This is a genomic window from Trinickia sp. NRRL B-1857, from assembly GCF_050470685.1.
Classification (GTDB): domain Bacteria; phylum Pseudomonadota; class Gammaproteobacteria; order Burkholderiales; family Burkholderiaceae; genus Trinickia.
Window position 1 is genome coordinate 4,128,410 of sequence record NZ_JBFLUK010000001.1, and the last position, 55,793, is coordinate 4,184,202.

General features: G+C 61.0%; 56 protein-coding genes and 1 tRNA gene (2 of these 57 running past the window's edge). 33 read left to right on the top strand and 24 right to left on the bottom strand.

Annotated features, from left to right (window positions below):
- On the top strand, positions 1 to 286 hold the 3' portion of the coding sequence (gene sctT, locus AB1286_RS18525) for a type III secretion system export apparatus subunit SctT (protein ID WP_430364625.1). Its footprint begins 503 nt before the window's first position; only the last 286 of its 789 coding nucleotides appear in the window; the start codon falls outside the window, past its left edge; its stop codon occupies positions 284 to 286.
- A gap of 15 nt (positions 287 to 301) precedes the next feature.
- Positions 302 to 1,345: an EscU/YscU/HrcU family type III secretion system export apparatus switch protein gene (locus AB1286_RS18530; RefSeq protein ID WP_430364626.1), complete on the top strand. Its 1,044-nt coding sequence runs from the start codon at positions 302 to 304 to the stop codon at positions 1,343 to 1,345.
- Between the two features lie 53 nt (positions 1,346 to 1,398).
- Here the strand turns inward: AB1286_RS18530 and AB1286_RS18535 are convergent, their stop codons facing one another.
- Complete coding sequence (locus tag AB1286_RS18535) at positions 1,399 to 2,307, bottom strand: helix-turn-helix transcriptional regulator (protein WP_430364627.1); 909 nt, start codon at positions 2,305 to 2,307, stop codon at positions 1,399 to 1,401.
- Between the two features lie 328 nt (positions 2,308 to 2,635).
- Between AB1286_RS18535 and imuA the strand changes: the two genes are divergently transcribed.
- Genes imuA through AB1286_RS18550 form a run of 3 tightly spaced genes read left to right on the top strand, consistent with a single transcriptional unit; the run spans position 2,636 to position 7,902 of the window.
- A complete protein-coding gene (gene imuA / locus AB1286_RS18540; RefSeq protein WP_430365117.1) occupies positions 2,636 to 3,343 on the top strand; it encodes a translesion DNA synthesis-associated protein ImuA in 708 nt (235 codons plus the stop codon).
- Positions 3,273 to 4,748, top strand: a complete 1,476-nt coding sequence (locus AB1286_RS18545) for a Y-family DNA polymerase (RefSeq protein WP_430364628.1) — start codon at positions 3,273 to 3,275, stop codon at positions 4,746 to 4,748. The genes imuA and AB1286_RS18545 overlap by 71 nt, the downstream gene beginning before the upstream one ends.
- On the top strand, positions 4,732 to 7,902 hold the full coding sequence (locus tag AB1286_RS18550) for an error-prone DNA polymerase (RefSeq protein ID WP_430364629.1): 3,171 nt from the start codon (positions 4,732 to 4,734) through the stop codon (positions 7,900 to 7,902). The genes AB1286_RS18545 and AB1286_RS18550 overlap by 17 nt, the downstream gene beginning before the upstream one ends.
- Positions 7,903 to 7,926: 24 nt before the next feature.
- Here AB1286_RS18550 and AB1286_RS18555 read toward each other — a convergent pair whose 3' ends face one another.
- Positions 7,927 to 8,844 carry a dTDP-4-dehydrorhamnose reductase family protein gene (locus AB1286_RS18555; RefSeq protein ID WP_430364630.1) on the bottom strand — a complete coding sequence of 306 codons (918 nt, stop codon included), beginning with the start codon at positions 8,842 to 8,844 and terminating at the stop codon, positions 7,927 to 7,929.
- A gap of 14 nt (positions 8,845 to 8,858) precedes the next feature.
- On the bottom strand, positions 8,859 to 9,074 hold the full coding sequence (locus AB1286_RS18560; protein WP_430364631.1) for a heavy-metal-associated domain-containing protein: 216 nt from the start codon (positions 9,072 to 9,074) through the stop codon (positions 8,859 to 8,861).
- Between the two features lie 138 nt (positions 9,075 to 9,212).
- Between AB1286_RS18560 and cueR the strand changes: the two genes are divergently transcribed.
- The 3 genes from cueR (at position 9,213) to AB1286_RS18575 (ending at position 10,689) form a co-directional block, all read left to right on the top strand.
- A complete protein-coding gene (cueR, locus tag AB1286_RS18565) occupies positions 9,213 to 9,644 on the top strand; it encodes a Cu(I)-responsive transcriptional regulator (RefSeq protein ID WP_430364632.1) in 432 nt (143 codons plus the stop codon).
- Between the two features lie 205 nt (positions 9,645 to 9,849).
- Complete coding sequence (locus tag AB1286_RS18570) at positions 9,850 to 9,996, top strand: DUF3563 family protein (protein WP_102646848.1); 147 nt, start codon at positions 9,850 to 9,852, stop codon at positions 9,994 to 9,996.
- 303 nt (positions 9,997 to 10,299) lie between these two features.
- Positions 10,300 to 10,689 (top strand): hypothetical protein, encoded by a 390-nt coding sequence (locus AB1286_RS18575; RefSeq protein ID WP_430364633.1) that lies wholly within the window; start codon positions 10,300 to 10,302, stop codon positions 10,687 to 10,689.
- 9 nt (positions 10,690 to 10,698) lie between these two features.
- On the opposite strand, the gene AB1286_RS18580 is transcribed toward AB1286_RS18575, so the two are convergent.
- The gene (locus tag AB1286_RS18580) at positions 10,699 to 11,544 is read right to left on the bottom strand and encodes a 23S rRNA (adenine(2030)-N(6))-methyltransferase RlmJ (RefSeq protein ID WP_430364634.1); all 846 of its coding nucleotides are present in this window, start codon (positions 11,542 to 11,544) and stop codon (positions 10,699 to 10,701) included.
- A 164-nt stretch (positions 11,545 to 11,708) separates the two neighbouring features.
- Positions 11,709 to 12,680 (bottom strand): potassium channel beta subunit family protein, encoded by a 972-nt coding sequence (locus AB1286_RS18585; RefSeq protein WP_430364635.1) that lies wholly within the window; start codon positions 12,678 to 12,680, stop codon positions 11,709 to 11,711.
- Positions 12,681 to 12,888: 208 nt separating this feature from the next.
- Between AB1286_RS18585 and AB1286_RS18590 the strand changes: the two genes are divergently transcribed.
- Together AB1286_RS18590 and AB1286_RS18595 are read left to right on the top strand one after the other, a co-directional pair.
- A complete protein-coding gene (locus AB1286_RS18590) occupies positions 12,889 to 13,686 on the top strand; it encodes a 3-hydroxybutyrate dehydrogenase (protein WP_430364636.1) in 798 nt (265 codons plus the stop codon).
- Between the two features lie 9 nt (positions 13,687 to 13,695).
- Positions 13,696 to 14,934 (top strand): patatin-like phospholipase family protein, encoded by a 1,239-nt coding sequence (locus AB1286_RS18595; protein WP_430364637.1) that lies wholly within the window; start codon positions 13,696 to 13,698, stop codon positions 14,932 to 14,934.
- A 119-nt stretch (positions 14,935 to 15,053) separates the two neighbouring features.
- Here the strand turns inward: AB1286_RS18595 and AB1286_RS18600 are convergent, their stop codons facing one another.
- A complete protein-coding gene (locus AB1286_RS18600) occupies positions 15,054 to 16,253 on the bottom strand; it encodes an amino acid aminotransferase (protein ID WP_430364638.1) in 1,200 nt (399 codons plus the stop codon).
- A gap of 335 nt (positions 16,254 to 16,588) precedes the next feature.
- Here AB1286_RS18600 and uvrB point away from each other — a divergent pair, with 335 nt between their 5' ends.
- From uvrB to AB1286_RS18625, 5 genes are all read left to right on the top strand, one after another.
- Positions 16,589 to 18,679, top strand: coding sequence for an excinuclease ABC subunit UvrB (uvrB, locus tag AB1286_RS18605; RefSeq protein WP_430364639.1), 2,091 nt, complete (start codon positions 16,589 to 16,591; stop codon positions 18,677 to 18,679).
- A 156-nt stretch (positions 18,680 to 18,835) separates the two neighbouring features.
- The gene (locus tag AB1286_RS18610; protein ID WP_430364640.1) at positions 18,836 to 19,384 is read left to right on the top strand and encodes an iron transporter; all 549 of its coding nucleotides are present in this window, start codon (positions 18,836 to 18,838) and stop codon (positions 19,382 to 19,384) included.
- A gap of 31 nt (positions 19,385 to 19,415) precedes the next feature.
- Positions 19,416 to 19,748 carry a cupredoxin domain-containing protein gene (locus tag AB1286_RS18615; protein ID WP_430364641.1) on the top strand — a complete coding sequence of 111 codons (333 nt, stop codon included), beginning with the start codon at positions 19,416 to 19,418 and terminating at the stop codon, positions 19,746 to 19,748.
- 48 nt (positions 19,749 to 19,796) lie between these two features.
- Positions 19,797 to 20,639 carry an FTR1 family iron permease gene (locus AB1286_RS18620; RefSeq protein WP_430364642.1) on the top strand — a complete coding sequence of 281 codons (843 nt, stop codon included), beginning with the start codon at positions 19,797 to 19,799 and terminating at the stop codon, positions 20,637 to 20,639.
- On the top strand, positions 20,636 to 22,048 hold the full coding sequence (locus AB1286_RS18625; RefSeq protein WP_430364643.1) for a 4Fe-4S binding protein: 1,413 nt from the start codon (positions 20,636 to 20,638) through the stop codon (positions 22,046 to 22,048). Before AB1286_RS18620 ends, AB1286_RS18625 begins: the two co-directional genes overlap by 4 nt.
- A 182-nt stretch (positions 22,049 to 22,230) precedes the next feature.
- On the opposite strand, the gene hemP is transcribed toward AB1286_RS18625, so the two are convergent.
- From hemP to AB1286_RS18645, 4 genes are all read right to left on the bottom strand, one after another.
- Entirely contained in the window at positions 22,231 to 22,494 is a 264-nt protein-coding gene (hemP, locus tag AB1286_RS18630) for a hemin uptake protein HemP (protein WP_430364644.1), read from the bottom strand.
- Positions 22,495 to 22,651: 157 nt separating this feature from the next.
- A complete protein-coding gene (locus AB1286_RS18635) occupies positions 22,652 to 23,134 on the bottom strand; it encodes an SRPBCC family protein (RefSeq protein ID WP_430364645.1) in 483 nt (160 codons plus the stop codon).
- Between the two features lie 39 nt (positions 23,135 to 23,173).
- A complete protein-coding gene (locus AB1286_RS18640; protein ID WP_430364646.1) occupies positions 23,174 to 23,599 on the bottom strand; it encodes an OsmC family protein in 426 nt (141 codons plus the stop codon).
- Positions 23,600 to 23,752: 153 nt separating this feature from the next.
- Entirely contained in the window at positions 23,753 to 24,625 is an 873-nt protein-coding gene (locus tag AB1286_RS18645; RefSeq protein WP_430364647.1) for a pirin family protein, read from the bottom strand.
- 124 nt (positions 24,626 to 24,749) lie between these two features.
- Between AB1286_RS18645 and AB1286_RS18650 the strand changes: the two genes are divergently transcribed.
- Positions 24,750 to 25,754 carry a LysR family transcriptional regulator gene (locus tag AB1286_RS18650; protein WP_430364648.1) on the top strand — a complete coding sequence of 335 codons (1,005 nt, stop codon included), beginning with the start codon at positions 24,750 to 24,752 and terminating at the stop codon, positions 25,752 to 25,754.
- Between the two features lie 402 nt (positions 25,755 to 26,156).
- Here AB1286_RS18650 and AB1286_RS18655 read toward each other — a convergent pair whose 3' ends face one another.
- Genes AB1286_RS18655 through AB1286_RS18665 form a run of 3 tightly spaced genes read right to left on the bottom strand, consistent with a single transcriptional unit; the run spans position 26,157 to position 28,075 of the window.
- Positions 26,157 to 26,576 carry an ExbD/TolR family protein gene (locus AB1286_RS18655; protein WP_430364649.1) on the bottom strand — a complete coding sequence of 140 codons (420 nt, stop codon included), beginning with the start codon at positions 26,574 to 26,576 and terminating at the stop codon, positions 26,157 to 26,159.
- A 12-nt stretch (positions 26,577 to 26,588) separates the two neighbouring features.
- On the bottom strand, positions 26,589 to 27,317 hold the full coding sequence (locus AB1286_RS18660; protein ID WP_430364650.1) for a MotA/TolQ/ExbB proton channel family protein: 729 nt from the start codon (positions 27,315 to 27,317) through the stop codon (positions 26,589 to 26,591).
- Positions 27,318 to 27,349: 32 nt separating this feature from the next.
- Positions 27,350 to 28,075: a TonB family protein gene (locus AB1286_RS18665; RefSeq protein ID WP_430364651.1), complete on the bottom strand. Its 726-nt coding sequence runs from the start codon at positions 28,073 to 28,075 to the stop codon at positions 27,350 to 27,352.
- Between the two features lie 52 nt (positions 28,076 to 28,127).
- Between AB1286_RS18665 and AB1286_RS18670 the strand changes: the two genes are divergently transcribed.
- On the top strand, positions 28,128 to 28,259 hold the full coding sequence (locus AB1286_RS18670) for a hypothetical protein (RefSeq protein ID WP_430364652.1): 132 nt from the start codon (positions 28,128 to 28,130) through the stop codon (positions 28,257 to 28,259).
- A gap of 69 nt (positions 28,260 to 28,328) precedes the next feature.
- Here the strand turns inward: AB1286_RS18670 and AB1286_RS18675 are convergent, their stop codons facing one another.
- From AB1286_RS18675 to AB1286_RS18695, 5 genes are all read right to left on the bottom strand, one after another.
- On the bottom strand, positions 28,329 to 28,586 hold the full coding sequence (locus AB1286_RS18675; RefSeq protein WP_430364653.1) for a (2Fe-2S)-binding protein: 258 nt from the start codon (positions 28,584 to 28,586) through the stop codon (positions 28,329 to 28,331).
- A gap of 218 nt (positions 28,587 to 28,804) precedes the next feature.
- Positions 28,805 to 29,665: a glutamate racemase gene (murI, locus tag AB1286_RS18680; RefSeq protein WP_430364654.1), complete on the bottom strand. Its 861-nt coding sequence runs from the start codon at positions 29,663 to 29,665 to the stop codon at positions 28,805 to 28,807.
- An 88-nt stretch (positions 29,666 to 29,753) separates the two neighbouring features.
- Positions 29,754 to 30,236: a bacterioferritin gene (gene bfr, locus AB1286_RS18685; RefSeq protein WP_430364655.1), complete on the bottom strand. Its 483-nt coding sequence runs from the start codon at positions 30,234 to 30,236 to the stop codon at positions 29,754 to 29,756.
- A gap of 165 nt (positions 30,237 to 30,401) precedes the next feature.
- Positions 30,402 to 31,937 (bottom strand): fumarate hydratase, encoded by a 1,536-nt coding sequence (locus AB1286_RS18690; protein WP_430364656.1) that lies wholly within the window; start codon positions 31,935 to 31,937, stop codon positions 30,402 to 30,404.
- Positions 31,938 to 32,066: 129 nt separating this feature from the next.
- Positions 32,067 to 32,966: a DMT family transporter gene (locus tag AB1286_RS18695; protein WP_430364657.1), complete on the bottom strand. Its 900-nt coding sequence runs from the start codon at positions 32,964 to 32,966 to the stop codon at positions 32,067 to 32,069.
- A 302-nt stretch (positions 32,967 to 33,268) separates the two neighbouring features.
- On the opposite strand from AB1286_RS18695, the gene acs reads away from it, so the two are divergent.
- The 15 genes from acs (at position 33,269) to AB1286_RS18770 (ending at position 49,596) form a co-directional block, all read left to right on the top strand.
- Positions 33,269 to 35,251: an acetate--CoA ligase gene (gene acs, locus AB1286_RS18700; RefSeq protein ID WP_430364659.1), complete on the top strand. Its 1,983-nt coding sequence runs from the start codon at positions 33,269 to 33,271 to the stop codon at positions 35,249 to 35,251.
- A 104-nt stretch (positions 35,252 to 35,355) separates the two neighbouring features.
- Positions 35,356 to 35,715, top strand: a complete 360-nt coding sequence (locus tag AB1286_RS18705) for a DUF4212 domain-containing protein (RefSeq protein ID WP_430364660.1) — start codon at positions 35,356 to 35,358, stop codon at positions 35,713 to 35,715.
- Positions 35,712 to 37,730, top strand: a complete 2,019-nt coding sequence (locus AB1286_RS18710; protein WP_430364661.1) for a sodium:solute symporter family protein — start codon at positions 35,712 to 35,714, stop codon at positions 37,728 to 37,730. Before AB1286_RS18705 ends, AB1286_RS18710 begins: the two co-directional genes overlap by 4 nt.
- Before the next feature lie 71 nt (positions 37,731 to 37,801).
- A tRNA-Ser gene (locus AB1286_RS18715) sits at positions 37,802 to 37,892 on the top strand.
- A gap of 268 nt (positions 37,893 to 38,160) precedes the next feature.
- Positions 38,161 to 38,898 (top strand): hypothetical protein, encoded by a 738-nt coding sequence (locus AB1286_RS18720; RefSeq protein ID WP_430364662.1) that lies wholly within the window; start codon positions 38,161 to 38,163, stop codon positions 38,896 to 38,898.
- A 343-nt stretch (positions 38,899 to 39,241) separates the two neighbouring features.
- The gene (locus tag AB1286_RS18725; protein WP_430364663.1) at positions 39,242 to 39,472 is read left to right on the top strand and encodes a helix-turn-helix transcriptional regulator; all 231 of its coding nucleotides are present in this window, start codon (positions 39,242 to 39,244) and stop codon (positions 39,470 to 39,472) included.
- 12 nt (positions 39,473 to 39,484) lie between these two features.
- The gene (locus AB1286_RS18730; protein WP_430364664.1) at positions 39,485 to 39,955 is read left to right on the top strand and encodes a helix-turn-helix domain-containing protein; all 471 of its coding nucleotides are present in this window, start codon (positions 39,485 to 39,487) and stop codon (positions 39,953 to 39,955) included.
- 1 nt (position 39,956) lies between these two features.
- Positions 39,957 to 41,414, top strand: coding sequence for a DUF3987 domain-containing protein (locus AB1286_RS18735; protein ID WP_430364665.1), 1,458 nt, complete (start codon positions 39,957 to 39,959; stop codon positions 41,412 to 41,414).
- Between the two features lie 573 nt (positions 41,415 to 41,987).
- The gene (locus tag AB1286_RS18740) at positions 41,988 to 42,635 is read left to right on the top strand and encodes a hypothetical protein (RefSeq protein WP_430364666.1); all 648 of its coding nucleotides are present in this window, start codon (positions 41,988 to 41,990) and stop codon (positions 42,633 to 42,635) included.
- A 10-nt stretch (positions 42,636 to 42,645) separates the two neighbouring features.
- On the top strand, positions 42,646 to 43,833 hold the full coding sequence (locus tag AB1286_RS18745) for a hypothetical protein (RefSeq protein ID WP_430364667.1): 1,188 nt from the start codon (positions 42,646 to 42,648) through the stop codon (positions 43,831 to 43,833).
- A gap of 848 nt (positions 43,834 to 44,681) precedes the next feature.
- Positions 44,682 to 45,863: a hypothetical protein gene (locus tag AB1286_RS18750; RefSeq protein ID WP_430364668.1), complete on the top strand. Its 1,182-nt coding sequence runs from the start codon at positions 44,682 to 44,684 to the stop codon at positions 45,861 to 45,863.
- A 134-nt stretch (positions 45,864 to 45,997) separates the two neighbouring features.
- A complete protein-coding gene (locus AB1286_RS18755; RefSeq protein WP_430364669.1) occupies positions 45,998 to 46,729 on the top strand; it encodes an HNH endonuclease in 732 nt (243 codons plus the stop codon).
- 117 nt (positions 46,730 to 46,846) lie between these two features.
- Positions 46,847 to 47,071, top strand: coding sequence for a hypothetical protein (locus AB1286_RS18760; RefSeq protein WP_430364670.1), 225 nt, complete (start codon positions 46,847 to 46,849; stop codon positions 47,069 to 47,071).
- 189 nt (positions 47,072 to 47,260) lie between these two features.
- Positions 47,261 to 47,983 carry a hypothetical protein gene (locus tag AB1286_RS18765; RefSeq protein WP_430364671.1) on the top strand — a complete coding sequence of 241 codons (723 nt, stop codon included), beginning with the start codon at positions 47,261 to 47,263 and terminating at the stop codon, positions 47,981 to 47,983.
- A gap of 2 nt (positions 47,984 to 47,985) precedes the next feature.
- Positions 47,986 to 49,596: a hypothetical protein gene (locus AB1286_RS18770; protein ID WP_430364672.1), complete on the top strand. Its 1,611-nt coding sequence runs from the start codon at positions 47,986 to 47,988 to the stop codon at positions 49,594 to 49,596.
- 379 nt (positions 49,597 to 49,975) lie between these two features.
- Here AB1286_RS18770 and AB1286_RS18775 read toward each other — a convergent pair whose 3' ends face one another.
- The 3 genes from AB1286_RS18775 to AB1286_RS18785 form a co-directional block, all read right to left on the bottom strand.
- The gene (locus tag AB1286_RS18775) at positions 49,976 to 51,109 is read right to left on the bottom strand and encodes a hypothetical protein (RefSeq protein WP_430364673.1); all 1,134 of its coding nucleotides are present in this window, start codon (positions 51,107 to 51,109) and stop codon (positions 49,976 to 49,978) included.
- 160 nt (positions 51,110 to 51,269) lie between these two features.
- The gene (locus AB1286_RS18780; protein WP_430364674.1) at positions 51,270 to 53,078 is read right to left on the bottom strand and encodes a hypothetical protein; all 1,809 of its coding nucleotides are present in this window, start codon (positions 53,076 to 53,078) and stop codon (positions 51,270 to 51,272) included.
- A 160-nt stretch (positions 53,079 to 53,238) separates the two neighbouring features.
- Positions 53,239 to 53,589 carry a hypothetical protein gene (locus tag AB1286_RS18785; RefSeq protein WP_430364675.1) on the bottom strand — a complete coding sequence of 117 codons (351 nt, stop codon included), beginning with the start codon at positions 53,587 to 53,589 and terminating at the stop codon, positions 53,239 to 53,241.
- Positions 53,590 to 53,655: 66 nt separating this feature from the next.
- Here AB1286_RS18785 and AB1286_RS18790 point away from each other — a divergent pair, with 66 nt between their 5' ends.
- Entirely contained in the window at positions 53,656 to 53,913 is a 258-nt protein-coding gene (locus AB1286_RS18790) for a helix-turn-helix domain-containing protein (protein ID WP_430364676.1), read from the top strand.
- Between the two features lie 9 nt (positions 53,914 to 53,922).
- On the opposite strand, the gene AB1286_RS18795 is transcribed toward AB1286_RS18790, so the two are convergent.
- The 3 genes from AB1286_RS18795 to AB1286_RS18805 all read right to left on the bottom strand — a co-directional run.
- On the bottom strand, positions 53,923 to 54,222 hold the full coding sequence (locus tag AB1286_RS18795; RefSeq protein WP_430364677.1) for a hypothetical protein: 300 nt from the start codon (positions 54,220 to 54,222) through the stop codon (positions 53,923 to 53,925).
- Positions 54,223 to 54,348: 126 nt separating this feature from the next.
- Complete coding sequence (locus AB1286_RS18800; protein ID WP_430364678.1) at positions 54,349 to 55,158, bottom strand: DUF4942 domain-containing protein; 810 nt, start codon at positions 55,156 to 55,158, stop codon at positions 54,349 to 54,351.
- Between the two features lie 55 nt (positions 55,159 to 55,213).
- Positions 55,214 to 55,793, bottom strand: the 3' portion of a protein-coding gene (locus AB1286_RS18805) for a hypothetical protein (protein ID WP_430364679.1). Its footprint extends 473 nt past the window's final position; 580 of the gene's 1,053 nt are visible here — the last part of the coding sequence; its start codon lies beyond the right edge, outside the window; it ends in the stop codon at positions 55,214 to 55,216.

Sequence of the window (55,793 nt, forward strand, 5' to 3'; positions counted from 1 at the left end):
CGGGAGCGCGCTGCTGCCGTTCATCGCGCGCGGCGCGGCAAGCGTCATGCTCTGGACGGTCAAGCTGGCCGCGCCCGTCGTCATGGTGCTCGTGCTGGTCGAACTCGGGTTTGGGCTCGTGAGCCGTGCGATGCCGCAACTGAACGTTTTCTTGATGTCGCAGGCAGTGAAGAGCGCGGTAGCCGTGTTGATGATGGCGCTGTTCTTGCCGTTCGTGTATTCGGCGTTGCATGCGTACTTGGGTCCCGACAACTCGTTGCTCGAGTTGCTGAAATCGATGCTATAGAGGCCGCTTGCCGAGATGAGCGAAAAGGATCAAGCCCCAACCGAGAAGCGCCTGCGCGATGCGCGCAAGAAGGGCGAAGTCGTCTTCAGCACCGAAGTGAGCGCCGCGCTCGTCTTTCTCGTCGTACTGGCGGCGCTCGGCTCGCAAGGCCCGCGCGTGATCGACACGCTGCGCGCGCTATTCGACTCGGCCTTCGCCGCTTTGTCTTCGCGCGATCCGGGAAGCTCGATCTCGACCGTGCTGATACTTGCGATTCATGGATGGCTCGTGCTCGGCTTGGGCATCGTAGCGCTGGCCGGGGTAGCGGCCGCGGCGGTCTCGCTCGCGCAAGCCGGCGGCGTCGTTGCGTTCACGCGGATCGCACCGAGTTTCACGCGGCTCAATCCGGCCACGGGTTTGCAGCGCATGTTCTCGTTGAGAAGCGTCGTCGTGCTGCTCAAGACCGGCCTAAAAACCTTCATCTTGTGCGTGACGCTGTGGGTGTTGCTGCGCGGCTCGCTCGACGCGCCGTTGCAGGCCGGCTACCTGCGGCCCGATTCGATTTTGGCGGTGACGGGCAAGTTGTCGCTGACGCTGGCGGGATGGGCCGCGCTGATTTTCGTCGCGTTTGCGGCGCTCGATTACGCCTATCAGCAGTATGAGTTCATCAAACGGCACCGGATGTCGATGGAGGAAGTGCGCCGCGAATTCCGGGAGATGGAGGGCGATCCGCACTTGAATTCGCGTCGCCGTCATATGGCGCACGAGATGGTCTTCAACTCGTTGCAAGATCGCGTGAAGATGGCGTCGGCGGTGGTGCACTCGGCCAATGCGGCGGTCGCGCTGTGCTATGCGGGCAAAGGCAAGCTGCCGTGGGTTGCCGCGCGCGGCGAGGGAGAGACGGCGCGGCGCATTCTCGAGTGGGCCGGCGAGTTTCTCGTGCCGACCGCGGCGAACGGAGCGCTTGCCGATGCGCTCTATGAAAGCGCGCGCGAATATCAGTACATCGACAGCGCGCTCTACCGTCGCGTGGCCGAGCTGTTGCGCTGGGCCGACGGCGACGAGGAGACGCCCGCATGATGCGGCCGGAGCCGGCGCCGGGCGGTGCCCGCGGCCGTATCCGTGCGCATGCCTCAGACCGCTTGCAACTTGCCGGCGAGATAGGCGAGCTGACTGCGGTTGCGGGCGCCGAACTTCTCACGCAACTGACGCAAGTGATAGTCGACGTTGTGCACGGTGGTGTTCAACCGCGCGGCGATCGCCTTGTCCGACATGCCGACGACGACGGCGCCCAAGATGCGCTGTTGCAGTTGCGACAGGCTGCTTGCGGCGTCTTGCCGGCAAATAGCCTGAACGTAGGCGGCGCACCGTTGATGGAGCGAGAGGCCGAGCCCGAGCGCTTGGGCGATGACGCTATCGGTGATCCATTCACAGTGCTCGGGCGGGCCGGCAAAGAGAATGAGCGCGCGCAGGGGCGTGCGAGCGATCGGCAAACTGAATGCCAGCCCGCTCGCGAGCCCGTTTTCGCGCATGCCGTCGAAAAAGCTCCGCAGCGGCGGATCGATGCCGTCCTTGCGCGAGGCGTTGACGAGCGAGCGCATGTCCCACACGTGCGGCCGGCTCGATTCGAACGCGCGCCGCATGTGCGGATCGCGCAATAGATAGCCGCCTCCGAGCGATTGCGGCAGCAGATCGCTCGCCAAGTAATCGCGCAGCAAGTAGGCGTACTCGGGCTGCTTGTGCGCATCGAGCTTCAGCGCGGCATAGCCCAGGCCCGAAAAGCCGATGATGTTGAGAATGCCGCGAATCATGCGGATGCGCTCGTCGGGCGTACGCGCCGCGCCGAGTTCGGCGGCGAGGAAAGTCGCGTCGCCGGTCTCTTCGGCGCGCACGAGCGGGGCCACGTCCATTTCGTCGATATAGCGAATCTCGCATTGCGTCCGCGGCTTCGGGCGCGGCGCCGGTTGGGAGGCCGGTGTCGCGGTCGATGCCGCTTCGCGTTGCAGATCTTCGCGTTCCTCGACTATGTCGAGAGTTGACATGGGGATTCCTATCTATCGTTGTTTTTTGGAATGTGTTCACGGCGCCATGCTGCTTGCGAGAGGCGCGAACGGATACGGCACGCCGCAGGTTGCTCCCGCCGGGAGGTATCACCGTATCTTCCGACGATTGTATTGACGGCACTCAAGGAGCGCCGCTTGGCATTTCGTAGTGAGGGGTGGGGGCCAAGTAGGCGAAATGCATGCTTTTACGAAATGTCGTGGCGTGCAAGGTACCGAGCGAGCGCGCGTAAGGGATAAAAAGTTCCAGTTCCGAGGGGCACGATTGCGTGTAAGATGCTGTATGGATATACAGGTTTTGTGGTTATCGATGCTTGCCGCCTCCGTTCGTGCCGAAGATCTCCACCCGTCGCTGTGGCGGGCCTCGCAGCTTGCGCATGGCCGCACGCGCGTGGTGGAAACAGGGTATCCGGCGTTGTCGGCCGAGTTGCCCGGCGGCGGCTGGCCGCTCGGTGCGCTGGTCGATTTGCTCGTCCAGCAGCCGGGGATCGGCGAGATGCGGCTGCTGCAACCGGCGCTCAGCGCTTTAGGCGATCGGCCCGTGGCGCTGCTACAGCCGCCCCAGGTGCCCAACGGCTTAGGGCTCGGCTACATCGGGGTGCCGCTTGAACGCCTGCTTCATATCAAGGCGCCCAAGACGGCCGATGCGCTGTGGTCGGCCGAGCAGATTCTGCGCTCGGGAAGCTGCGGCGCATTGATTTTTTGGGCGTCGTCGGCCCAGTCGGCGTCGCTGCGGCGGCTGCATTTGGCGGCGCAGTCCGCTGAAACGCTGTTCGTGATGGTGCGGCCTTTAACGGTGGCACAAGAGGCATCGCCGGCTTTACTGCGGATGGCGCTGCGGCCATCGGCTAAAGGGTTGATGGTCGATATCGTGAAGCGACGAGGGCCCCTGCGCGTGGAGCCGTTGTCGATTTCCTTGCAACCCACACCTGTTTTGCTGTCTCGCCATGCGCGTCTATCTCGCCGTCCATTTGCCGAAACTGCCGCTCGAAGTCTTCCGGCCCAAGTGGTTGCCTGAGCCGCAGGCCGGTAGAGTCGCGCTCGAAAAGGATAAGGTGGTCATTGCCGATGCGGCGGCACGCGCGGCCGGGATTCGGCTCGGCATGAAGCGCGGCGGCGTGCTCACGTTGTCGGCCGATGTGCTGATGTTCGAACGCGATGCGGCGCGCGAGGCTCAGGCGGCGCGTGAAGTGGGCGTGGCGCTGATGCGGTTTTCCCCCGATGTGACGCTTGCCGAGGAAGCGACGGTCATCGTCGAAATCGGTGCGAGCTTGAGATTGTTCGGTGGCGTGCGGGCGCTGTGTCGGCAGGCGCGTGCCATTCTCGACGCGTTCGGTTTTACGGCCCGCATCGGCATCGCCCCGACGGGGCAAGGCGCCTGGCTGCTCGCGCGCCATGGCAATCGGCGTGTGCTGCGGCTCGCTTCACTCGAGCGCGTCTTGTCGCCGCTGCCGATGGAGGCGGTACCCGAGGTGCGCGCGTATGCCGATTGGTTCGCCGGGCTCGGCTGCGCGACGATCGCCGACGTTCGCCGTTTGCCGCGCGCGGGATTGCAGCGCCGCTGCGGCGAGCACATGCTCGATTCGCTCGATCGCGCGTTCGGCACGGCGCCTGAATTGTTCGATTGGCTCGTGCTGGCGCCTACGTTTTCCGCGCGCCTCGAGTTGCCGGACCGTATCGAACATGCGGACGGCGCGCTGCACGCCGCGCACCGCTTGATCGTGCAATTGTGCGGCTGGCTTTGCGCCAAGCAATTGGCGGTGACGGCCATTGCGCTCTCGCTCGAGCACGAGCGGGGCAGGCAAGCCATGGCGCCCACTTCCCTGGAAATCGCGCTCGGCGAGCCCGCGTGGCAGGAGGCGCATCTGCTGCGGTTGCTCAAGGAGCGGCTGCATCGGATCGAATTGGCGGCGCCGATGATCGCGGTGCGGCTCGACGCCTCGAAGGTGGAGGAGGCGGCCCCGCCGGCCGAGCAGCTTTTCCCGGAGCCGGGTGGCTCGGCACAAAGCCATGCGCGCCTACTCGAATTGCTGGTGGCCCGGCTCGGCGAGGACAATGTTTTGCGTGCCGCCCCCACCGCCGATTACCGGCCCGAGGTTGCCAATCGATGGGTGCCGCTCAGCGAGCTTCATGCGAAGACGAAGGGCACGCTTCCCGAAGGACTGCCGCGGCCGACCTGGATGCTTGCCACGCCGGTGCGCTTACTCACGCGAGCGCACCGCCCGTTTTATGGATCGCCGCTGCGCGTCGTATCGCCGGCCGAGCGTATCGAGGCGGGGTGGTTCGACGGCGAGCTCGTCACGCGCGATTACTTCGTCGCCGAGGCCGACGACAAAAGCTATTACTGGATTTACCGCGAACGCGTGAGTAGCCGCGATGCGGACGAAGGACCTCGCTGGTTCCTTCATGGCTTATTCGGATGATGCGATGGTTCCCGGTCTCAATGGGCTGCCGGCGTACGCCGAGCTTTTCTGCCTCTCCAATTTCACGTTCCTGCGCGGCGCATCGCACGCGCAAGAACTCGTCGCGCGTGCGGCGCAACTCGGCTATGCGGGTATCGCGATCACCGACGAATGCTCGCTCGCAGGCGTCGTACGCGCGCATGACGCGGCTAAGGAAGCCGGGTTGCCGTTTGTCGTCGGCTCGTATTTCCGCTTATGCCATGCCGATGGCTCGCCCTCGTTCGGGCTCATCTTGCTTGCGCAAAACAGGGAGGGGTACGGCAATTTGTCGGAGCTCATCACGCTTGCGCGTACGCGCTCGCCGAAGGGGGAATATCGGCTGACGCCGTACGATCTTTCGCGGCCCGAGCCCGAGTATGCGCATTTGCGCGGGATGCCCGATTGCCTGGCGATTCTCGTGCCCGATTTCCCGGCGAAAGAAGAGGCGCTTGCCGCTCAGCTCGAATGGCTCGACGCGACGTTCCCCGGCCGAGCTTGGGCGGGGCTCGTGCTGCACCAGCGGGCGATGGACGATATCCATCGCGGCGCGATCGAGTATGTCGCGCGCGGGCAGGGCTTGCCGGTCGTCGCACTGGGCCATGTCGTCATGCACCTCCGTTCGCGCAAGCCGTTGCAAGATACGATGACGGCCATCCGTGTCGGCAAGAGCGTGCACGAATGCGGCTACGAGCTGGCGCCCAATGCCGAACAGCACTTGCGCTCGCGTTTGCGTCTCGTCAATCTTTATCCCGACGAAACGCTGCGCGAGACGATCAACATCTTGTCGCGCTGCACCTTCTCGCTCGACGAGCTGCGTTACGAGTATCCCGACGAACTCGTACCCGAGGGCTTCACCCCGACCGCTTATCTGCGGCAAGAAACTTACGCGGGCGCGCGGCGGCGTTTCCCCGCCGGCATTCCCCATCCGGTGCAGCAGCAGATCGAATACGAACTCACGCTGATTGCCGAGCTGCGCTACGAGCCGTATTTCCTGACGGTCTACGATATCGTCCGCTTCGCGCGCAGCCAAAACATCCTGTGCCAAGGGCGTGGGTCGGCTGCCAATTCGGCCGTTTGCTATTGCCTGGGGATTACCGAGGTGGATCCTGCGCGCGGCAACATGCTGTTCGAGCGCTTCATCAGCCGCGAGCGGGGCGAGCCGCCCGATATCGACGTCGATTTCGAGCACCAGCGGCGCGAGCTCGTCGTGCAATACATCTACCGCAAATACGGCCGCCATCGCGCGGCGATCGCGGCGGCCGTCTCCACTTACCGTCCACGCGGGGCGCTGCGCGAAACGGGCAAGGCGCTCGGCGTCGATCCGCAGATCGTCGATGCCGTCGCCAAGTCGCATCATTGGTTCGACACGAGCCACGATTTGCTCGCGCGCTTCGAAGAGTCCGGGCTCGATCCCAACCAGCCGTTGATTCAAGCTTGGGCGCGACTGGCGGCGCAATTGCTCAATTTTCCGCGTCACCTATCGCAGCATTCGGGCGGCTTCGTCATCAGCCGCGGCAAGCTGACGCGGCTCGTGCCGGTGGAGAACGCGGCGATGCCCGACCGCTCCGTGATTCAATGGGATAAAGACGATCTAGAGTCGTTAGGATTGCTAAAGATAGACGTGTTGGCGCTCGGAATGTTGTCGGCGATACGGCGTGCGCTCGAGCTCGTGTCCGAGCGGCGCGGCGAGCGCTTCGAGATGCAGGACATCCCGCCCGAGGAAGAGGAGACCTACGCGATGATTTCGCGTGCGGACACGGTGGGCGTCTTCCAGATCGAGTCGCGTGCGCAAATGAGCATGCTGCCGCGGTTGCGGCCGAAAACTTTCTACGATCTCGTCATCGAAGTGGCGATCGTTCGGCCCGGTCCGATTCAAGGCGGCGCCGTTCATCCGTATTTGCGCCGGCGCCAGGGTTTCGAACCCGTGACTTTCCCGAGCAAGGCGTTGGAGGCCGCATTAGGGCGTACGCTCGGTGTGCCGATTTTTCAGGAGCAGGTGATGCAGGTCGCGATTCTCGCGGCGGGCTTCAGTGCGGGCGAAGCCGATCAACTGCGCCGGGCGATGGCGGCATGGAAGCGCAAGGGCGGCTTGCAGCGGTACTACGACCGCATCGTGAACGGGATGCTCGAGCGCGGGTACGAGCGCAGCTTTGCCGATGCCATTTTCGAGCAGATCAAAGGCTTCGGCGAATACGGTTTCCCCGAGAGTCATGCAGCGAGCTTTGCGTTGCTCGTCTACGCGAGCAGTTGGCTCAAATGTCATGAACCCGAGGCGTTTCTTGCGGCAATGCTCAATAGTCAGCCGATGGGTTTTTATTCGCCGTCTCAACTCGTGCAGGACGCGCGCCGGCATGGCGTGAAGGTGCTGCCCGCCGACGTGACCGTCAGCGGATGGGATGCCGTGCTCGAACCGCTCGAAGGGGCGGCCCGCCCGGCGGTGCGACTTGGCTTATCGCTTTTGCGCGGGATGAAAGAGGACGTGGCGGAGCGCATCGAAAACGCGCGTGCCGTCCGCGCGTTTTCGAATGTGCACGATCTCGCGAACCGTGCGCAGCTCGATCGACACGACTTGCACGTGTTGGCCGATGCGAACGCGTTATCCGCGCTTGTCGGCAATCGACGCGAAGCCCTTTGGCATTCGGTGGCGGCCGTGCCCGAGCGCGACATGCTGGCCGCGGCAATTGACGCGGACGATACGCCGTTGCTGGGAGCGCCGACGGAGGGACAAAACATCGTGGCCGATTACCGCTCGTCGGGTTTGACGCTGCGCCGCCATCCGCTTGCGCTGTTGCGCGCGCAACTACTCGAAAAACGGTTGATGCCGGCATCGAAGCTGTACGGCTATCGCGACGGCCAACCGGCGCGGGGCTGCGGCATCGTGACGGTTCGTCAACGGCCGGGCACGGCCAAAGGCGTCATCTTCGTGACGATCGAAGACGAAACGGGCAACGTCAATGTCATCGTTTGGCCGAGCCTGCTCGAAAAACAGCGCAAGGAAGTGCTCGGCGCCTCGTTGCTTGCCGTATACGGCGTATGGCAGTGCCAAGGCGAAGTGCGCCATCTCGTGGCCAAGCGGCTCGTGGATCTATCTCATCTTTTAGGCGGCTTGCAATCGCAAAGCCGCGATTTCTGTTGAGTCGATGCTCGAGCCGGGCCGTCTTCAACGGGCCGGCGTGGGCGACGGCCAGTTGCCGAGTACCTCGGCGATCGCGACGTCGAACGGCGTGCGCCGGCCGATCCCAAGCGCTTCGAGCCGGCTCGAGTCGAGATGGCAGTCGCGGGGACGCGGCGTGGCTTCGGCGCTAGCGGTTTGCGGCTCCAGCCGGGCGTCGATTGCCAGCGCGCGTGCGATGCGCGAGGCGATCTCGAATTTCGTCATGGGCTCGTCGCCGGACCACTGCGCGATACCGCAGACCGCTTGTCCCCTGGCGTGATGTTCGAGCATGCCGCGAATCACGTAGGCGACGTCGGGGGTGTAGGTCGGATAGCGCGTTGCCCAGGCATCCATCGGGGCCGGGCTCGCACCGGGCACTTGCGAGGCGACGATGGCGGGTATGAGGCTCGTCACGGCCGATTCCGACCATTCGAGCACCGGACCATACAGCAGCGGCAAACGCAGCACGCAGCCGAGCGAGGTCGACTCGGCGAGCGCGCGCTCGCCGTCGAGCTTGCTCAAGCCGTAAGCGTTGAGCGGGGCCGGGGAATCGTCGATGCGATAGGGCGGCGCGCTGCCGTCGAATATGTAATCGGTCGAAATCGACAGTACCCATGCGCCGCATTGCCGCGCGGCTGATGCGATGCTGCGCACCGCATCGACGTTCAAGGCGCGTGCGGCCGCCGGATCGCGTTCGCAGACGTCCGGACGACGCTCGGCCGCGGCGATGACGATCGCATCGGGACGCACGCGCTCGACGAACGCCGCGACGGCCGCGCCGTCGCGAATGTCGAGCGCGACGGCATCGCTCCGCACGCGACGATGCGCCGTCGGCACGATACGCCAACCGGCGCACGTGCCGAGTTCTCGAACGAGTGCGCGCCCGAGCAAGCCGGACGCGCCGATGACAGCGACGGTAAACATCGTGCTGCGCCGCCTTAGGCGTCGACGATCGTACGGCTGCCCTTGACTTCGTAGCCTGCCTCGACGATCGCGCTGCCGAGCCGGTCGGCGCTTTCCCGCGATTGCACGCGGACACGCGCTTCGTCGAGATTGACTTCGACGAGCGCAGCCGCATCGACCGCTTTCAGCGCTTTGGTCACTGCGCCAACACAGTGCTGGCAGCTCATACCTTCGACTTGGAATTCGATCATTGCTGGGTTCCTTTTCAAAAAGGTGGGGGAGGCATCCGAATGGACCACGCGATATCCGCCTTGGGGCCGTTTCATTTGAAGCGTATACCTTCCTGTCGTGGGAAGGTATACGCTTTTGATCGTCAACGGGAGATTTGTATGAATATCGGGGAAGCGGCCCGCGAATCGGGCGTGACGGCCAAGATGATTCGCTACTACGAGAGCGTGGAACTGCTGGCGCCCAAGGGGCGTACGGATGCGGGCTATCGCGTATACGGGAAGCAGGAAGTACATACGTTGCGTTTCATTCGACAGGCGCGGCACTTGGGCTTTTCCGTCGATGACATCCGCAAGCTGCTGGCGCTCTGGCAAGACCGCTCGCGGGCAAGTGCGGAAGTAAAGACGATTGCGCTTCAGCATGTGGCCGATCTCGAGCGGCGTATTGCCGAACTGTCGGAAATGCGCGACACACTGACTCATCTGGCCGACCATTGCCACGGCGATGCGCGCCCCGACTGTCCGATTTTAGAAGGGTTGGCGAGCACGGCAGGGGCCGCCGATGTGCCGCACAGCCAATGCGGGCATGGGTGAGCGGGCGGACAGGAGTTTTGCACTCATTTTGTGCATTCTGGGTGCGCTGCGGCGCTTCCGTGCACCATTCCAAAACGGAATGCCCCTCATTCGAGCATTTCACTCGCAATTTTGCCCAAGGTCTCTATAATCCGGGTTAACCCTTTTACGGGAAATCCCTGATGCGCGATCCGCCGGGGACGAGACCCGACCCTTGGAGAACATCATGTTTGCCTACATCCTCGAAAAGCTCAGCAATTGGTTCGAATCCGCCGAACGTAGCCGCCGCGAAGCGTATCTCGCCTCGTCGTCGGACATCGTCGATCTGGAGCGCCGCCTGCGTTCGCTCGAGGCACACGGCTACTCGATCTAAGCCGAGCAAGACCCGGCAGCTCGAGACCGAGCGCCTGCGCGTATCCGCGCCGAAGTAACTGTTGCAAGCCTCGCTGCATTGGCGAGGCTTTTGTTTTTGCGGCTCAGGATTCACCGCGCCGATTCGCCGGGCTGCTTTATGGCCGGTTGCGCTCATGTGCCGGTGGGTGAAAGTGGCGCCCGCGGGCCGAGGCTTACGCTTTACGGCCCAACGCCGCGACTAGCGCTTAGCGCGCCGGCGCGCTAAGGTGTGAGCATTCGCTGCGCGCTACGCGCCGTATCGCCATCTTTCCGGACCGTTGTCATGGGCTTTCTCATCTCGTCTCGCTCGCTGAGCGCGATTCGCGCGGCCGCTTGCTGCGCGCTCGTGACCGTCGCTTCTTACGCCATGGCCGGCGGCAGGCCACCGGTGGAACTCGGGACGCAGACGGGCATCAACGATGGCCAAAGCGGCATCGTGCTCGATACGCGCTCCGGTATCCACGATGGGCAAAGCGGCTTGGTCCTTCAGAACGCGCCGTTTTCGCAAGCGCCCATGGTGCCGGCCAAGCGCCTTCCAACGATCGATCCGGTGGATGCGGGCGCGGAGCAGACCCCCGTCATCGTCGCACCTTATATCGCCTTGCCCGGCGCCAGCGGCGTTGCACCTGCCGGCGCGGCGGGGTATCGGATGATTCCCGGCGCGCGCCAGTAAAGCCCCTGGCTAAGCGATGCGCGATTCGAGCTTGAATTGCGCATTCGCGTCCTGACCCAGCGCGCTAACGAGGTACGGGAGCGTTTCCTTCAGCGCTGCCGCGAGCGTGTAGGGCGGGTTCAGGATGAACATTCCGCTGCCATATAGCCCGAAACCATCGGAAGGCGGCTCGCTCACGGTCAGCGTCGCGTGCAGCCAATTCGTCTGCTGCAACTGCTTCAACTGTTCCGGAAACCGTTGCGATTCGACGCGAGTGACCTGCGGATACCAGACCGCGTACATCCCCGTCGCAAAGCGTTTCAGGCTTTCTTCGAGACAGGTGATCGTCCGCGCGTAATCGCGCTTGTCCTCGAACGACGGATCTACAAGTACGAGCGCGCGGCGCGGCGGCGGGGGGAGCAGCGCCTTGATACCGTCGAAGCCGTCTCCCGCGTAAAGCATTGCCCGGCGCCCCGCATCCCTGAAGTTGTGGCGCAGCACGTCGATCTCGGTACTGTGCAACTCGAACAACCGCATCCGGTCTTGTTCTCGCATAAGCCGCCATGCGAGGTAGGGCGAGCCAGGGTAGTAACGTAGCTGGCCGTCCGGGTTCAGCGCGCCGACTTGCTCCACATACTCGCGCAGCGCGGCGGGCAGATCGGTGCGCTCCCAGAGCTTGGCGATACCGGTCTCGAACTCGGCGGTCTTCGTTGCATAGCCTTCGGTGAGCGAGTACACGCCCGCACCGGCATGCGTATCGATGTACCAATAAGCCTTGTCCTTTTGCCCGAGATAGCGAAGCAACTGTACGACGACAGTGTGCTTGAGGACATCGGCATGATTGCCTGCATGGAAGGCGTGACGGTAGCTGAGCATACGAGCGGGGCGGTCTGGAGCTTGGGAATCGGGTAGCGTCGCGCACCGGCGTTCATGCGCGGGCGTAGCCGTCGAGCGTGCCGGCGCACGAACGCGCGGACGGGGCGCGTATTGTACGGCACCGCGATACGGTACCGCGAATTGCGCCGCACGCGGGCCGGCAATCAATCCGCCGCGTCGCCGATGATCTCCTCGATCGTTTCTTGGATTTCCGGCGTCATGCGCTCTGCGATCTCCGCAGCCTTCATATTTTCGGCGATCTGCTCGACGCGGGAGGCGCCGGTGATGACCGTACTGACGTGCGGATTCGTGAGCACCCACGCGATCGCCAATTGGCCGATGCTACAGCCCAGTTCCCGTGCGACCGTTTCCAATTGCGCGACGCGTTCGTTCTTATCGGTGTCGGTGAGTTGCGTGCGCAACCAATCGTAGCCTTGCAGTTGCGCACGGCTGCCGTCGGGCACGCCGCTCCGATACTTGCCGGTGAGCAGCCCCGATGCAAGCGGGCTCCAAGTCGTCAAGCCGAGCCCGATGTCTTCGTATAGCCGGGCATATTCCTCCTCGACGCGTTTGCGGCAAAGGAGGTTGTACTGCGGCTGTTCCATGACGGGCTTGTGCAGATGATGGCGTTCCGCAATTTCATAGGCCGCGCGAATTTCATCGGCGCTCCATTCCGAGGTGCCCCAATACAGCGCCTTGCCGCGCGTGATCATGTCGCTCATTGCCCATACGGTTTCCTCGATCGGCGTGTTCGGATCGGCGCGATGGCAAAACACGAGGTCGACGTAATCGAGTTGTAGGCGTGCGAGCGAACCATCGATGGCGTTGTGCAAATACTTACGATTGAGCGTGTGGTATTGGTTCGGCGCCTCGCTCAAGCCCCAATAGAACTTCGTGGAGACGACATAGCTCACGCGGGGCCAGGCGAGCTCCTTCAGCGCTTGGCCCATGATCTCTTCGGCCTTGCCGCCCGCGTAGACTTCCGCGTTGTCGAAGAAATTCACGCCCGCATCGCGCGCGGCGGCCAGCGATTCGCGGGCCGCCCGCCGATCCACCTGATTGCCATAGGTCACCCAAGAGCCTAGCGAGAGTTCGCTGATTTGCAGGCCCGAACGGCCCAATCGCCGGTAATTCATGCACGCCTCCTTGGAACTTGATAACGCGGTCAGGGACAACGAAGCTTAATCCGATTCGGGGCAAGTCGCGCTCGCTCCGAACGTTGGGGCACAATAGCGAAACCGGTCGTGGCGCGCCAATTCGGCTGAAAGGTATATGAAGTTCTGCCAGGTTGTCAGGCGCCGCGCGCCATGATGTCATTGTCCACGCACGCTTGAGAGGTGACGAATGTCGTCGTTGAATACGAGTCTGAACGGGAAGGCCGCGGTCGTAACGGGTGCGGCAAGCGGGATCGGCAAGGAAATCGCACGTACGCTGGCCGCGCAAGGCGCGGCCGTCGCGATCGCGGATCTAAATTTGGCGGGGGCTCAGGCCGTCGCGGAGGAAATCCGCGCCCAGGGCGGCAAGGCGCTCGGCATCGCCATGGACGTGACCGATGAAGAGGCCGTCAATCGAGGCATCGATGAAGTCGCGGCGCAGTTTGGCTCGATCGATATCCTCATCTCGAACGCCGGCATCCAAATCGTCAACCCGATCGAAAACTACAGCTTCTCCGATTGGAAGAAGATGCAGGCGATCCACGTCGACGGTGCCTTCCTTACCACGAAGGCGGCGCTCAAGCATATGTACAAGGACGATCGCGGCGGCGTGGTGATCTACATGGGCTCGGTGCACTCCCACGAGGCCTCGCCCTTGAAGTCGGCCTACGTCACGGCCAAACACGCGTTGCTCGGTTTGTCGCGCGTACTCGCGAAGGAAGGCGCCGCCCACAACGTGCGTTCGCATGTCGTCTGTCCGGGCTTCGTGCGCACGCCGCTCGTCGATAAGCAGATTCCCGAGCAGGCGAAGGAACTCGGTATTACCGAGGAAGAAGTGGTCAAGCGCGTGATGCTCGGCCAAACGGTCGACGGGGTGTTTACCACGGTAGAGGACGTGGCCCAGACCGTGCTGTTCCTGTGCACGTTCCCGAGCGCGGCATTGACGGGGCAGTCGTTTCTTGTATCGCACGGCTGGTGCATGATTTAAGGAGGCAAGATGGGGGAGCGCAAGGGGACACGCGTTCGCGCGAGCGCGACGTCGGCGGAGGGCGGCGAGCAACACGCGGCAGGCCGAACGGCGCGAGCGGCGCCATCGATCGCCTTGCCTCCTTATCAAACCGTGGCGCTCGTGCTGCAAGGCGGCGGGGCGCTCGGCGCCTATCAGGCCGGCGTCTACGAAGGGTTGCACGAGGCCGGCATCGTACCGAACTGGATTGCCGGCATTTCGATCGGCGCGCTGAACACGGCCATCATCGCCGGGAATGCGCCCGAGCACCGCGTGGCAAAGCTGAAAGCGTTCTGGGACACCGTTTGTCAGCCCGCATACGGTTTTCCGCTGCCGCCGGCGGTGGAGCATGTGTTCTTCGACTCGCCCGCGCCGGTGCGGACCGCGTTTACGACATTGCAGGCAGTCAGTGCGTTGGTCGACGGTCAACGCGGCTTCTTCGTGCCGCGCGTGCCGCCGCCGTTGCCGTTTACGCCAAGCACGCCGGGCACCGCCAGTTGGTACGACACGACGCCGCTGAAAGCGACGCTCGAACGGTTGTGCGACTTCGATCGAATCAATTCGGGCGAGACGCGCGTGTCGATTGCGGCGGTCAACGTCGGCACCGGCAACTTCGAGTACTTCGACAATCGGCACCGTACGCTGCGAGCCGAGCATTTCATCGCTTCGGGTTCCTTACCGCCCGGGTTCGCGGCCACCGAGATCGACGGCGAGTACTACTGGGACGGAGGGCTTATGTCGAACACGCCGCTGTCCGAGGTGATTCAGGCTACGCCGCGTCGCGATACGCTCGCGTTCCAGGTCGATCTATGGAGCGCTCGCGGCCCCGTGCCGACGAACCTCACGGATGTCCAAGGACGCATGAAAGACGTCCAATATTCGAGCCGCACGCGGATGGTGACCGACGTGATGCAGCACTCGCAGCGCTTCCGCCACGTGCTGCGCGAAGTGCTCGCGCGCGTCGCGCCCGAGCATCGGGACGACCCGTGGTGCAAGCTTGCCGAGGAGCTTTCGTCGTCTCATCGATATAACGTCTGGCAGCTCGTCTACCGCGACAAGGAATTCGACGGCAATTACAAGGACTATCAGTTCGGGCTATCGACGATGTCCGTCCATTGGCAATGCGGGCTGCGCGATATTCGCGACAGTCTGGCGCAGCCGGGTTGGCTCGATATGCCCGACAACGACGCCGGTTTCGTCACGCACGATATCCATCGCGACAAGCGCTAATCTCGACTCGAGCGAGCGAAGCGTCCGGCAACAAAAAAGCGCCTCGCGAAGCCGCGAGGCGCTCGTTTATCTACTGCTCGTATCGTGCGGCCGCGCGCAAGGCACGGCCCGCGCGTACGTTACTTCAGTACGTGTGCAATGGCGTTAGCCACCGTATCGATGTTGCGCGTATTGAGCGCAGCCACGCAAATGCGGCCCGTGCCCACGGCATAGATGCCGAATTCTTCGCGCAGGCGGTCTACCTGGGCCGAGCTCAGGCCCGAATACGAGAACATGCCGCGTTGCGCGTTCACGAAGCTGAAGTCGCGTGCGACGCCGGCATTCTTGAGGCGTTCCACGAGGCCGCCGCGCATCGCGCGGATACGGTCGCGCATTTCGCCGAGTTCTTGTTCCCACATCGCGCGCAATGCCGGCGTGCCGAGCACCGTGGCGACGATCGCGCCGCCGTGCGTCGGCGGGTTCGAATAGTTCGTGCGGATGACGCGCTTCAATTGCGACAGCACGCGTGAAGCTTCGTCCTTGCTGTCGGCAATGATCGAGAGGGCGCCCACGCGCTCGCCGTAAAGCGAGAACGACTTCGAGAACGACGACGAGACGAACACGTTCAGTTCCGCGGCAGCGAACAGACGCACGGCCGCGGCGTCGGCATCGATACCGTCGCCGAAGCCTTGGTAGGCGATATCGAGGAACGGTACGAGATTGCGTGCCTTCACCACTTCGACGATCTGCTGCCACTGCGCTTCGCTGAGGTCGACACCCGTCGGGTTATGGCAGCACGCGTGCAGCACGATGACCGTGCCGGCCGCGTAGCTGCCCAGCGCCGCGAGCATCGCCTCGAAATTCACGCCGTGCGTTTGCGCGTCGTAGTAGGGGTAGGCGACCACTTCGAAGCCGGCGCTTTCGAACAGCGCGCGGTGGTTTTCCCAGCTCGGGTCGCTGATCGCGACCTTGGCGTTCGGGTTCAGGCGCTTCAGGAAATCGGCGCCGATCTTCAGCGCGCCCGTACCGCCGAGCGCTTGCGCCGTCACGACGCGGCCCGCGGCGATCAGCGGCGACGCGTCGCCGAGCAGCAGCTTTTGCACGGATGCGTCATAGGCGGCGAGCCCCTCGATCGGCAGATAGCCGCGCGGCAACGCCTGTTCCACGCGAGCTTGTTCCGCTTCGCGAACGGCGCGCAGCAGCGGAATCTTGCCTTCCTCGTTCGTATAGACGCCGACGCCAAGATTGACCTTGGTCGGGCGCGTATCGGCATTGAAGGCCTCGTTGAGGCCGAGGATCGGGTCGCGGGGCGCGAGTTCGACTGCGGAGAACAGGGACATGGTGTCTTTCGGCGGTAGTGGAAAACTTGAAAGCGAGCAGTGCTGCATGCGCCGGCCGTATCCGCCGATAACGCGGGCGGAGCGAGCCGGCGTTCGACCGGCCGGCTGGCGCGAAAGGTGTAATTGTAGCGAATCCGGCTCGCCTGTTGCCGCGCTTTTGCCGCTCGGCACACGAATCGGTCAGAACGATCGTGCACTTTTTAAGTGGGAGAGCGTTGCCGAGCCGGCTTCTGGCCGCTCGTCGAGGCGGGCATGAGGCTACGATGCGGCGCGCTGCCCGCGTGCTCGCGAAACGCTAGAATGGTTGTTTTGTCGGCGAAGGAAGCGCCATTTCCATGTCCGAAGCTCAGAGCCATGCCGCCGAAGCCCTCGACGAATCGAAATTCGTCGAGTTCGAGGGTTCGCCGTTCCATCTTTATCAGCCTTATCCGCCGGCCGGCGATCAGCCGACCGCGATTACGCAACTGGTCGAAGGCGTCGGGGACGGCTTGTCCTATCAGACGCTGCTCGGCGTGACGGGCTCGGGCAAGACCTTCACGATGGCGAACGTCATCGCGCGGCTCGGCCGCCCGGCCATCGTGTTCGCGCCGAACAAGACGCTCGCGGCGCAGCTCTATTCCGAGTTTCGCGAGTTCTTTCCGCGCAATGCCGTCGAATACTTCGTTTCGTACTACGACTACTATCAGCCGGAAGCGTACGTGCCGCAGCGCGATTTGTTCATCGAGAAGGATTCCTCGATCAACGAACATATCGAACAGATGCGGCTGTCGGCGACGAAAAGCTTGATGGAGCGGCGCGACGTCGTGATCGTGGCCACGGTTTCCGCAATCTACGGTATCGGCAATCCGAGCGAATATCACCAGATGATCTTGACGCTGCGCACCGGCGACAAGATCGGTCAGCGCGATGTCATCGCTCGGTTGATCGCGATGCAATACAACCGCAACGAGGCCGATTTCCAACGCGGCGCGTTTCGCGTGCGCGGCGACACGATCGACGTTTTCCCGGCCGAGCATGCCGAGATGGCGCTGCGCATCGAATTGTTCGACGACGAAGTGGAGTCGTTGCAGCTATTCGATCCGTTGACGGGGCGCGTGCGGCAAAAGATCGTGCGCTTCACCGTGTATCCGTCCTCGCACTATGTGACCCCGCGCGAAACGGTGATGCGCGCCGTGGAGACGATCAAGGACGAATTGCGCGAACGTCTCGAGTTCTATTACGCCGAAGGCAAGCTCGTAGAGGCGCAGCGCTTGGAGCAGCGTACGCGCTTCGATCTCGAGATGTTGCAGGAGCTCGGCTTTTGCAAGGGCATCGAGAATTACACGCGGCACTTTTCTGGCGCGGCGCCCGGCGAGCCGCCGCCGACGCTCGTCGATTACTTGCCGCCCGATGCCTTGATGTTGCTCGACGAATCGCACGTGCTGATCGGCCAATTGAACGCCATGTACAACGGCGATCGTTCGCGCAAGGAAAACCTCGTCCAGTACGGCTTTCGGCTGCCCTCGGCGCTCGATAACCGGCCGCTGAAGTTCCCCGAGTTCGAGCGCAAGATGCGCCAGGCGGTCTTCGTGACGGCCACGCCGGCCGACTACGAAAAGAAGAAGACGGGCCAGGTCGTGGAACAGGTGGTCCGGCCGACGGGGCTCGTCGATCCGGCGATCCAAGTTCGGCCCGCGCGTTCGCAGGTGGACGACGTGCTTAGCGAAATACACGCGCGCGTCGCCGTGAACGAGCGCGTGCTCGTGACCGTGCTGACCAAACGGATGGCGGAGCAACTGACCGAATTCCTTGCCGACCACGGGGTCAAGGTGCGCTATCTGCATAGCGACATCGACACCGTCGAACGCGTGGAAATCATCCGCGACCTCCGGCTCGGCGCCTTCGACGTGCTGGTTGGGATCAACTTGCTGCGCGAGGGGCTGGATATCCCCGAAGTGTCGCTCGTGGCGATTCTCGATGCGGACAAGGAGGGGTTCTTGCGCGCCGAGCGCTCGCTGATCCAGACGATCGGCCGGGCGGCGCGCAACGTGAACGGTACGGCGATTCTGTACGCCGACAACATGACCGATTCGATGCGGCGCGCGATCGACGAAACGGAACGCCGTCGCGCCAAGCAGATCGCCTACAACGAGCGCATGGGTATTACGCCGCGTGGCGTCGTCAAGAAGGTCAAGGACATCATCGACGGCGTCTACAACGCCGACGAGGCGCGTGCGGAGCTCAAGGAGATGCAGCAACGCGCGAAGTTCGAGGATATGTCGGAGAAGGATCTCGCCAAGGAACTCAAGCGGCTCGAGAAGCAGATGATGGAGCACGCCAAAAACCTCGAATTCGAGAAGGCGGCGGCGGCGCGCGACCAGCTCGCGGTATTGCGCGAGCGCGTGTTCGGCGCGAATGTCGGCGATTCCGTCTCCAAACCGGGCTGAAACAAATGTAAGACGCGAAGGACGGGCGACCCTATGCGCCAAAGGGGCGCTTGGTCCGAATGCCGCGTTCGTGTACACTTATGCCTGATTGATAATCGTTCGCATTTGCGTTCGTGTTTTCGACTGATCCAAAGGCAAAATAAGAGGAGTTTTTCGATGCAGCGTTCCACCTGGGTTCTGAGCGGCGTCGCAGCCGTGGCGGCCATGACCGCATTGACGGTATCGGCGGCGGAGTATCCGATCGGCAAGCCTCAGGTGCAAGGCGGCATGGAAATCGGCGCCGTTTATTTGCAGCCGATCACGATGGATCCGGAAGGAATGATGCGTAAGGCGTCGGATTCCGACGTTCACCTCGAAGCTGACATCCACGCCGTCAAGAACAACCCGACGGGCTTCGCCGAAGGCGATTGGATGCCGTATCTGCAAGTCCACTATGAGTTGACGAAGGTCGGCGGCAAACAGACGATCAAGGGCGATCTGATGCCGATGGTGGCGAGCGACGGCCCGCATTACGGCGACAACGTCAAGCTGTTCGGGCCCGGCAAGTACCACCTCACCATCGTGATCGAGCCGCCGATGCAGATGGGCCACATGGCTTTCGGCCGCCATACCGACAAAGAGACGGGGGTCGGCCCGTGGTTCAAGCCCATTACGCTGCAATACGACTTCCCGTTCGCGGGGATCGGCAAGAAGGGCGGCTACTAAGCCGCACGGCTCGGCATAAGGAGAGAGCGGTATGAAAGGGGTTTCGAAGGTCGCGCTGGCTGCATTGCTTGCTGTCTCCGCCGTCGCGGCGCGCGCCGACGACGCGGTGACGGTCAAGCTCGACATGGCCGACGGCACGCTGACGCCCGCGCGCATCGAAGTGCCGGCCGGCAAGCGTATTCGAATCGAGGTGCGCAATAGCGGTAAGGGTGCGGCCGAGTTCGAAAGCGTCGAGCTGCGTAAGGAGAAGGTGCTTGCGCCCGGGGCGTCCTCGGTCGTCGTGATCGCGCCTCAAACGCCGGGCGAATACAAGTTTTTTGACGATTTCCATCAATCGGCGCGAGGCGTCATCGTCGTCAAGTAGTGGCTTTTGCGCCTGGTAGCGGAATGCCGGGCGATCGGAGAGTAAGAGATGGGCCAGGTATTGTTCGTCGTGTGGCGAGAAAGCGTCGAGGCGCTGCTCGTGGTGGGCATTCTCTACGCGTGGCTGAAGAACGGCGACCCCGAGGCTAGGCGCGGCTTGCCGTACCTGTGGGCGGGCGTCGGCGTCGGCATTTTGGCGGCGGTGGTGCTCGGCGCGGCCCTCGTCGGCTTCAGCGAAGTGCTCTCGGGCGACGCGGCGGACTACTTCCAGACGGGCATGGTGCTCGTTGCTTGCTTCTTGATCGTCCAGATGGTCCTATGGATGAAGCGTCATGGGCGTACGCTCAAACGCGACATGGAGCGCACGCTGCAAGAGCGCACGCGCGACGGTAACGGTTGGGGCGTCGCGGTGCTCGTCGCATTGGCGATCGCACGCGAGGGCAGCGAAACCGTCATCTTTCTTTACGGCCTCGGGTTCGGCCAATCGGGCCACGTGAGCCATGGCGACGTTTTCGCCATCGTCCTTGGGCTCGGTCTCGCATTGCTGACGTTCTACATTCTTCAGCTCGGCGGCCGCGTGTTTTCGTGGCGCCATTTCTTCCGTTTCACCGAAGTCATGCTGTTGCTGCTGGGTGCCGGCCTGTTGCAAACGGGTGTCGATAAGCTGATCGATAAGGAAATCCTGCCGCTCGGCATCTCGCAGGTATGGGATACGTCCAAGCTGCTCGACGATTCGAGTACCGTCGGGTCGCTGGTCGCCGCATTGACGGGGTATCGCGCTCATCCGGCGCTGACTAATCTCGTTGCTTACGCACTGTATTGGCTTGTGGTCGGCTGGCTTGCGCGGCGTGCCGGTCGCGCGCCGGCGCAGGCGGCCGGACGGACGGCATGAGTTCGCCCGCGATTCCCGCCGCCGGCCAGGGGCGGCTCGCGCGTGTCGGTGCATGGATGCAACGCAACGGCGCGGCGATTCGCGCGATCCAATGGGCGGTCGTGGCCGTCTATGCCTTCCTGATCATCGTGCCCGCCTGTATCCCGTTGCCGGGTGAGAGTGCGCATCTGTGGAACAATCTGACGCTGGCCGCCCAGTTCGTGTTTTGGGGAATTTGGTGGCCATTCGTGTTGCTTTCGATGGTTCTGCTCGGCCGTGTCTGGTGCGGGGTGCTTTGTCCCGAGGGCGCCTTGGCCGAATTCGCCAGCCGTCACGGAAGAGGGCGTGCGATTCCTCGCTGGATGCGTTGGGGCGGGTGGCCGTTCGTCGCCTTCGGCCTCACGACGATCTACGGCCAAATGGTCAGCGTCTATCAGTACCCGCGCGCAGTGCTGCTCGTGCTGGGCGGGTCGACGTTGGCGGCGATGGTCATCGGCTTTCTGTACGGCCGCGATAAGCGCGTGTGGTGCCGTTACTTGTGCCCCGTCAACGGCGTGTTTTCGCTGTTGTCGCGTCTCGCGCCATTTCACTACAAGGTAGACGAAGCCGCTTGGCGGCGTTCGTATACGGCGGGCGAACGCGGCCACCGTGTGATTCCGATCAACTGTGCGCCGTTGGTGCCGTTGCGAAATATGAAGGGCGCCGCATCGTGCCATATGTGCGGTCGGTGCAGCGGCCATCGGGATGCGATCGCTTTGAGCTGGCGCTCGCCGTCGAAAGAGGTTGTCGAGTTGGGGCGCGACGCGGCGAACGGCTGGGACACCGCTCTGATTCTTTACGGCCTGCTCGGTGTCGCGATCGGCGCGTTCCATTGGACGGCGAGCCCATGGTTCGTCGAGATCAAGCAATACCTGGCCGGTTGGCTCATCGACCACGACTTCACGTGGATGCTCGATACCAATGCGCCGTGGTTTCTCTTTACGCATTACCCCGATCAGAACGACGTCTTCTCTTGGCTCGACGGCACTTTGCTCGTCGGCTACATCTTGGCGACAGCATTGGTATACGGCACAGCGCTTCTGGCGCTCGTGACGGCGGGCACTCGGGTGCTGGGCCGGTTCGACCGGGCGCGCTTGCACCACCTGACTCAGTCGTTGATTCCCGTTGCGGGCGCCGGCGTGTTTCTCGGATTATCGGCGACGACGTTGTCGTTGCTTCGCGCCGAGCACGTGCCGCTGGACTGGGCATCGACTGTTCGTATTGCCGTGTTGGCGATCGCTAATGCGTGGAGTGCTTGGCTCGCTTGGCGTGTCACAGGTCAGTACACGTCGCGCGCGACATTGCGCGTAGGCGCTATGGTATTCATGGCCGCCGCCCTCGTGGTTGCCGATAGCGCCTGGTGGCTCATGTTCTGGGGCTTTGCGCGATAGGGTCAAAAAGCGGACCAAAAGCGGACCAAAGAGCGGGCCAAAGAGCGGGCCAAAAAAGCGGCATGGCTGGCTGCAACGTCGTAAAAGAGGGGGCACGAAGGGGTCTAGACTCACGTGCTCAACGTTGCGCTGGCTACTGCCCAACACCTCTCGAGGAGGTGGTCCCCACAATACACCGGTGCTTACTTCGTCAGGATCAACTTTCCTAGACGGGTGGCGCGCAACTGGTATCGCTCACCGTTGTGAGCGATGAAAACATGACTCTGCCCCTGCAATAAGTGATCGCTCGATAACGTGCGTTCCTTCGTACCGCTGCTTTCTTCTTGCCGCGTACCGACAGGGCGCCTAACTACCGTGGCAGTTGCTCCGTCCTTCGAACGGGAGCGAGTGAGCGTACTCATAGACGTTCTCAACGTTAGCGTGGACTGACGCGTGGGTTCACTCATGCTTGAGGCATTGATTCTTCGATACGATGAAATTAATTATAAATGAGAATCATTATCGATTGTAAAAAACAAATTCATTGAGATAGGGCGTTGATAGGGCGCGACCATCGCTTGATCGACGGTCGGGGGCATGAAGCGGCCCACCGGGCCGCTCTATTCAATGGAGGGGCGTTGGTCGCGAGGGATTTCGTGCGTACTCGCGGATGAGCCGCACGGTGTCGATGTCGGCCTCGCGGTAGGCCGATTTCACGATTTCGCTCGTTTGGCGCGCATCTTCGGTGTCGGGCGTCGGCAGCGTCGTGGCGTATTCGAACCGTAGGAACAATTGCAGTTCGTCGGGTTGCTCGATCGTCATCGTGAGCGAGCCGCCCACATGCGCCTCGGTGGCGAGGATGTCGTAGCGCACGCTTTCGTGCGGGGTCAGCGTCACGCGATCGCGGACGGTTGCGTGGCCGTAGTGCAATTCGCGCTCGAGCGTATCGGTCGTGCGTGACAGGATCGTGCAGCTATCGAGACCCAGTACGAAAAGCTGGGGTTGCTCCGCGCGCAGCACGAGCCCTTCCCACAGTTGGTCGCGCGTGAGCGTTTCCGCGAGCGGGTTCAACGGATCGTTGATCTGGACGAGATGTTCGAAATTCAAGGACGTTCCTTCTGCGTCAAATGCGGCGGTCAAGCGCGATTACACTTCGTCGGGCGTAGCCGGCAAGACGGCCGCGAGCCCTGTATTGATCGCGATGGGTCGCGTCAGTATCTTGTGGACGGGACATGCGTTGGCTATTTGCAGTAGCCGCTCGCGTTGCTCATCGGTCAACTCGCCGTGCAAGACAATCTTGCGGTCGATGGTCGAGCCTTGGTTGCCCGTTTCGATCGAGAGCGAGACTTGCACGTCTTCAAGCGGCCAGCCCTTGCGCTGCGCATACATTTTCAACGTGATCGACGTGCATGCACCTAAACCCGACAGCAAAAGCGATACCGGGGTAGGGGCGCGGTCGCCGCCGCCGAGCGACACGGGTTCGTCGGCGTGCCACAAGTGATGGGCGCCGTCGTCGAACGTGACTTGATAATTGGTTGCGCCGATGCTTGCCGTGACAACGCGTTCGCTCATGCCTGTCCTCCTAGTTGGGAAGCTGGCTAGCGGCGGGTGCCGGATCGGGCGCGCCGCCGGCTTGCGCAGCCGAGCGGCTATTGTGACGCAATTCGGGAGCGTGTGTACGCGTCGCGCGGCGCAAGCCCCCGACTAGCAGACGGGCTCGGCGCCTCAATGCGCGATTTCGCCCATCCGTCCTGCTTGATAGTCGACGATGGCTTGCCGGATCTCGTCTTCCGTATTCATGACGAACGGCCCATGGCGAACGACCGGCTCGTCCAAAGGCACGCCGCCGATGAGCAGCACGTCGAGCGGTTCGTCGCCGGCGGCCAGCGTCACCGCGTCGCCGTCGTCGCCGAAGATCACCATGCGCTGCGCACCGATCTGGCGCCGCTCTTCGCCATAGCGACCGGTTCCGCTCAACGCGTAGGCAAAGACGCGATACGCGCTCGGTACCGGTTGCACGATCGACGCGCCCGGCTCGAGCGTGAAGTGTTGATAGAGAATGGGCGTGCGCGTCTCGATGGCGGCCTTCACGCCGAGGGCTTCGCCGGCGATGACTTTGACTCGGACCTTGCCGTCGCTGCTGGTGGCCATCGGAATGCGTTCGGACGGGATCTCTTGATAGTGCGGCTCGATCATTTTGTCTCGACGCGGCAAGTTCACCCACAGTTGCAACCCGTGAACGCGGCCGCCCGTTTTGGCGAAGGCGGGGTCCGGCATTTCGCTGTGCACGACGCCCGCGCCGGCGGTCATCCATTGCACGTCGCCTGGGCGAAGCACGCCGCTGTGGCCCGCGGAATCCTTGTGCGCGAAGCTTCCTTCGAGCATATAGGTCACGGTTTCGAAGCCGCGATGCGGGTGATCCGGCGCGCCCTTTGCCGCGCCCGGCGCGTAATCGACAGGACCCATCTCATCGAGCAGCAAAAAAGGATCGAAGTCCATTAACATGCGAGTCGGGAATGGCCGATGAACGACGAAGCCGCCGCCTTCTACAGTGCGAACGGCCGCGATGGTATGGCGGATCGTGCGAGACGTGGTCATTGACAGTACCTCTTGAGGGACGCGTTTGCGTCGCATGGGAATGTGAGGCCTATTATATGGACGGGTCCGCGCCGCTTTTAGCCCTGCTCAGAGCAATGGATTGTCCTATCGTTGGAACGATGAAATGCAGCTCGATTCGCAGAATCTCAATGACTTGATGTACTTCGCGCAGGTCGTCGAACATGGCGGTTTTTCGGCGGCGGAGCGCGTGCTCGGCATCTCCAAGTCGCGGCTGTCGCGCCGCGTCGCTGAACTCGAAACCTCGCTCGGGGTGCGGTTGCTGCAACGCTCGACACGCAAGCTCGCGCTGACGGAGGCCGGCGAGCGCTTTTTCCGGCATTGCCAAGTGATGCTCTCCGAAGCGCAAGCTGCGATGAACGCCGTGCAGGAATTGCGCTCGGCGCCGCGCGGCACGGTCCGCGTGAGCGTACCGGTGACTGTCTCGCAGACGATGCTTACGTACATCCTCCCCGAGTTCTTGTTGCGCTACCCGGAGGTGCGTGTCTCGGTCCGTGTGACCAATCGCGTGATCGATCTGTACGAGGATTCGGTCGATGTAGCGCTTCGCGTACGCTCGGAGCCGCCCGACAGCGCAAACATCGTCGTGCGCCCGCTCTGGCGTACGCAGCAGATGCTCGTGGGCGCGCCGAGCCTATTGAGTCAGCATGCCCCGCCCGTGTTGCCGGCCGACCTGACCCGATTCGATACGCTCGATACGCCGAGTGGCGACGGCAGGCATGCGTTTCATTTGACGGCACCGGATGGCCAGCGCTTTGTCCATGAGCACGAGCCGCGTCTCGTGACCGCCGACTTGTCGACGATACGCGAAGCCGTGCTCGACGGCGTCGGTATCGCCGCGTTGCCGGAGATGATGTACGGCGCTGCGTTACGCACGGGGCAACTGTCGCCCGTCATGCCGGGCTGGACGTTGCCGACGCCTCAACTCTTCGCGGTCTTCGTCTCGCGTCAAGGTATGGTGCCGGCGGTGCGAGCATTCGTCGATTTCCTCGTGGAAAAGCTCGACGACGAAAATCATACGATGGTGGAATGCCCGACGCGCGAGCAGGTAAGGGCGGCGCAACTGGCGAATCGGGAAGCCGCCGCCGCGATGGTCGATCCCGTGCGTTGAAGCCTGGCCTCGTTCATGCATCTAGGCGATGCACGATCCGTCGTTGAATCGCTTTTGCCATTTAAGTTGCCAGGCCGATCAGTAGTTTCAATGGCCGGTGTCTTGAAGCACCGAGCGCCGAGATCTATAGTGAAGTGCCTTTCGCGTTGGGGCGTCCAACGTGAAACCAGACGGATGCTCTTATAGCAAGCCGGATAGGGCCGACAGCGTGGTCCGTGCGAGACACGGCGATCGCATGCGGTGCTCGACAGCCAGTCCGATGGCTGGGAGCCCGCCGCCCGAAGGCGCCGCGTGCGCAGCAAAAAAGGCCCTCATCGCCGATGAGGGCCTTTTAGTTTGTGGGCGTAGGAAACGTTATGTCGTTCCTTACTTCGCGAAGATACCGATAGTGCCGATGGGCGCTCAGCGCGCACGCGGCTGCGTCACGAATCCAATTTGCGTAAGCCCGCTTTCCTGCGCCGCCGACATGACGTCGGCCACACGTTCGTAGGGCACCTTACGATCGGCGCGCAAACGCAATTGCGGTTGAGGCGTCGTTTGGGCCGCCCGCTTGAGCGCAGCGCGCAAACCGGCGTCGTCGACGTTCGCCCCATCCCAAACGAGCGTGCCATCTGCACGCAATGCAACTTCGATGTGTGCGGGCTTAACGTCTTGCGCTTGACTGCCCACGTGCGGCAAATCGAGCTTGATTGCGTGTTCGATCGCCGGAATCGCAATCATAAAAACGATTAGGAGTACCAACATCACGTCGATCAACGGCGTCATGTTGATTTCGCCCATGAGCCCTTCATCGGCGTCGTCTTCGAATAGCGGCATCGCCATGATCGGCTCCCGTCAGCTTGTGCGCGTCGCCACGCGCAGTGCGGGGCTCGTTGCCGGTGCCACGCGTGCGCCGGTGACGAAGTAGGCATGAAGGCTATGGGCGAACCGGCGCAGGCTGCCTACGATCGCACGGTTCGAACGGGACAGCGCGTTGTAGCCGAGTACGGCGGGCACGGCGACGACAAGGCCGAAGGCCGTCATGATGAGCGCTTCGCCGATCGGGCCCGCAATGCGGTCGATCGACGCTTGCCCGCTCTCGCCGATCGCGATGAGCGCGTGATAGATACCCCACACCGTGCCGAACAGTCCGACGAACGGAGCAGTCCCGCCGATCGACGCCAATACCGCGAGTCCGCGCTGCATGTGGGCGATACCGTCGTCCATCGAGTCCTTCAGGCACCGCGTGATCCAATCGGAGACGTCGAGCCGATCGTGCAGATGCGGGCGAGTGCGTTGATGGTGTTCCGCGGCTTCTTGACCCGATAACGCGAGCGCGAGAAACGGGTTGCGATCGCGCGCGGGCAACGCGCGCGTCAGCGTATCGACGCCGGCCGCGAAATCGTCGGAATGCCAGAACTCGCGCTCGGCGTTTTTCGTCAGGCGGCCAAGGCGCACGATATTCCATCCCTTCACGACGATGACCGTCCACGACAGCAACGACATCGTCAACAGCGTCAACGCAATCGCGTGTGTGACCAAATCCCCTTGGGCCCAAGCGTGGGCCAGACCGTAGCTTTGCATGTGTGCGTCCTCTTGTTCTTACAAATGGAAGGTCAGTCGTCGTCGAGCCCGAACGTGAACGCCTGCGAGTACGACACGCGGATCGGCGAGCCGTTTTCCAGATACGGCTGGCAGGTGCTGGCGCGCAGCGCTTCGACGGCTGCATCGTCGAGCCGCGTAAAGCCGCTGCTTTTGACGAGCGAGACGGTATCGATCACGCCAGTGGTGCCGATGACGAATCGGACCGTCGCCGTGCCCGTTTCGCCGCGACGCTTCGACAGTTCCGGATAGGCTGGTTTGACGATGCGGCACTCGGCGTGATCGACGTGTTTCGGTGCGGCGACGGCGATCGTTTCGCGTACCGCTGCCGAAGGGGCGGAAGATGCGCTTGCCGCCGCCTTCGTTGTTTGCGACGCAGCGTTCTCGGCACTCGTCGAAGCCGGGCTGGCTTGGGCCGGCGAAGCCGCGGGCGCCACGGGCTGCGGCGACGGAGCCGGCGCCACGACGGGCTCGCGCGTCCGGGGCACGCGCGTTATCGGCTTGTTCTCGCGCGGCCGCTCGGGTTCCTTTTGAACCGGCTTGGCCGGCGCCGCGGGCGGCGATTGCATGGCGACGGCGGGCGGCGCATCGGATGGCTGGCTAAACAGTTGCGCCACGATGGCCGTCGATTCGATCGGCCGTGGCTTTGCTGCGCGGTTCGCGAGGGCGAACGTAGCGATGAGCACCGCGTGGGCGAGTGCAACGCACAAGAATGCGGGGACGATACGCGAACGCGACATGCCGGATAGTGTTGCCGGCCCTACGCCGGCCGCAACGGGAGATGAGGCTTGCATGTTAGCGGGAACTGAAGGCGGCGTTGCCGGCGGGGTGGGCGGTACGATGTCGCATCACGAGCGGCAGATGAACAAGGAAATGCACAAGGTCGCGATAAAGCCGATGAACAAGACCATCTCGAGCTCCTAGAGCAAAACGAGCGGCTGCTGGCTGTAGCGAACTGGCGTGCCGCGGAAAACGGCCGGACGAGGCCGAAGCTTAGGCGGCTTTGCGCTCGTAGAACGTAATGGGCATCGGCTGCGCAGGCGGCAGCGATACCGGTACCGGTCGCTCGACACCGCAATGGCTTTCGCAAATGCCGCACTGGGCCATGACCTCGCGCACGGACTCTTCGCATTTGCCGCAGCACGTGGCCACGCCCAACTCGAATTGCAGCTCCTCGAAACTATCCGCTCCCTCCGCAATGGAGGCTCGAATTTTTCGGTCGGAGACGGACTTGCATACGCAAACGATCATGACTGAAGCCAAACTAGAACGTTAATGCGAACTATTATCATTACGTTTTGCGTCGTTGGCAAGCGCATCGTCCGGTTTTTTGTAACAAGCAACCCTAGGCGATTGCGCCCCGATTCAGGGAGAGGGGAGGCGGCGAGGCAAAGGGCGCCAGCGGGAAAAGCAGGATAGAGCGGGGATGGAGTGCCGATCGCGCGGCAAGCGCGACCATCAAATCAAGCTCAAGCGGAGGCGGACCGCTCGGCCGTATCGCTGGGAGTGGGGATGGAGACCTGCTCGACGGGGACGTCGAGCCCCAGCAGCGTCGACGCGAGCCGGCGCATATGAACGCCTTCGTCGGTCGAGCAAAGCCGCGGCGGCGACGGTTGCGTATCGGCAGGGGCGAGCAAGCCGTTCGTCTCGAGCACGCGTTGGAGTTGCCGAGCGATTGCCACGCTTGTATCGATAAGGGCTAGGCGCCCTTGCGCGATATCGCGAATCGCCGCATCGAGAAAGGGATAGTGCGTGCAGCCCAATACGAGCGTGTCGGCGCCCGCGGCGAGCATCGGCTCGATGTAGTCCGAGAGCAGCGCGCGCACCTCGCGGCTGTCGATCTCGCATCGCTCGACGGCTTCCACGAGCCCATGCCCCGGTTGGCAGATGAAGCGACAATCGGCCGCATAGCGTTCGATCAGCGATCGAAACCGTTCGCTGCGCAGGGTGACCTGCGTGGCGAGCACCCCGGCGACTCTCGATTTCGACTGACTGGCCGCCGGTTTGATGCCGGGCTCAACGCCGATGATCGGGATCGCCAAACGCTCGCGCGCCAAAGCGATCGATTCGGCCGTCGCCGTGTTGCAGGCAACGACGAGCGCTTTCGCGCCTTGCGAGACGAGCCATTCGCCGATAGCGAGCGTGCGTTCCGAAATGAACTCGTTGTCGCGCAGCCCGTACGGCGCGTGCAGCGAATCGGCCACATAGAGCAGCGATTCGTGCGGCAACTGTGCCCGTATGGCCCGCAGCACCGACAGCCCCCCGAGCCCCGAGTCGAAAATGCCGATCGGCGCGGTCCGGCTGCGCGGCGCATCGGGACTCGGCGTCATCGATGAGAGGGCTTCGGCTGGGAGCATATCGGGCAGTGCGGTCATAGCCGGCAAAGAAACACGCGCGCGGTGGGCGAACGCGGAGCGATCAGGATTCGGCGGACGAACCCATCGCCGATTGCTGATAGTTCTGGAGGCCGACCTTGTCGATGAGATCGAGCTGCGTTTCGAGCCAATCGATATGCTCCTCGGTGTCGTCGAGGATCGTTTCGAAGATGCCGCGCGATACGTAATCGCGCACCGATTCGCAGTAGGCAATCGCCTCTTTGCAGGTGGCTTGCGAGCCTTGCTCGAGCTTCAGATCGCACTCGAGGATCTCTTTCGTTTCCTCGCCGATCAAGAGCTTATGCAAGTCTTGCAAGTTGGGCAGACCGTCCAGCATGAAAACGCGTTCGATCAGCATATCGGCGTGCTTCATTTCGCCGATCGACTCGTCGTACTCGTGCTTGCCGAGCTTCTCGAGCCCCCAATGCTTGTACATGCGCGCATGCAGGAAATACTGATTGATCGCCGTGAGCTCGTTCTTGAGCTGCGCGTTCAGATATTCGATGACTTTCTTATCGCCTTGCATAGGGGTTCCTTGTTCTGAGTGCTATCGGGCTCGTGTTGGCAAACGATAAACGTTGAACCGGCAAAAGCCAAGACTTCGCGCGTTGCGTTGGCCGCTTGGCCGATCCGCCATCGAAAAAGCCGGGCACGCGGCCCGGCTTTCGTCGAGATGGCGTGAAGCGCGAACTTACGCGGTAACGACCGGGAGTTTGCCGATCTTCGCTTGCCACTCCTTCGGTCCCGTTTGGTGGACCGACGTGCCGGTCGAATCGACGGCGACCGTCACGGGCATGTCGAAAACGTCGAACTCGTAAATCGCTTCCATGCCCAGATCTTCGAACGCGAGTACCTTCGCGCCGCGAATCGCCTTCGACACGAGGTAAGCGGCACCGCCGACGGCCATCAAGTAGGCCGCCTTGTGCTTCTTGATCGCGTCGATCGCCACGGGGCCGCGCTCGGCCTTGCCGATCATCGAAATGAGACCCGTTTGCGCGAGCATCGTTTCGGTGAATTTATCCATGCGCGTGGCCGTCGTCGGACCGGCCGGGCCAACCACCTCGTCGCGCACCGGATCGACGGGGCCCACGTAGTAGATGACGCGGTTGGTGAAATCGACCGGCAGCTTTTCGCCCTTGGCGAGCATATCGGCGATGCGCTTGTGCGCCGCGTCGCGGCCCGTCAACATCTTGCCGGAGAGCAGCAACGTTTGGCCCGGTTTCCAGCTCGCGACTTCCTCGGGCGTGAGCGTGTTCAGGTCGACGCGCTTGCTCGTTTCCGTATTGGGTTCCCATTGCACCTTCGGCCAGGCGTCGAGCGAGGGCGCTTCGAGGTGCGCGGCGCCCGTGCCGTCCAGCGTGAAGTGCGCATGGCGCGTGGCGGCGCAGTTCGGGATGATCGCGATCGGCTTGGAGGCGGCGTGCGTCGGCGCGGCCATGATCTTGACGTCGAGCACGGTGGCGAGGCCGCCGAGACCTTGCGCGCCGATGCCGAGGGCATTCACTTTCTCGTGCAACTCGATGCGCAGTTCCTCGATCCAGTCGCGCGGGCCGCGCGCGATGATGTCCTGGATGTCGATCGGATCCATCAGCGATTCCTTCGCCATCAGCATCGCCTTTTCGGCCGTGCCGCCGATACCGATGCCGAGCATCCCTGGCGGGCACCAGCCGGCGCCCATCGTCGGCACCGTCTTCAAGATCCAATCGACGATCGAATCGGACGGGTTCAGCATCGCGAACTTCGACTTGTTTTCGGAGCCGCCGCCCTTGGCCGCGACCTGAACGTCGACCTTATCGCCCGGGACGATTTCGTAGTGGATGACGGCGGGCGTATTGTCCTTCGTGTTTTTGCGGGCGCCTTCGGGCGGATTCACGATCGATGCGCGCAATACGTTGTCGGGGTTCAGATAACCGCGACGGACGCCTTCGTTGACCATATCGGTCACGCTCATCGTGGCCGGGCCGCTTTCGCTGCCCCAGCGCACGTCCATACCGATTTTCAGGAAGACCGTGACGATGCCCGTGTCTTGGCAGATCGGACGGCGGCCTTCGGCGCACATGCGGCTGTTCGTCAGGATTTGGGCGATGGCGTCTTTCGCGGCCGGGCTTTGCTCCAGCTCGTACGCTCGGCCGAGGGCCTGGATGTAATCGAGCGGATGGTAGTAGCTGATGTACTGTAGCGCGTCGGCGACGCTCTGGATGAGGTCTTCCTGCTTAATGAGTGTCATGGCTGAGTGCTGTGGGGAGCGGCAAAACGGAAACGGGGGCGCAAAAAAAAGCGCGCGAAAAATCGCGCTATTGTACCGCGCCGGCGTCGGCGGCACGGTAAGGTTGACCGCGCCGTGGGGTCCGCGCGCTCACGGGGCGACGGGTGGCGAGCGCTTGAGGTCGATGCTCGCGATCGCGATGCCCGAGACGACGCAGGCGAGCGCGATGCCGTGGGCGAGCGTCGGGCGCTCGCCGAGAAAGACGATTCCGTAGGCCGCCGCGGCGATCGGCAGAACGGCGCTGAAGACGCCGGCGAGCGAGCCATGCACGTGCCGGATGCCCTTCATCCAAAGCCAGAAGGAGAAGATGCTGGCCGATAGACCATACCAAAGCGTCAACGCCCAAATCCCGGAGGGCACAGCCGCATAGTCGAAACTCGCCAATGCTTTCGCGCCGAGCGGCAGCATCAGCAAAAAACCGAACAAATGCGTATAGGCGCAGATATCGATTGCGGCGAGCGTCTGGGTGAGCCGGCGCGACAAGATCACGTAGAGCGATTCGCAGCAGACCGCGCCGAGCACCATGAGATTGCCGGCGAGCGATCCTGTCGCGCCATGGGCCGCCGAGGCATTGCCGTGGGACAGATTGACGGCGACGATGCCGAGCATGGCGAGCGCGATCGATACGCAGGCACGTGCATTCGGCCGTTCGCGCAGGAAGATCCAGGCGAACAGGGCGACGACGGCCGGTATCGTGCTCGTGATGACGCCGGCGGCCACGGCGCTCGTGCGGGCCACGCCGTTCAGCATGAGCAGCGTAAACCCGAATGTGCCGAAGAGCGCCTGCAAGAACAGATTGAGCCATTCGCCGCCTTTGACGTCGCGCATCTTCGAGGGCCGCAGCAACGGCCACAGCACCGCGAGCGCAATGACGAAGCGCAGCAGCGCGAAGACGAGCACGGGAACGAAAGCGACGATCGACTTACCGATACCGACGTTGCTGCCGACGAGCAGCATCGCGGCGATGAGAAACCAAGCGTATCGATTCAAGCTGTGATCCGAGGGGAGTTCGGCTAGCATTGTAGGGGGGCGTGCATGACCACGTAAACCCGGGGTGCGGTGCCGCGCAGCCCCGCTGGCTAAAGGGGATGTGGTCGCGCGAACGGCCGACGGCCGCGATGTAAGAAGCCGGTAAGTTGTCGTCGCTACTGTGCAGCCACTATCATGCGAGCGCGCTGCGCATGGCGCTTCATTGTTGCGATGCGGCATTCCATTCAGTCTTGCGCGCCGAAAGGCTTACGTGCCCGCCGGCGCCGGATTCGAGTTTCATCTTGTCGATAAGGGAGTAGTCGATGTCTGCGATTGAATCGGTTCTTCGCGAAAACCGCGTATTCTCGCCGTCCGCCGAGGCGACGGCCGGCGCGGCCATTTCGGGAATGGACGCATACCGGGCGCTGATGGCCGAGGCCGAGCGGGATTACGACGGCTTTTGGGCGAAGCTTGCGCGCGAGACGCTCGCTTGGCGCAAGCCGTTTACGAAAGTGCTCGACGAGTCCGACGCGCCGTTTTTCAAGTGGTTCGAAGACGGCGAGCTGAACGCGTCGTATAACTGCCTCGATCGCCATGTCGAAGCCGGTCATGGCGAGCGCACCGCGCTGATTTTCGAAACCGACGACGGCGCCGTCACGAACGTCACGTATCAAGACTTGCTCGAGCGCGTCTGCCGCTTCGCCAACGCGCTCAAGCGGCGCGGCGTGAAGAAGGGCGATCGTGTCGTCATCTATATGCCGATGTCGATCGAGGGCGTCGTCGCGATGCAGGCTTGCGCGCGGATCGGTGCACCGCACTCCGTCGTGTTCGGCGGCTTTTCGTCGAAGTCGCTGAACGAGCGGCTCGTCGACGTCGGCGCCGTCGCGCTGATCACGGCCGACGAGCAAATGCGCGGCGGCAAGGCATTGCCGCTTAAGCGCATCGCCGACGAAGCGTTGGCCATGGGCGGGTGCGAAGCCGTCAAGAGCGTGATCGTCTATCGCCGCACCGGCGGCAACGTCGACTGGGATGCCACGCGCGATCTGTGGATGCACGAGGTCGTTGCCGATGAGGCGGCGAGCTGCGAGCCGGAATGGCTGAGCGCCGAGCATCCGCTCTTCGTGCTTTATACGTCGGGCTCGACGGGTAAGCCGAAGGGCGTGCAGCACAGCACGGGCGGCTATCTGCTGTGGGCCGCGCAGACGATGAAATGGACGTTCGACTGGAAGCCGTCGGACGTCTTCTGGTGTACGGCCGACATCGGCTGGATCACGGGCCACACCTACATCACGTACGGGCCGCTGGCGCTCGGCGCGACGCAGGTCGTGTTCGAGGGCGTGCCCACGTACCCGGACGGCGGCCGCTTCTGGAACATGATCGAGAAGCATAACGTCAGCATCTTCTACACGGCGCCCACGGCCATCCGTTCGCTGATCAAGATCGCCGAAGCCGATGAGAAGATTCACCCGAAGAGTTTCGATCTGTCGAGCCTGCGCATTCTCGGCACGGTCGGCGAGCCGATCAATCCCGAGGCATGGGTGTGGTACCACCAGCATGTCGGCGGTGCGCGCTGCCCCGTGATCGATACGTGGTGGCAGACCGAAACCGGAGGACACATGATCGCGCCGATGCCGGGTGCGACGCCGCTCGTGCCGGGCTCGTGCACGTTGCCGCTGCCGGGCATCATGGCCGCGATCGTCGATGAGACGGGGCAAGACGTGCCGAACGGCCAGGGCGGGATTCTGGTCGTGAAGCGGCCGTGGCCGTCGATGCTGCGTACTGTTTGGGGCGATCCCGAGCGGTTCAAGAAGAGCTACTTCCCGGCCGAGCTGGGCGGTAACCTCTATCTTGCCGGCGACGGCTCCGTGCGCGACAAGGACACCGGTTACTTCACGATCATGGGCCGCATCGACGACGTGCTCAACGTCTCGGGCCACCGGCTCGGGACGATGGAGATCGAATCGGCGCTCGTGGCGAATCCGATCGTCGCCGAGGCGGCTGTCGTCGGCCGGCCCGACGATACGACGGGCGAAGCCGTCGTCGCATTCGTCGTGCTCAAGCGGCCGCGCCCCGAGGGCGAGGAAGCCGTGAAGCTCGCGAACGAGTTGCGCGCGTGGGTGGGCAAGGAGATCGGGCCGATCGCCAAGCCCAAAGACATCCGCTTCGGCGAGAACCTGCCGAAGACCCGCTCGGGCAAGATCATGCGGCGCTTGCTGCGTTCGCTGGCGAAGGGCGAGGAGATTACGCAGGACGTCTCGACGCTCGAGAATCCCGCCATCCTCGATCAGCTTGCGCAGGTGCGTTGATCGCATGATGCAACGCTAGCGGCAAGCGAAAGGTTGCTGCGCTTTAAAGGCGCGACACGGTCAATCCCGATTGCCCGTGTCGCGCCTTTTTGATACATAGGCGCATGGCCGCGCCACGTCCCCTCGATCCCATCGCTCAACGCTCGCTCGAACCGCCTCCGATTTCGAGCGCGATGGTGCTCGCGCATCGTCGCTATTGGCGCTTCAACGTGATCTTGATCAGCGTGCTGATGCTGATCGGGTTTGTCGTTTCGTTTGTCGTGCCGCTTTTTGCTCGTGCGCTATCGGACGTGAGGGTAGGCGGGTTCAGGCTGCCGTTTTACCTTGGGGCGCAAGGCGCGATCATCGTCTACTTGTTGCTGATCGCCGTGTATATCGTTGCGATGACGCGAGCCGACCGTCGCTTGCGACAGGCTGCCGAGGACGATGCCGCGAACGGTCTCGCCGATGAGGCCACGCGATGAGGCTCGTCAGCCGGCTCGTTCGCGCCTATGCGTTCTATACGCTCGGGTTCTTTCTGTTCATCTATACGATGTGGCGGATCGAACTGGTGACGGGGCCTGGTGTTTGGGTCGGCTACGTCTTCCTGTTCGTGCCGATCGCGGTGTATGCCGTGATCGGTTTGCTTTCGCGGACCTCCGATCTCGTCGAGTACTACGTCGCCGGGCGGCGCGTTCCAGCGGCTTTCAACGGAATGGCGACGGCGGCCGATTGGCTCTCGGCAGCGTCGTTCATCGGGCTTGCGGGCTCGCTCTATGCCACCGGTTACGACGGCCTTGCCTACATGATGGGCTGGACCGGGGGCTATTGCCTTGTCGCGTTCTTGCTCGCGCCGTACGTACGTAAGCTTGCGCGCTACACGATTCCCGATTTTTTGGGGACGCGCTATTCGAGCAATGTCGTCCGCGGGATCGCCGCGATGGCGGCGATCCTGTGTTCGTTCGTCTATCTGGTTGCGCAGATACAGGGCGTGGGGTTGATTGCGACGCGCTTCATCGGCGTCGACTTCGCGATCGGCATTGCTTGCGGACTGGCGGGCATTCTTGTTTGTTCGTTCCTTGGCGGCATGCGCGCGGTGACGTGGACGCAGGTGGCGCAATACGTGATTCTGATCGGCGCGTTTTTGATTCCGGTATCGATGATTGCGCACAAGGATGGGCTGGGCTGGGTGCCGCAATTGACCTATGGTCGAATGATGGCGCGCATGGAGAAGCTCGATCGGATGGTCCGCGATTCGCCCCAGGAACGCAGCGTTCGCGCATCGTATAAGGAGTGGGCCGCGCAAATCGATACGCGGCTCGCAGCGCTGCCCGGTTCCTATCTGAACGAGAAGGCGCGCTTGATGCGCGAACTCGACGACCTGCGTCGGCATAACGGGCCGCTACGCGATATTCATGCGCGCGAGGCGGCGCTGGAGGCCTTCCCGCGCGATGCGGCGGCGGCGCGCGTAGTGTGGACGCAAGAGCGTGACGATTTGCTTGCGCGGGCAACCGATCCGGTGCCGATGTACGAGCCGTTCCCGGCCGCGAACGACGAAGTGCGGCGCACGCACGAGCGCAATTTTCTTTCGCTGCTGCTGTGTTTGTCGTTGGGCACGGCGAGCTTGCCCCACATCTTGTCGCGGTACAACACGACGACCTCCGTGAGTTCGGCGCGGCGTTCGGTTGCTTGGACGTTGTTCTTCGTTGCGCTGTTCTACGTGACGGTGCCGGTGCTGGCGGTGCTGATCAAATACGAAGTCATGACACATCTCGTTGGGCGGTCGATGGCCGACTGGCCGACTTGGGTGACGCAATGGCATCGCGCGGAACCGGGTTTGGTCGGTATCGACGTGGGCAACGGCGATGGCATCGTCCGGTGGTCCGCGATTCGGCTTCAGCCCGATTTGGTTGTGCTGGCCGCGCCCGAGATCGCGGGGTTGCCGTATGTGATATCGGGGCTTGTTGCGGCTGGGGCGTTGGCCGCGGCGCTATCGACGGCCGATGGGTTGTTGCTGACGATCGCGAATGCGTTGTCGCACGATATTTATTTCCACATGGTCGATCCCGCGGCTTCGAGCCAGCGGCGCGTGACGATTTCGAAGATCTTGCTGCTCGGGGTGGCGTTGTTCGCCTCGTATGTGGCCTCGCTCAATACGGGGAACATCTTGTTCTTGGTGGGGGCGGCGTTTTCTTTGGCGGCTTCGAGTTTTTTCCCGGTGCTCGTGTTGGGCGTGTTTTGGAAGCGGACGACTCAGCGTGGGGCGGTTGCCGGAATGCTTGCCGGATTGGGCGTGTGCATCTACTACATCGTTTCGACCTACCCGTACTTCCGCCAGTTGACCGGGTTTGCCGGGCCACGGTGGTTCGGGATCGAGCCGATCAGCTCCGGTGTGTTCGGGGTGCCGGCCGGGTTCGCCGCGACGATCGTCGTCAGCTTGTTCGATCGGGCGCCCGATGCCTATACCAAGGCGCTCGTCGACTATATTCGGCATCCTTGAGCGGAGGCGATTGGCCAGAAGGTGAGGGCAGTGCCCCGCTCGCCAGAGTTCTGCTATACTCTGCGGCTCTCGGAGAGATGGATGAGTGGTTTAAGTCGCACGCCTGGAAAGCGTGTATAGGTTAATCGCCTATCGGGGGTTCGAATCCCCCTCTCTCCGCCAGAAGGAATAAAAAATCCCCGTAAAGTCAATGACTTGCGGGGATTTTTGTCTTTCAGCCCATCATCCAGCCCATCCGAAGTTTGGCGCTTTGCGGCCGCTTCGGAGTCGTGGCGTTCAACGAACGCCGACTGCATCCCGGCGTGCGACCAATTGCGCGGGTCTCTTATAGAGTAGGTAAGCAGCAAGTGCGTACGCATCTTCCCCCGATCGGAATACGATGCGAGATCGCATGACGTTTCGACGACCTCAACAAAGAGAGATAACAGCCATGGACCAGCCATCCCGCGAGCAACTCGGCCTTCAGTTTTACATCAATCGTGTCCTGAATTCCCTTGAAGCTTGCTACATGCAGCAGAAGCTGGGGGCGGAGCGCGAAGACTTACTGAAGGAAATTGTCGGCGTGATCTTCGATCGCGACGACAGCCGAATTGAAGAGCCGTATGACATCATCATGCTTTATGTATCGGATGCCGACAAGAAGAAGGGGAGGCATTGGCTTGCTAAATCGCCGTATGCCGCCATCATCGTTTCTTGTGCTTACTGGGTACGTTGCGTGCGCGCATCATCAAATGGCGATACTGAATTAGCATGGTCCTATATGGCGGATGCTCGGTACTGGTGTGGTGTTGCCATATGCGGCACGGGGCTGAATGAACTGCAAGAGCGAACGATTGACTCCACGCGCGAGAAGGCGTCGACCGATGCCTTGCGCGCAAAGGGCAAATCTGGGGCAGAGGCGCGCGATCGCGCGTACGGACCTATTCGCGAGTACGCATACCAATTGGCTAGAGAGAAGCTGCCGGCATCGGGATGGCGTTCGCGATCGCACGCGGTCCAGGCCGTCAAAACTGACGTCCTTGCGTTTTCGGAGGGCAGGGAAGATTTGCCAAAACTAAGCCGTGATGGTGTTGGCAAGACCCTCGATAACTGGCTCAGGGACATGCCTGACGCGTCCATCCTCTTTCCATCCAAGAAGGCCAAAGGGACCCCAAAAAACGGCGCCTGAGCGGGGCGTGTCCCCGTATCGGTTGGCCATCGTCGTCCGGAACTCCGCCGCCCGGTACGACAGGCTCTGTCGCAGCTTCCGGGACGACGGCCGACATTTCCTCCTGATATACGTCCTCTTTTTCCAGTGGCGCGCTCCCACCTGGCACTCCCGAGCCATGCTCGCGCCGTGGATCTCCAATGCCATTCATTCGCGTTTCATCGCTACGTTGATACCCGCATCTAGAAAGATTGTCGGCAGTTTGCGGGCAAACGTACCACCTTTGCCCGCAAACTGCGTATCTTCGAAGTCTCGACCTCCCTAGACTGGCTTAACCATTTCAACTGAAGCCAAGGGGGTTTCAATGAGTAGCGCAGCGAAGTCGTTGAGCCGAATTCTTCGTCTCAAGAGGGTGAGAGAGAAGACGGGTATTTCGGAAGCCAGCATCTACAACAAGCTAAATCCGTGTAGCAAGTACTACGACCCGAGCTTCCCAAAACAGATTCGTTTAGGTGCGGCCTCCGTCGGATGGCTGGAATCCGAGGTTGATGCCTGGATCGCTGCTCGCGCGGAATCGCGCAACGCGGTGGTGTAATGGAGGCGCGTAATGAACTCTCTTGCTCAGGTGCAGTTGCACGCCTCCTTCGATCCCGCTGCAGTGGCTGGTCAAGACTCGGGCGGTAAGTCCATCCTACCGCTTGAACAATCAAGTGGCGCGGCAATGTTCGCGACGATAGCGTCGCTCGCCATAGCGGCTGCGTCGACGATGATCTCATGCAGCAATGCCGTGCTTGCGGCCAGGGAGCGTGGCGGAACGCTTGGGGAGCAATCGGCTTATTCCGCGTTCGCCAGCGTCGTCGTTGTCAGCGTTCACCTGCCGCTCGTCGCGCCGGGGGCCGTCCTTTCCCTTCCACTCTGGACGACTGGCGAGACGGCTTATTATTTCCGCGTCGAGGCGCAGACAATTCGCAATGCGATTTCGAGAGATGGCGCGTACGACGGGCTGAGGCCCTGCCGTTTTGGCCGCCGCTGGTACTTTAAGGCCGCTGAAGTTCGCGCAGCGGCGGAGGGCGTCTGACATGCAGACACTTTCCAACCGAATGACCGAGCGATGGATTGGCCCGCTCTTCGAGAAACTGCGCGGCAGGCTGATTGACCGCGTCTGTGACGAGTTACAGAGAAACTATCAAGCAATCGAGGATCTCGCATTCTTTCTGCTGATCGGCATGATAACCCTCGCGTGCCAGGACGGGGCGTACGTCCGCATGGTTGATGGGAGACTCATTCCCCTCTCGGGCTACTTCGTCACAAGCGCGCCGTCCGGAAGCGGCAAGTCAACCTTGCTGGCCCGCTTGCTGAGGCCATTCCGTGAAGCGGAGACCCAAGCCGTGCGGGAAAGCGCACATCACCACCTGCGCTACCAAGCCGATTTCCTCGTCTGGAAGGGCCGAATCCGTCATGTCACGCGTGAGATTAACGAGGCTATCGCGGGCGGTGAAGACGCTAGCGACGTGAGCGATCGACTCAGCGTTCTGCTAGCGGATGAACCGCTCCCACCGCGTACTGCTTCGTGGCTCACCGAGGACGCGACGATCCAGGCGCTGCGGCGTCGTCTACACAAGGGTTGGCCGTCGGCCGGCATTGTACTCGACGAAGGAATTCGCTTTCTCAAAAGCGGCCTGTCGCGAGCCTTCGCCGACTTTTGTACGTTGCACGATGCGCGTCTTGCCCGCAACGATCGCGTCAGTACAGGCGAGGAGTCGGTTGAAAGCGCGTTTCTGTCGATGGTGATCGCGACGCAGCCGGGTCCGCTATTCGCGTATCTGGACAAGCACGGCCAGAAGGCATTCGAGACTGGGTTCCTTGCTCGTTTGCAACTTCTCGACGTGCAGTCACCGATCACGCCGCGCGTTCCGAACGGAGACACGATGCGGCAGCCAGCGCTTAGTGAGTACGACGAACGTGTTGTTGCGCTCAAGCGCGACGCATGCAAGCGCATGCGCAAGAACGGCGCCTTCGAGCCACTGGTCATCGACATCTCCGCATCGGCCGTCGAGTTGCTGGCGACAGTCCCCCAACGGATTCAGGCGAGAGCGGCGAGCGAGGGATACTCGTCCGACATGGGCCCATACCTGCTCCGAGTGCCTGATTTGGTCGCGCGGGTTGCGGGCGTACTTCACCGCTTTGAGGGTTGCGAAGGCCCTATCGCTGAAGACACGATGAGCGTTGCGATCGAGATCGCGTTCTGGCTCGCGCAGGAGACGAACAAGGTCCTGACTCGCCTGCTCGAGCCATCTGCAAGCGAGAAGGCTGATATCGATACGGTCGGGCAAATGCTGAATGCTCATCTCGCCCACCGCCGCCGCCTATTTCTATCGAAAAGCGAACTATGGGCGATGGCACCCAGCTTCGGAATGGACGAGGCTCGCTGTAAGCGCGCCCTGCACCATCTATGCAAGGCCAAATGGGTCTGGCTGGAATCACGCGGTAACGCCACGATCATCCGGTTGTCGCCGCACTTTTTCCGGCTCTCGTAATTTCTCAAATGACGATGGTTCGTCCAGCGCTGTTTGCTGCGCTGGACGCTTATGCCGTCAGAGACTAAGGGCGCTCCGAAGATGGGTACGACCCTGGTCTTGACTTTACCAAATTAATGAACGAATTCGAAAATGACAAACCAAGTATTTCCGGTATTTCACGGCGGCCAAGACGCGGCGAACAGCTCAATTAGCATTTTAAGCGCCGAGTGGCGCGACCCGATTTGGCTGATAACGCTGGTGTTAGCGCTTCTGACGACGACGACTTCGGTCGGTATCGCAGTGATGTCGGGTTTCGAGCGCGCAGTCACGGTGCCAGAGCAAATTGCATGCGTTTCATTGGCCGTGGCGGCAGTAATCGGCGTTCACGTGCTTCCAGCGCTAAGTCGAAGAAGTTCGATCGTTACACGTTGCTGCGCGGCGGTGCTCTTTGCAGCGAGCCTCTTGGTCGTGCTCTACGGCCAAGTGACGTTTTTCGTTACGGTGCAGCGAAGCGCGGGCGACGAGCGAGAGAACGCTAGTGTTGCTCAACGTGTTAGCCAACCGGTAGCTTCCGGGCCGACACGCAGTCTGATGGAGATTGCCTCCGAAGAAGAGAAGGTCCGTATTCGACTGGCGAGCAATGACGGCGGAGCTTGCAGCGGCGACTGCCTGACGCGGCGCAAGCGTCACGACCTGCTTGAGGCTGAGCTTGACATGCTCATGACGGAGGAACATGAGGCGAAGCGCCGTGAAGTCGAAGACGACCGCCAAGCCGACTCGTCTCAACGACTGCGCGACTCGCTGCGCGAAGATCCCGCGACTGCACGACTTGCAAGCCTGACTGGAGCCGACGAGCAAACGCTGAACATGGTGCTCGCTCTTGTCTGCGCTGGCGTTTTGGACTTTACAGGGAGCTTTTGCTGGTACTTGGTACTGGCACGGAGTCGTAACCGCGCAGTCGTGAAGGCAAACCCGGAAGTCGTGCTCGACGCTCCGAGTCGTCGCGATCAGACGGAAGTCGACGAGGGGGCGACTGCCGACTCCAGCGCGTCGCCGATCATCGATGCAGCCGACGGTCGGCTCGTGCAACTCGTGCATGAAGTCGCAGCGGGCAACGTTCGCCCGACCGTCGATGGTATCCGCGAGCACTTCAACTGCGCACAGAAAACGGCGAACCATCTTCGCCGGAAATACCTCGCACTTTGCGAGGCCATTCAATCCACGACTGCGCAGTGCTAAGGAGATGGCTATGCCTATCAGAAAACCGTTCGATGGCGAGAACCCTTGGATTGCGGAAGGCGCTCGCTACGTCCACAAGGACAAAGAAAATAAGCTACGTCAAAGCGAATTGACGTACCGTCTGGTACGTCGTCGAATGCTTGATCGCATCGAAAACGAAATGATGTATGCGCTCGTGGAGCACAAGGGTAAGCCAATGACAGTCTTGGGCAGCGGGTTCGGGGCATTGGCAGACACCGTCCATCAAATGGACTATCTCGCCCGGCTCATCGCAGAAAGCGACGGCAATGCGTTCGACTTTGAGCGACGAGAGGACGGTAAGCTGATTCGGCTCGAAGAGCACGAACTGGGCCAGTATTACCCTCTGCTTTGCCCTCTCGTTCGCCTCGTTTATGAGTTGGACCTCGATCGCTTCAGGCTGACGCCGCATGCCGACGTTTTCCGCGACGTGGTTAAGTACTGCATGGACAAGGTGCCCTTCCTCAACGAGCGTTTGGAGAAGCTGCCGACGTATTTTGACAGGGACGTGCGCCGGTTCTGCGGCGAGCTGGCCAACGACCTTTTTGCACTGATTCGCCAAGAGGTGAAGGCTCGCGAGGTCAACGAGATGGTCTCCAAGCGCAAGTATGGCGGAAAACGTGCAATTCGCCGTATGCAGGAATTCAAGCGCAAATGCTTCGCAGGGCGCGACGCGCTGTACGTGATGCCGCTCGAATGCGGCTACTACCCGGAGCATTACGCCACGGTGTCGCTCGACCAAGCTAAGCGCGACCATGACATATTCGTCAATCGACTGCGCGCCGATTCGAAGTTTGCTGCCGTTGCGGTCGGGGGTATCTGGTCACTGGCTTGGGGCGAGCAAAGAGGCCATCATTTCCGCTGGATGTTTTTGCTCGACGCGTCCCTTGTTTCAGATTCTTTGGAATGGATGGAACTGGTCGCAAATGTGTGGAAAGGTGTCGTTGGCGATGGAGCTGCTTATGTACGGGTGCCCGGTGTCAATGATGCTCCGTCGCCGATCGCTGGCATCATTCGCGTCGACGACGACATCAGGATGAAGGTGCTCGACGACGATATCGAATACGTCGCGACGAAGGACTATCTCATCCAACTGAAAGAAGCCGAAGGCGCCCGCTCGTGGGGCACGTGGGTGCCGGCTTATACGCGTGACGGTCTCTGTCGCAAGAAGCCGGTTTAGGACGGAGAAGGTACCGGTGCAGAGCAGCTCGGCAATGAGCCGTAATTGGCTCGCAGGCCCTGAGATCGGGGCCCCCGTAGTTGGGGGCTCTCGATCCGCGCTTCGCGGTGGCGTCATAGGCCGGACGGGGAGCTTGTGCTTGCCAGAGGTTCTTACGAATTGTGCGATAGTCGAAAAATCGCACAATTCGTAAGCGCCGCCGATGCTCAGTCGCGAACCGTCGACGGTAGGCGATGGGCACCTCAACCGCCGACACGTGGCAGCGCGTAGCAGACCACCCACCTGCTATGCGCTTGATTGCAGCCATCTATCGCGCGAGCGGTTCCGTGCCTCGCCGCCCATCTGATCCGTCCCGAACTAGGTTGTCGCCGACGTCATGCATGCTGATAACGGGGGCGTGAGGTTTCAGGCGAAATCGCAGATCAAGACGCCCCGGAGTTGATGAGCGGCACGGACTGATTTTAATTTTTATTGCGTGCGTATGTATGCATATGAGGGGGGTGACTGAGAACTAAGCCACTCTCTGGTGTTGATAATTAAGTCGAGGTAGATCTCGGGTGACTCGCTGGTTCCACTTTTGCTTCTCTATGGAATACAAAGCATAACGAGAAGTGCGAAGCAACGATAATGGATAATTAAACGCATTCGATCCATCGACGCCGCACGTCGCGTAGATGACGGGAACGTTTACGTCGCTCCTGCTGCTTCGATCAATTACCAATAAAACGGAAGATCTCTAATTCATCGATCGCTGGGTAACGTTGCAGATAACTCGGCGAAGCGACAAACGAGAGATCTAACCTCAACTTTCGTCGCCACGCGTGCGACGGATGCATCCTTACACAACCATGAATGAAATTGAAAATAACCTCGAAGCTGAGGAGGTGCTCGCTCGCCTTGATGAGCGGCTCAATCTGGAATTCGAAAATGTCGATGGAGAGAAGAGGCTGATCGCCCATAAGGGATATGCGTCCAAGCATCTGTCCGAAATAGAGCGGTTCGTGAAATCGATCGAAGTCGGATGGAAGGGAGGGTTCATTGAAGAATCGACGCGATACTCCAAAATCAAGAAAATCAAGACTTTATACCTCGGTAAGAAGTTCTACCGCTCGGTGAATCACTGGCTCGAACATTACTCGGAAGTGCATCGTTACTCGACGAGAGTCGATGCGTTCTATGACGTGTGCAAACATCTTGGTTTAATCGGCTACCCGTTTGAGTTCGGCGAGCCGGGTGCCATCGTTGGTGCCAATGGCTTGCGATATATGGACGTATTTAATAGGCTCATCGACGAAGTCCGTGTGCGATGCCAGTCTCGCGAGTTCAAGGAGCGTGAGCGTCTACGCCTAGAAAGTGCCAAGAAAAATGCATCTAACGCACTGGCCTTGGAAGAGGCGATGTTCTCACCCGAGAGGGGAAGATCTCGGTGGTTGGTTATATTTCTATCGTTTTCTTACAAATCGAAATTTCGTCGCTGGATCACCCTCGACGACGTGCAACGACATCGGGAGCGCTTCTTCGCGGCTAAAAAATTTAATAAGCTAGTGTCGGGTATAAAGAATTTTGTGTGGAAAATCGAGCAAGGCGAAAAATCAGGATTTCACCTTCACATGGTTTTGTTCTATTCGGCGGAATATAATCACGATGTGTCCATCGCAAGACAACTCGGAGACTACTGGGAAAATGTTGTTACGAAGGGAAAGGGCGACTACCACAACTCTAACGCGGACGCTCGAAACGGAGTTTATGATTTTCGCGGATTTGGTGTCGCTGTAGGTCAGGTCAATTGGAACGATACGAGGAAACGCGCCGCGCTGCGCAAGCTGCTGAAATATCTGGCGAAGGCGGAGCAATACCTTTTGATCAAAACGGCAGGGAACATGCACACCTTCGGGATGGGGGAGCTGCCGGGAAAGGTGAAGTCAGGGCGTCCTCGTGTTGCTTCTACAACGTCCGACTCGAATGACGCCGAAGGTAGTGATGAGTCGATCCAAGACTCGCAACGTATTGCAGCCGATAAGATGTTCTAGACTCGCGTCGAGTGTTAGTATCCGATTTGCATCGCAGACAGCAGTCGACGATCGGCATGAGTAGTTCATTCGGTTTTGCGAGGCTACGATTCGCCCGGAATTTGCGAATTCTAAAAATACTAATGGAGATTGCTATGCAGTTATCCTTCAGGGAGCAGAAAGTTCGAAAATTGCTCATTCGTGTGGCGAAAGGGGAGAAAGGTGAGCCCACTGCGAAGAGAAAAGGAAGAATTTCGTACAAGGAGGTCTGGACGTACCTTTACCCAAACAGCACGTGGGGGCAGGCTCATACCCGGGAGGTTGTAGAATTGATAACAAGGATCTCCGCCTTCGAAATGCAGAATGGCCGCCCTCCGTTGAATGAAGTTGTTACACCTACAAACAAGTTAACTCCGACGGAATCGTGGGGGAATGCAAAAATCGGAATCAAGGCATATTTAAAGGATATTTCTGGAATTTCTTTGCCTTACAAAGATCATACGGAAGCACAAGAGGCATGCTGGAGATATTGGGCTAACCACTCTGATAGCGAGGTATTCGGCGGTGAGATCCGACTGACTGAGACTCAGGTGGAAGAGGGATATCGAGAGGACCGTGAAGTTCGCTTCCTGAGTAGGAACAAGAAGATCATTGCCGATGCAAAAAAGCGAGACAACTTCAAGTGTCGAGCGTGTGGGTTCTTTCTTGAAGTTGACGGCAAACCGATAATTGATTGCCATCACACCATTCCCTTGAGCCATGCGTCCGGCGTTCGGGTCACCAGATTACGTGATCTGGTCTGTCTTTGTCCTACGTGCCATCGAGTTGCACACACGAGAGCATATCCGCTGTCGATAGATGAAATTCGTAAGCGCCGTGGTCTGTGAAGGCGTCCAGCCTCAGTCGACTGAACTGGCCGGTTGTCGTAGCGGGCGCTGCGACATCCTTGTCTGTTGGCTCGGCCTATACTTGGCGGCGCGCTTATCGCGAGGCAAACGGATGACGTGACCACGCGTGGGAGCATCTTCGATGCTTCTCATGCCGCTGCACTCGAGCGTGTCGTTTTTCTCCGCTCGCCGACCGAGCGCATGACGCGCCCGATGATGCCGGGCGACGAAGCCCCGGACCACTTGCCAACGCAAGCGATCGCCGACTTTCTGGCGACTCAGGCAAGCCCGGCGCAGGACGGCATCATCTTCCCATCCGCGCAGGTCGCCGGTAGCAGGTAAAATATCTTACTGTTCCACCACTCATCGCCCGGGCGGGTCGCTGACCGGCCAGAAGCGGTCATTCGACATCTGAAGCTAAATCGTCGACAATTCGGCAGGCAGACGCGGCGCAACTTTAGCAGCCTATGAGGGGACCCAAAATCGTTTCTGGCTGCGGTGTCATACGCGACTTACGAAAAGGGGAGACTGATGGATGTAGTCGAGTATTACCGCGCTCTTTTGAAGAACTCGGATGCCGTCTTGGAAATGATGGTCGGCACAGAGGAGGCAAGCGAAGCGTTGATCACGTCGCATAATTATCTTCTCGATTACGATATCTTGAAGATCGCTATCGCAGCGCGACCAGAAGCGGTCGTTCTCGATTCCGCAGTAAAGGAATATCAATTTGCCCTTTATGCGCTAATTTTGGGTCAGTATAGACATGCATTTGGTGGGCTGAGACTTTTTTTTGAGCTCATGCTCGCGACGGTGCAATTTTCTGCGCACGAAATAGATTATCGGATGTGGGCGAAAGACTCCAAAGATATAAATTGGAATTCTTTGAAAGATGCTCAATCTGGCGTATTTTCCACAAACTTCATTCGGGCGTTTAATCCGGAGTTCTCCGATAACGCCAAGCAATATTTGGCCATCGCCGAAGTCGTATATCGGGAATGCTCAGAATTTGTTCACGGAAATGCCGGAACTCATGCAATTCTTCCGTCCGACATCGCATTTCAGAAAGAAGCTTTTTTTAATTGGCACGAGAAGGCTGCCACAATGCGCTTGGCCATCATGTTCGTCTTTTCGGCTCGGTACCTGAATTACGTTACCAAAGAGGCAACAGATCGAATGGAGCCAATCATCACAGACCTTCTCGGAAACTTGCCGCCGGTTCAGGCAATGTTCTCACAACCATCGGGGGCCGTATAGTCATGGCAGACTTTTTCTTTCGAACCGAGGATATCCGGCCCGATGAAGTGCTTGAATATTTCGTCGAAACCTCGAAAGATAGACAGATCGTTGACGCACTGAAAAATAGAAATCCTGTGGTACTGGTAGGAAGCCGAGGTGTCGGCAAATCATTCCTGCTGCGAGTGGCACAAAAGGAGCTCATGGACGCGTTCGAGACGGATCGTGTGTTCCCAATCTATATAAGCTTCGTGAGAAGTTCCTTGCTTCAGTCATCAGATCCGGACCAGTTCAAGCATTGGATGCTAGCCAGAATCTGCTCATCAGTTATGAGAGGACTGACGAAAGCCGGCCTGCTTGGTGGTGTTCCGAAGAGTATTGGGCTGCTTGCTGGGGGAGCTGTCGCCACGACGGTTGAGCGCACGAAGGTCGAGGAGATCGCTGACGCTTACGAAGCATCATGGAAGACCCCACAGATTGCGGTGAGCGCTGATGGTCTTCCCAGCATCGACGATTTTAAAGAAGCTCTGGAAGATCTGGGCGATGAGCTCGACATTTCCCGCTTTGCCCTTCTTTTCGACGAGGCGGCGCATATTTTCTTACCGGAGCAGCAGCGCCAGTTCTTTACAATGTTTAGAGATCTACGCTCGCACTGCATTACTTGCAATGCTGCGGTCTATCCGGGCGTGACGACGTTCGGCGAAACATTCCAGCCGGTTCACGATGCAACGATGCTCACCATCGATCGAGATATTCTCTCCGGCGATTACATTGAAAACATGCGGGAGATTGTTCAAAAGCAAGCGGATAGCAGTCTTCTTACTCAAATCGCTCAATATGGTAAGAATTTCGCGACGTTGGCCTATGCGGCTACTGGTAATCCACGACTTTTGCTGAAGACGATTGCTCAGTGTCCGAAAATGAACTCTCAGCAGGTAAACGAGACAATTAGGGAGTTTTACAGAACCGAGATCTGGGCGGAGCATTCGACACTGTCGGAAAAATATCTTGGACATAAAGCTTTGATTGATTGGGGTAGAGAATTCATCGAAAATCAGGTTCTCCCAGATATCAAGGCAAAGAATGATCAATATCTATCTTCCGATAGAGCTACATCCGCGTTTTTTTGGATTCACAGAGACGCACCGGAGCTAATCAAGGAAGCTTTGCGCGTCCTAGCATACACCGGCATTGTAGTTGAGCACGCGGGTGGCATCAAAGCAAGCCGCGCCGAAATAGGAAAGCGTTACGTGATCAACCTTGGCTGTCTCTTTGCACTTGATGTGTCGCCAACGAATTCGGCATTCGAGATCGCGAAGGAATTGACTCCCAAGCGGATGACCGAATATGGCTCCAATCATCCATCTTATAAAAGACTTATAGACCAAGCTGCACTAATCACGAGCGACGGAATGGCATCGGCGCTCAACTTGCAATTGGATAGACCGGCCACCGTGCTGGACTTGACAGCGTGGCAGTTGGAAAAGTTGGCTGAACTTGGACTGGCAACTGTTCGCGATGTCTTAAATGCGACGGAAAAGAAGCTCAAAGAAGCGAATTATGTAGGAGATGTAAGGGCGCGTCGAATGCGCAACGCGGCCGTCGCCGCTGTGCTGGAGTACCTATCGGGCTGATGCCACCGGGAGCGAATAGACGGCCGTGCGAACGAGTCCCCTTTTACGTATATGCATGCGTACAGCCGATAGATATAGGTGTCTTTGCGTGCCTGCTGCCTTCAGATCGAACGTCCGCCGGCGATATGTCTGGGCGTCCGTTGTGGGGCAATTACGGTAGTCTGGCGCCAATGCGCAGGACCGCGTACAACAACCGTGTTGGCCTAGCCACAAACGCTTTCCATCCCGCTGCGCGGCAAGGAACCAAAAAAAAGCCGACCGGAGGTCCCGGTCGGCGAAGATGCTCCGGCTTGATCCGAGGGCTAGTGCCGGAGCATGTAACAGCGGTGATTTCGAGGCCACGAGTTCAGTGTCGACACGATTGCTTCAGCTTCCAGCTTCAATTAGGCTTCTTCCCCTGCTCGCACCACTGCTGCCATTCGCCGATCTGGTCGCTGGACACCGTCACGTCTTGGCCTTGTGCTTGCCGCTCTTTTTGATAGGCAGTGGACCAGTCGTTGACGCACTCGTCGTTGGCGGCTGCCGTTTTGTTCGCGTCGCCCGATCCTTGTCCACCCAACTCGGAGTTACTTGCTACCGCTTTCTGCAAGCTATCGATGCCAGGTGTGCCGGCGGGCGCATCGCTGATGCAGGTGTCGATCGTAGCTTGAGGAATGGGATACTCGAACGTATTGGTCTGCGGGTCGAACTTCTCGTCCGATCCTTTGCCGCCGACGATCTTGCCGCTCTCGTCCCAGATCACGCTTGCGAAGGTTGATGTGTCGACGCACTTCTTGATAGCGCCGCTGTCGGGGTAGAACTCGTAGACATCGCCTCCCGCGCGTCCGCCCGTGTAGATGGCGTAACCGGTGAGTTTGCCATCGGGCGAATACGTGAGCACCTTCCCTTCGAGTTGTCCAAGTCCATCTTCGCGATAGGTTCGGATCGTCTTGCCCGTCGTGGCATCGAAGTCCTCGGCAGACTGGTTGTCGCCATCCTTGAAGTCCATCTTCGATAGCAGCGTGCCGTCCTGGGCGGTGAAGACCTTCAGCGTTCCATCGAATTTCCCATTTGCGATTGTGGCGGTCGCGACCGGCTTGCCGCTTCCGGTATCGGAATAAATGGTCGCATCGCCATTGAGCTCGCCGTCCGCAAAAGCGAGGTCGAAGTACTTCACGCCAGTATCGGGGTTGTGGCATGTGACCGAGCCATCGCGATAGCCGTCCTTGACGGTGACATCGCACACGTTGCTGCTGCGGTATGCCAGTACGGAGACAGCTCTGTTCGAGAGCTTTCCAAGGATGAAGCGAAGGGCGTCGGTGTCATGGAATACAACTGCGGCGGGTACGTTGGTCACTTTGCCCGAGTAGGGGCTGTCGCTATCGCCCGCGTAGATCTTGCCGCCTGAAACGGCTACGTTCCGATAGTCGAGAGTTTTACTCCCGCACGCGGCCAGACCGAGAGCGAGAGCTCCGGCGACGCCCGCTAGAAGCAGGGCCCGCCCGATGGACGTGCTACGAAGATTGAAGGTCATGTCAAAGGTCCGCACGAGTTGAGGATGTGTTGAACGAAGGGTGTATGAGGCCGGTAGCGGCAAGGTTGGCTCTTGTGTCCATCGCCAAAGCGAAACGGCCCGGCAAGCTTCAAGGAAGCCTGTCGGACCGTCTGCGCCTCTAGAGGCGATGCCGGAGCCGTTACGGGTTCTGCTGGAAGCCGAGCTTGATCGCGGCGGCGCGCATCGAGGCCGCGATCGTATCGGTCATCGCTGTCGGGAACTGCGGTACCGTGACGGGCGCGCTCGCGGGCAACATGTAGCCACCCATCAGTTTGCCGTTTATGAGTGCGACGACGAGCGAGCCGCCCGCATTGATCGTGTTCTTGACCGTGTCGTTAATCGGCACGTTGGGTGCGCCGATCGTCTTCGGCAAGCTGATCGTGATGACGTTGGCGTTGCGCCCATACGCCGACCAGCTTCCCGTGACCGGGAACGTCCACGGATAGGCGCTGTAATTGCAGCCCGACTGGCCACTTTCCACGATTTGAGCAACCCCGTTGGCTTCGATGTCCAGCAGCGAGCAGCCTTCGTCCAGCGTCGTTTGCGTACCGACGGCTTGCTGCACGGACGTGTAGGTGACTGTCGGATCGCCCAGGCTATAGACGTCGAGGCCGTTCGGAAAGTTGGTCACGCCGGTGAGCATGGTTGACGCCGTCTGGGAGACGGCGCCATTGATCCACGGCATGCCGAAACCGGCGGCTGTCACGATCAATTGATCGTTCGTGTGCTTCGTTGTCGCAAGATACGCGGTCGTCCCCGACGGGAATGCGCCTGTCATCGCTTGCCGAATTGGATTGCGGTAATCGATTTGCAGCGCGGAGGAAAGCGGCAGGCCGCTCACGTCGGCCGTGCGATACGACACGGTGATCGTGTCGCCCGTGTTCGGATCGGTCCCAACGAGGTTGGATCCCACCGTCGACAGGCTATACGACGGATGCAACTGATCGTTCGTGAGGAACGAAGTCCACGTGCCGTCCGCTTTCATCTCGTAGGCGCCGATCCCGCTATCGAACGAAATGAAGTTGCCAGCGAGCCCCGCGTCGTAGCTACCAACAGGAGAGATGGCCGACCAGCTACCGTTGCTCTGAACCTCCTGCGTCATCGACAGCGTCGAGCCCGAGAGGGTCCAATTCTCCCGTAGCGGCGACACGCCTGCGCTGGGCGCGGCATTCGGGATTTGCTGGAAAAGATCCCCGTCGACCGTATAAAGGGACGTGGCGAGCGCGGTCGTTGCGTTCGTCGGCTGGCTGAATGCAGGGTTCGCGAGCTGCGCGGCGACATCAGACGGCTCGATGTTCGTCGTGCCGTTTGCGGCATAGGCGTTCATCGTCGCCTGCACCTGCGACCAAGAGATCGCGCCTTGGCCGGCGAGCGACTCCATCTGACTGACCATGCTCGCAGCAAGCGCCGTGGTTGCGCTGTCACCGTTGGCGACGTAGTCGGCGTTGGGATCGACGTTGCTGCCGGCGAGCGCCTGCACAGTCTGCGTCGCCTGCGCCTGCGTTGCGCCCGTATTCATCTGCGCGACGACCATCGTCGTGAGCGGCGTCACATTCTGGGTCGTGCCGTTCACGATCGCCGACAGCGTGAAGGTGCTGGAGAACGTATTGCCGCCGTCCGTCGTGCTCGGCGTGACGATCACGTCGATCTGTTTGCCGGTGACGCTGCCGCTCACGTTCAAAGTGTAGTTGCCGTTCGCATCGGTCGTGGTTGACGGCTGGCTTGCATCGCAGGCTCCCGCGCCGTTGTCCAAGCAGACGGTTGCGCCGGCAAGATAGCCGTCAATGGCTTTGCCGGTCAGTTGGGTAGAGGCAGTGGACGTAGACGACGATCCACCGCCCGAAGTCGTGGCGCCGCTGCCGCCACCACCTCCGCACGCTGCCAATGCGGCGCTGATAGCCGTAGCTACCCCCACTTTTACAAACCCCTTGGTATGGCTGTCTTTCACTTTTCGTTTCCTTCTAGTGGTGCTCCGCTGTAGTGGGAGCAATGCTTTACATCGGTACGCTCGCCCTCCGCCGTGCCGGGAAGTCGGGTTGCCACATGCCCCAGCCAGCCCACCCGCAAGGCGTCGGCCCTTACCCCGAGCCGAGCGAGGCGAGCCATCGTTACGCTCGCGCACCCGACGATCGCTCGTCGGCCTCGAGTTCCTCCCAGCAGGCGAGGAAGACTCGCCTGCCGATGACGCCGGTATTGCGCAACGCCAGAAGGCGCTGCCGCCGCAAGTGCACCGGTTGCGAGCTATCGCCGGCGGCCTGCCAGACGGCGTCGATCAGTGCCCGCCATGCGATCCGTCGCCGATACAGGTATGCGCCGACTGCAAGCGGCCCAGCGAAGGCGCACGCCAAGATCCAGCCGGTACGCGATATCCCTACGCGGTTCACCTTCAAGCGCCCCATGTCCAGCGTGATGCCCAACGCCGTTGCGGCCGCCGCCGCGAACCAAAGACCTGCAAACATGAATTTCTCCCGAAATATATCGTATACGGATACCGAATATTCTGAATCCGAATTTAGAATTTTTTAATGGCTCATCCCCTTCACGATCCTCGCTACCAGCGCATTGCGACGCTTCTAACGGAGCTGCGAAAAGCGCGCGGACTGCTTCAGCAGGACGTGGCTGATCGGCTTGAACGCCCGCAAGGGTTCGTGTCGAAGGTGGAAAACGGTAGCCGGCGCGTGGACGTAATCGAATTGCTCGATTTCCTGCGCGCGCTCGAGGCGGACCCGCACGACTTCATTGACCGGTTGCTCGAGCAGCCCATGTCCTCGTTGCCCCGCTGACGCTTGCCGTCAGTACTCGCCCGGCAACAGGAAAGTTGTCGCAAACCGGTCGGCCTCGGTAATGATCCAGACAGTACGCTCGCCGGGCAGCAGGTAGCTCGACAGAATGCGCTGGCCGGTCGCGATTGCAAGCTCGTTTTGTTGGCGGTCGGAATCGGACAGGTCACCCCAATCGCCGCGCAGGTGGCGGAGCAGCAGGTCAACGATCGAAACACGCGTCTCGGCGATGACTTCCAGTGCGCCGGGAGTAGCGAGAATGCGGCCGAGCTTGAAGCGTGGACCCGCGTGATCAGATGACGGAAGATTCAAGATAAATTTCTCCTGAGAATGGTCGAGCGCCAGCCTCCGGTTTTGCCGGATGCGAGAGCGTTGACGCTTTGGGGGAAAGGACCGAGACGCGACGTGCGTCCGTGGGCAGCGTGAGAGGGCCGTGATCTACCGCGTTTCGGCCGCGAGCGCGTTCGGGTGATGCTTCGAGAGGATCTGATTCATCTTCTCCACCAACTCTGGTCGCTTGAACGTGACGTGTGCGTTGCCGTTCTTGAACCAACGTAGGTGAAAGTAGGCATGCTCGGTCTCAGTGAGTCGCGCTTGCCGAGCGTCCGAGACGAGGGAGTAGGCCCCATGCCGATGATCGGGCTCGGGCTTGCTGTCGAGCACGCAAAACGCCCGGACGAGGTCATCTAGTTCATCGGTGACACGGTGATTCGTGCAGCCGTCCGACAGCAGGCGCTTGACGATGATCCGTTTGCCGAACTTGAACGGCTGATTGGTTTTGTAGTCCCACGACAGCCGTTGGAAGCACTGAATCACGCCGCGCTCGAACATGTCGCCGCGCGTGCCGTAGAGCTGCGAGAACGTGGCTTCGATGTTGGCTGCCGTGAGTTTCGGTACATCGCCTTCGGCGAGCTGCCGGTCCCATTGCTCGCGGGCACGAGCGTCCATGAAGGTGCGCAGCCCCGATTCGGTCATCAAGTAGCTCCAGCCACGTACATCGATTACGCGCATGATGGCGCCCTCAGCCTCATCGCGTTTGGCGTAGTCTCCGGTAACACTCGGCCTGCCGCGACAGGCATAGGCGTCGTCGAGCACGAGTCGCGGGAAGCCAAGATGCGCCGCCCTTGCAAGGTGCTCGGCTTCGTTGAGTAGGTCGAGCGCGGCATGCACTCGTTCGACGACGGCGGCACGCTGGTTGGCGAGATTGGTGATGCTGACACTCTTGACGAGGTCGGTGGTCGTATCCATGACGTTGGGCGTGACAAAGGGTTGGAAAGAAAACGCCGGGCGCAAGGCCCGGCGTCTATGCCGCCGTGTGGCGTGTGACGAGTTGGCGGCGCAGCGTGGTTGCCCTCGCCTGAGAGCATCCGAGGTGACGGCGAATCTCGGCGACGGTGGGACGCACACGACCCGCATCGACGTCCCGGAGCAGCCGGGTCACGTCGTCATCCTGGGAGTCGGCGTCCGGTAACGGCATGAGCGGGTCGTCACGCGGGGCGCGACTGGGAGTCGTGCCGTCGTGACTGGGCAATCCGCTTTCGTGACTCGCAGGTTCGTCGACGCCACTTGCCACACCGCCCGTTACGACGGGCTCGGCCACGGCAGTCGCGGCGACTACCGGCGCGACTGTGCGTGGCGGCGACTCGCTCGGGGCTGGGGCCGGTATCGGTAGGGCAGCCGTCCCTAGTGTGAGCATCCAGAGCAGACAGGCCACGCCCTCCAGGACTGAGGCGAACACGAGTCCAGACAGCAGATCGACGCGCGGCCCTGTCGTACCGAGTAACGCAGCGAGTCGCGACGTGACTGGATCGGCGAGTAACGCGTCACGCTGGGCCGTGACTCGATCGGCTACCGACTCGTGGCGCCGAATCTCGCCGGCTTCC

Bases quoted from the DNA above. Each gene is read 5' to 3' on its own strand.
- AB1286_RS18530 (WP_430364626.1), top strand. From the start codon at position 302: ATGAGCGAAAAGGATCAAGCCCCAACCGAGAAGCGCCTGCGCGATGCG.
- AB1286_RS18535 (WP_430364627.1), bottom strand. From the start codon at position 2,307: ATGTCAACTCTCGACATAGTCGAGGAACGCGAAGATCTGCAACGCGAA.
- imuA (WP_430365117.1), top strand. From the start codon at position 2,636: ATGCTTGCCGCCTCCGTTCGTGCCGAAGATCTCCACCCGTCGCTGTGG.
- AB1286_RS18545 (WP_430364628.1), top strand. From the start codon at position 3,273: ATGCGCGTCTATCTCGCCGTCCATTTGCCGAAACTGCCGCTCGAAGTC.
- AB1286_RS18550 (WP_430364629.1), top strand. From the start codon at position 4,732: ATGGCTTATTCGGATGATGCGATGGTTCCCGGTCTCAATGGGCTGCCG.
- AB1286_RS18555 (WP_430364630.1), bottom strand. From the start codon at position 8,844: ATGTTTACCGTCGCTGTCATCGGCGCGTCCGGCTTGCTCGGGCGCGCA.
- AB1286_RS18560 (WP_430364631.1), bottom strand. From the start codon at position 9,074: ATGATCGAATTCCAAGTCGAAGGTATGAGCTGCCAGCACTGTGTTGGC.
- cueR (WP_430364632.1), top strand. From the start codon at position 9,213: ATGAATATCGGGGAAGCGGCCCGCGAATCGGGCGTGACGGCCAAGATG.
- AB1286_RS18570 (WP_102646848.1), top strand. From the start codon at position 9,850: ATGTTTGCCTACATCCTCGAAAAGCTCAGCAATTGGTTCGAATCCGCC.
- AB1286_RS18575 (WP_430364633.1), top strand. From the start codon at position 10,300: ATGGGCTTTCTCATCTCGTCTCGCTCGCTGAGCGCGATTCGCGCGGCC.
- AB1286_RS18580 (WP_430364634.1), bottom strand. From the start codon at position 11,544: ATGCTCAGCTACCGTCACGCCTTCCATGCAGGCAATCATGCCGATGTC.
- AB1286_RS18585 (WP_430364635.1), bottom strand. From the start codon at position 12,680: ATGAATTACCGGCGATTGGGCCGTTCGGGCCTGCAAATCAGCGAACTC.
- AB1286_RS18590 (WP_430364636.1), top strand. From the start codon at position 12,889: ATGTCGTCGTTGAATACGAGTCTGAACGGGAAGGCCGCGGTCGTAACG.
- AB1286_RS18595 (WP_430364637.1), top strand. From the start codon at position 13,696: ATGGGGGAGCGCAAGGGGACACGCGTTCGCGCGAGCGCGACGTCGGCG.
- AB1286_RS18600 (WP_430364638.1), bottom strand. From the start codon at position 16,253: ATGTCCCTGTTCTCCGCAGTCGAACTCGCGCCCCGCGACCCGATCCTC.
- uvrB (WP_430364639.1), top strand. From the start codon at position 16,589: ATGTCCGAAGCTCAGAGCCATGCCGCCGAAGCCCTCGACGAATCGAAA.
- AB1286_RS18610 (WP_430364640.1), top strand. From the start codon at position 18,836: ATGCAGCGTTCCACCTGGGTTCTGAGCGGCGTCGCAGCCGTGGCGGCC.
- AB1286_RS18615 (WP_430364641.1), top strand. From the start codon at position 19,416: ATGAAAGGGGTTTCGAAGGTCGCGCTGGCTGCATTGCTTGCTGTCTCC.
- AB1286_RS18620 (WP_430364642.1), top strand. From the start codon at position 19,797: ATGGGCCAGGTATTGTTCGTCGTGTGGCGAGAAAGCGTCGAGGCGCTG.
- AB1286_RS18625 (WP_430364643.1), top strand. From the start codon at position 20,636: ATGAGTTCGCCCGCGATTCCCGCCGCCGGCCAGGGGCGGCTCGCGCGT.
- hemP (WP_430364644.1), bottom strand. From the start codon at position 22,494: ATGAGTGAACCCACGCGTCAGTCCACGCTAACGTTGAGAACGTCTATG.
- AB1286_RS18640 (WP_430364646.1), bottom strand. From the start codon at position 23,599: ATGAGCGAACGCGTTGTCACGGCAAGCATCGGCGCAACCAATTATCAA.
- AB1286_RS18645 (WP_430364647.1), bottom strand. From the start codon at position 24,625: ATGACCACGTCTCGCACGATCCGCCATACCATCGCGGCCGTTCGCACT.
- AB1286_RS18650 (WP_430364648.1), top strand. From the start codon at position 24,750: ATGCAGCTCGATTCGCAGAATCTCAATGACTTGATGTACTTCGCGCAG.
- AB1286_RS18655 (WP_430364649.1), bottom strand. From the start codon at position 26,576: ATGGCGATGCCGCTATTCGAAGACGACGCCGATGAAGGGCTCATGGGC.
- AB1286_RS18660 (WP_430364650.1), bottom strand. From the start codon at position 27,317: ATGCAAAGCTACGGTCTGGCCCACGCTTGGGCCCAAGGGGATTTGGTC.
- AB1286_RS18665 (WP_430364651.1), bottom strand. From the start codon at position 28,075: ATGTCGCGTTCGCGTATCGTCCCCGCATTCTTGTGCGTTGCACTCGCC.
- AB1286_RS18670 (WP_430364652.1), top strand. From the start codon at position 28,128: ATGTTAGCGGGAACTGAAGGCGGCGTTGCCGGCGGGGTGGGCGGTACG.
- AB1286_RS18675 (WP_430364653.1), bottom strand. From the start codon at position 28,586: ATGATCGTTTGCGTATGCAAGTCCGTCTCCGACCGAAAAATTCGAGCC.
- murI (WP_430364654.1), bottom strand. From the start codon at position 29,665: ATGACGCCGAGTCCCGATGCGCCGCGCAGCCGGACCGCGCCGATCGGC.
- bfr (WP_430364655.1), bottom strand. From the start codon at position 30,236: ATGCAAGGCGATAAGAAAGTCATCGAATATCTGAACGCGCAGCTCAAG.
- AB1286_RS18690 (WP_430364656.1), bottom strand. From the start codon at position 31,937: ATGACACTCATTAAGCAGGAAGACCTCATCCAGAGCGTCGCCGACGCG.
- acs (WP_430364659.1), top strand. From the start codon at position 33,269: ATGTCTGCGATTGAATCGGTTCTTCGCGAAAACCGCGTATTCTCGCCG.
- AB1286_RS18705 (WP_430364660.1), top strand. From the start codon at position 35,356: ATGGCCGCGCCACGTCCCCTCGATCCCATCGCTCAACGCTCGCTCGAA.
- AB1286_RS18710 (WP_430364661.1), top strand. From the start codon at position 35,712: ATGAGGCTCGTCAGCCGGCTCGTTCGCGCCTATGCGTTCTATACGCTC.
- AB1286_RS18720 (WP_430364662.1), top strand. From the start codon at position 38,161: ATGGACCAGCCATCCCGCGAGCAACTCGGCCTTCAGTTTTACATCAAT.
- AB1286_RS18725 (WP_430364663.1), top strand. From the start codon at position 39,242: ATGAGTAGCGCAGCGAAGTCGTTGAGCCGAATTCTTCGTCTCAAGAGG.
- AB1286_RS18730 (WP_430364664.1), top strand. From the start codon at position 39,485: ATGAACTCTCTTGCTCAGGTGCAGTTGCACGCCTCCTTCGATCCCGCT.
- AB1286_RS18735 (WP_430364665.1), top strand. From the start codon at position 39,957: ATGCAGACACTTTCCAACCGAATGACCGAGCGATGGATTGGCCCGCTC.
- AB1286_RS18740 (WP_430364666.1), top strand. From the start codon at position 41,988: ATGGAGATTGCCTCCGAAGAAGAGAAGGTCCGTATTCGACTGGCGAGC.
- AB1286_RS18745 (WP_430364667.1), top strand. From the start codon at position 42,646: ATGCCTATCAGAAAACCGTTCGATGGCGAGAACCCTTGGATTGCGGAA.
- AB1286_RS18750 (WP_430364668.1), top strand. From the start codon at position 44,682: ATGAATGAAATTGAAAATAACCTCGAAGCTGAGGAGGTGCTCGCTCGC.
- AB1286_RS18755 (WP_430364669.1), top strand. From the start codon at position 45,998: ATGCAGTTATCCTTCAGGGAGCAGAAAGTTCGAAAATTGCTCATTCGT.
- AB1286_RS18765 (WP_430364671.1), top strand. From the start codon at position 47,261: ATGGATGTAGTCGAGTATTACCGCGCTCTTTTGAAGAACTCGGATGCC.
- AB1286_RS18770 (WP_430364672.1), top strand. From the start codon at position 47,986: ATGGCAGACTTTTTCTTTCGAACCGAGGATATCCGGCCCGATGAAGTG.
- AB1286_RS18775 (WP_430364673.1), bottom strand. From the start codon at position 51,109: ATGACCTTCAATCTTCGTAGCACGTCCATCGGGCGGGCCCTGCTTCTA.
- AB1286_RS18785 (WP_430364675.1), bottom strand. From the start codon at position 53,589: ATGTTTGCAGGTCTTTGGTTCGCGGCGGCGGCCGCAACGGCGTTGGGC.
- AB1286_RS18790 (WP_430364676.1), top strand. From the start codon at position 53,656: ATGGCTCATCCCCTTCACGATCCTCGCTACCAGCGCATTGCGACGCTT.
- AB1286_RS18800 (WP_430364678.1), bottom strand. From the start codon at position 55,158: ATGGATACGACCACCGACCTCGTCAAGAGTGTCAGCATCACCAATCTC.